The organism is Streptomyces niveus (assembly GCF_001723055.1).
Taxonomy (GTDB): Bacteria; Actinomycetota; Actinomycetes; order Streptomycetales; family Streptomycetaceae; genus Streptomyces; species Streptomyces niveus.
On record NZ_MDCR01000185.1, the window covers coordinates 1 to 55,925 of the forward strand.

68 protein-coding genes and 3 pseudogenes are annotated in these 55,925 nt (G+C 69.9%); 25 read left to right on the top strand and 46 right to left on the bottom strand.

Annotated elements, in window-relative coordinates; genetic code table 11:
• The 22 genes from BHU15_RS21665 to BHU15_RS21765 all read right to left on the bottom strand — a co-directional run.
• The coding region (locus tag BHU15_RS21665) for a hypothetical protein (RefSeq protein ID WP_069628721.1) at positions 1–264 on the bottom strand (264 nt) is incomplete at its 3' end.
• Positions 261–719 (bottom strand): hypothetical protein, encoded by a 459-nt coding sequence (locus BHU15_RS21670; RefSeq protein WP_069628722.1) that lies wholly within the window; start codon positions 717–719, stop codon positions 261–263. The genes BHU15_RS21665 and BHU15_RS21670, both read right to left, overlap by 4 nt.
• A gap of 71 nt (positions 720–790) precedes the next feature.
• The gene (locus BHU15_RS21675; RefSeq protein WP_069628723.1) at positions 791–1,378 is read right to left on the bottom strand and encodes a hypothetical protein; all 588 of its coding nucleotides are present in this window, start codon (positions 1,376–1,378) and stop codon (positions 791–793) included.
• A gap of 111 nt (positions 1,379–1,489) precedes the next feature.
• A complete protein-coding gene (locus BHU15_RS21680; RefSeq protein WP_069628724.1) occupies positions 1,490–2,674 on the bottom strand; it encodes a hypothetical protein in 1,185 nt (394 codons plus the stop codon).
• Positions 2,671–3,453 carry a glycosyltransferase family 2 protein gene (locus BHU15_RS21685; protein WP_079128291.1) on the bottom strand — a complete coding sequence of 261 codons (783 nt, stop codon included), beginning with the start codon at positions 3,451–3,453 and terminating at the stop codon, positions 2,671–2,673. The genes BHU15_RS21680 and BHU15_RS21685 overlap by 4 nt, the downstream gene beginning before the upstream one ends.
• 41 nt (positions 3,454–3,494) lie before the next feature.
• Positions 3,495–3,764 carry a hypothetical protein gene (locus tag BHU15_RS40235; RefSeq protein WP_171908411.1) on the bottom strand — a complete coding sequence of 90 codons (270 nt, stop codon included), beginning with the start codon at positions 3,762–3,764 and terminating at the stop codon, positions 3,495–3,497.
• Between the two features lie 290 nt (positions 3,765–4,054).
• The gene (locus tag BHU15_RS40240; protein WP_079128288.1) at positions 4,055–4,591 is read right to left on the bottom strand and encodes a hypothetical protein; all 537 of its coding nucleotides are present in this window, start codon (positions 4,589–4,591) and stop codon (positions 4,055–4,057) included.
• A complete protein-coding gene (locus tag BHU15_RS21695) occupies positions 4,588–4,980 on the bottom strand; it encodes an OmpA family protein (RefSeq protein WP_171908412.1) in 393 nt (130 codons plus the stop codon). Before BHU15_RS21695 ends, BHU15_RS40240 begins: the two co-directional genes overlap by 4 nt.
• A gap of 152 nt (positions 4,981–5,132) precedes the next feature.
• On the bottom strand, positions 5,133–5,729 hold the full coding sequence (locus BHU15_RS21700) for a hypothetical protein (protein WP_141726852.1): 597 nt from the start codon (positions 5,727–5,729) through the stop codon (positions 5,133–5,135).
• A 23-nt stretch (positions 5,730–5,752) separates the two neighbouring features.
• Positions 5,753–6,322, bottom strand: coding sequence for a hypothetical protein (locus BHU15_RS21705; protein WP_069628727.1), 570 nt, complete (start codon positions 6,320–6,322; stop codon positions 5,753–5,755).
• 19 nt (positions 6,323–6,341) lie between these two features.
• Positions 6,342–6,863, bottom strand: a complete 522-nt coding sequence (locus BHU15_RS21710) for a hypothetical protein (RefSeq protein WP_141726853.1) — start codon at positions 6,861–6,863, stop codon at positions 6,342–6,344.
• 87 nt (positions 6,864–6,950) lie between these two features.
• A complete protein-coding gene (locus tag BHU15_RS21715) occupies positions 6,951–7,319 on the bottom strand; it encodes a hypothetical protein (protein WP_069628729.1) in 369 nt (122 codons plus the stop codon).
• Positions 7,316–7,822 carry a hypothetical protein gene (locus tag BHU15_RS21720; protein WP_069628730.1) on the bottom strand — a complete coding sequence of 169 codons (507 nt, stop codon included), beginning with the start codon at positions 7,820–7,822 and terminating at the stop codon, positions 7,316–7,318. Before BHU15_RS21720 ends, BHU15_RS21715 begins: the two co-directional genes overlap by 4 nt.
• Entirely contained in the window at positions 7,819–8,448 is a 630-nt protein-coding gene (locus tag BHU15_RS21725) for a hypothetical protein (RefSeq protein ID WP_255293169.1), read from the bottom strand. The genes BHU15_RS21720 and BHU15_RS21725 overlap by 4 nt, the downstream gene beginning before the upstream one ends.
• 225 nt (positions 8,449–8,673) lie before the next feature.
• A complete protein-coding gene (locus BHU15_RS21730; RefSeq protein ID WP_107422894.1) occupies positions 8,674–9,240 on the bottom strand; it encodes a hypothetical protein in 567 nt (188 codons plus the stop codon).
• On the bottom strand, positions 9,230–10,771 hold the full coding sequence (locus BHU15_RS21735) for a VirB4 family type IV secretion system protein (RefSeq protein WP_069628774.1): 1,542 nt from the start codon (positions 10,769–10,771) through the stop codon (positions 9,230–9,232). The genes BHU15_RS21730 and BHU15_RS21735 overlap by 11 nt, the downstream gene beginning before the upstream one ends.
• Positions 10,768–11,232, bottom strand: a complete 465-nt coding sequence (locus BHU15_RS21740) for a DUF6238 family protein (protein WP_069628732.1) — start codon at positions 11,230–11,232, stop codon at positions 10,768–10,770. The genes BHU15_RS21735 and BHU15_RS21740 overlap by 4 nt, the downstream gene beginning before the upstream one ends.
• A gap of 59 nt (positions 11,233–11,291) precedes the next feature.
• Complete coding sequence (locus BHU15_RS21745) at positions 11,292–12,764, bottom strand: SCO6880 family protein (protein WP_069628733.1); 1,473 nt, start codon at positions 12,762–12,764, stop codon at positions 11,292–11,294.
• Between the two features lie 78 nt (positions 12,765–12,842).
• Complete coding sequence (locus tag BHU15_RS21750) at positions 12,843–14,210, bottom strand: SCO6881 family protein (protein ID WP_069628734.1); 1,368 nt, start codon at positions 14,208–14,210, stop codon at positions 12,843–12,845.
• 39 nt (positions 14,211–14,249) lie between these two features.
• Positions 14,250–14,939, bottom strand: coding sequence for a hypothetical protein (locus BHU15_RS21755; protein ID WP_438284975.1), 690 nt, complete (start codon positions 14,937–14,939; stop codon positions 14,250–14,252).
• A complete protein-coding gene (locus tag BHU15_RS21760; RefSeq protein WP_069628735.1) occupies positions 14,936–15,250 on the bottom strand; it encodes a DUF6112 family protein in 315 nt (104 codons plus the stop codon). Before BHU15_RS21760 ends, BHU15_RS21755 begins: the two co-directional genes overlap by 4 nt.
• A gap of 114 nt (positions 15,251–15,364) precedes the next feature.
• Positions 15,365–16,471: a C40 family peptidase gene (locus BHU15_RS21765; RefSeq protein ID WP_069628736.1), complete on the bottom strand. Its 1,107-nt coding sequence runs from the start codon at positions 16,469–16,471 to the stop codon at positions 15,365–15,367.
• A 380-nt stretch (positions 16,472–16,851) separates the two neighbouring features.
• Here BHU15_RS21765 and BHU15_RS21770 point away from each other — a divergent pair, with 380 nt between their 5' ends.
• The 21 genes from BHU15_RS21770 to BHU15_RS21870 all read left to right on the top strand — a co-directional run bounded on the left by BHU15_RS21770 (position 16,852) and on the right by BHU15_RS21870 (position 32,858).
• Positions 16,852–17,607 (top strand): DNA-methyltransferase, encoded by a 756-nt coding sequence (locus tag BHU15_RS21770; RefSeq protein ID WP_069628737.1) that lies wholly within the window; start codon positions 16,852–16,854, stop codon positions 17,605–17,607.
• A gap of 269 nt (positions 17,608–17,876) precedes the next feature.
• Positions 17,877–18,455 (top strand): DUF4913 domain-containing protein, encoded by a 579-nt coding sequence (locus BHU15_RS21775; protein WP_069628777.1) that lies wholly within the window; start codon positions 17,877–17,879, stop codon positions 18,453–18,455.
• On the top strand, positions 18,452–18,937 hold the full coding sequence (locus BHU15_RS21780) for a hypothetical protein (RefSeq protein ID WP_069628738.1): 486 nt from the start codon (positions 18,452–18,454) through the stop codon (positions 18,935–18,937). Before BHU15_RS21775 ends, BHU15_RS21780 begins: the two co-directional genes overlap by 4 nt.
• Positions 18,934–19,611, top strand: a complete 678-nt coding sequence (locus tag BHU15_RS21785) for a hypothetical protein (RefSeq protein ID WP_069628739.1) — start codon at positions 18,934–18,936, stop codon at positions 19,609–19,611. The genes BHU15_RS21780 and BHU15_RS21785 overlap by 4 nt, the downstream gene beginning before the upstream one ends.
• A gap of 186 nt (positions 19,612–19,797) precedes the next feature.
• The gene (locus BHU15_RS21790; RefSeq protein ID WP_069628740.1) at positions 19,798–20,487 is read left to right on the top strand and encodes a hypothetical protein; all 690 of its coding nucleotides are present in this window, start codon (positions 19,798–19,800) and stop codon (positions 20,485–20,487) included.
• 36 nt (positions 20,488–20,523) lie between these two features.
• On the top strand, positions 20,524–21,279 hold the full coding sequence (locus BHU15_RS21795; RefSeq protein WP_069628741.1) for a hypothetical protein: 756 nt from the start codon (positions 20,524–20,526) through the stop codon (positions 21,277–21,279).
• 185 nt (positions 21,280–21,464) lie between these two features.
• The gene (locus BHU15_RS21800; RefSeq protein WP_069628778.1) at positions 21,465–21,779 is read left to right on the top strand and encodes an SH3 domain-containing protein; all 315 of its coding nucleotides are present in this window, start codon (positions 21,465–21,467) and stop codon (positions 21,777–21,779) included.
• A 72-nt stretch (positions 21,780–21,851) separates the two neighbouring features.
• On the top strand, positions 21,852–22,301 hold the full coding sequence (locus BHU15_RS21805; protein ID WP_069628742.1) for a hypothetical protein: 450 nt from the start codon (positions 21,852–21,854) through the stop codon (positions 22,299–22,301).
• On the top strand, positions 22,298–22,750 hold the full coding sequence (locus BHU15_RS21810) for a hypothetical protein (RefSeq protein ID WP_069628743.1): 453 nt from the start codon (positions 22,298–22,300) through the stop codon (positions 22,748–22,750). The genes BHU15_RS21805 and BHU15_RS21810 overlap by 4 nt, the downstream gene beginning before the upstream one ends.
• A 10-nt stretch (positions 22,751–22,760) precedes the next feature.
• Positions 22,761–23,183, top strand: a complete 423-nt coding sequence (locus BHU15_RS21815; RefSeq protein ID WP_069628744.1) for a hypothetical protein — start codon at positions 22,761–22,763, stop codon at positions 23,181–23,183.
• 25 nt (positions 23,184–23,208) lie between these two features.
• A complete protein-coding gene (locus BHU15_RS21820) occupies positions 23,209–24,057 on the top strand; it encodes a winged helix-turn-helix transcriptional regulator (RefSeq protein ID WP_069628745.1) in 849 nt (282 codons plus the stop codon).
• The gene (locus BHU15_RS21825) at positions 24,054–24,581 is read left to right on the top strand and encodes a hypothetical protein (protein ID WP_069628746.1); all 528 of its coding nucleotides are present in this window, start codon (positions 24,054–24,056) and stop codon (positions 24,579–24,581) included. Before BHU15_RS21820 ends, BHU15_RS21825 begins: the two co-directional genes overlap by 4 nt.
• A gap of 56 nt (positions 24,582–24,637) precedes the next feature.
• Positions 24,638–25,825, top strand: coding sequence for an MFS transporter (locus BHU15_RS21830; protein WP_255293170.1), 1,188 nt, complete (start codon positions 24,638–24,640; stop codon positions 25,823–25,825).
• A 27-nt stretch (positions 25,826–25,852) separates the two neighbouring features.
• Complete coding sequence (locus BHU15_RS21835; protein ID WP_069628748.1) at positions 25,853–26,179, top strand: hypothetical protein; 327 nt, start codon at positions 25,853–25,855, stop codon at positions 26,177–26,179.
• Positions 26,180–26,252: 73 nt separating this feature from the next.
• Complete coding sequence (locus tag BHU15_RS21840) at positions 26,253–27,542, top strand: ATP-grasp domain-containing protein (RefSeq protein ID WP_255293171.1); 1,290 nt, start codon at positions 26,253–26,255, stop codon at positions 27,540–27,542.
• A complete protein-coding gene (locus BHU15_RS21845) occupies positions 27,526–28,305 on the top strand; it encodes an SPDY domain-containing protein (protein WP_069628750.1) in 780 nt (259 codons plus the stop codon). The genes BHU15_RS21840 and BHU15_RS21845 overlap by 17 nt, the downstream gene beginning before the upstream one ends.
• A gap of 21 nt (positions 28,306–28,326) precedes the next feature.
• Entirely contained in the window at positions 28,327–29,205 is an 879-nt protein-coding gene (locus BHU15_RS21850; protein WP_069628751.1) for an SPDY domain-containing protein, read from the top strand.
• 29 nt (positions 29,206–29,234) lie between these two features.
• On the top strand, positions 29,235–29,723 hold the full coding sequence (locus tag BHU15_RS21855; RefSeq protein WP_069628752.1) for a hypothetical protein: 489 nt from the start codon (positions 29,235–29,237) through the stop codon (positions 29,721–29,723).
• Between the two features lie 59 nt (positions 29,724–29,782).
• A complete protein-coding gene (locus BHU15_RS21860; RefSeq protein ID WP_171908414.1) occupies positions 29,783–30,565 on the top strand; it encodes an SPDY domain-containing protein in 783 nt (260 codons plus the stop codon).
• Positions 30,566–30,604: 39 nt separating this feature from the next.
• A complete protein-coding gene (locus BHU15_RS21865) occupies positions 30,605–31,624 on the top strand; it encodes a SpaA isopeptide-forming pilin-related protein (RefSeq protein WP_069628754.1) in 1,020 nt (339 codons plus the stop codon).
• A 1,015-nt stretch (positions 31,625–32,639) separates the two neighbouring features.
• The gene (locus BHU15_RS21870) at positions 32,640–32,858 is read left to right on the top strand and encodes a hypothetical protein (RefSeq protein WP_141726854.1); all 219 of its coding nucleotides are present in this window, start codon (positions 32,640–32,642) and stop codon (positions 32,856–32,858) included.
• Between the two features lie 477 nt (positions 32,859–33,335).
• Here the strand turns inward: BHU15_RS21870 and BHU15_RS21875 are convergent, their stop codons facing one another.
• The 16 genes and pseudogenes from BHU15_RS21875 to BHU15_RS21945 form a co-directional block, all read right to left on the bottom strand.
• Positions 33,336–33,596: a hypothetical protein gene (locus tag BHU15_RS21875; protein ID WP_069628756.1), complete on the bottom strand. Its 261-nt coding sequence runs from the start codon at positions 33,594–33,596 to the stop codon at positions 33,336–33,338.
• 61 nt (positions 33,597–33,657) lie between these two features.
• Entirely contained in the window at positions 33,658–34,647 is a 990-nt protein-coding gene (locus tag BHU15_RS21880; RefSeq protein ID WP_069628757.1) for a quinone oxidoreductase family protein, read from the bottom strand.
• A gap of 99 nt (positions 34,648–34,746) precedes the next feature.
• A complete protein-coding gene (locus tag BHU15_RS21885; protein WP_069628758.1) occupies positions 34,747–35,604 on the bottom strand; it encodes an aldo/keto reductase in 858 nt (285 codons plus the stop codon).
• Positions 35,601–36,035: a cupin domain-containing protein gene (locus BHU15_RS21890; RefSeq protein WP_069628779.1), complete on the bottom strand. Its 435-nt coding sequence runs from the start codon at positions 36,033–36,035 to the stop codon at positions 35,601–35,603. The genes BHU15_RS21885 and BHU15_RS21890 overlap by 4 nt, the downstream gene beginning before the upstream one ends.
• Before the next feature lie 132 nt (positions 36,036–36,167).
• A complete protein-coding gene (locus BHU15_RS21895; protein ID WP_069628759.1) occupies positions 36,168–36,491 on the bottom strand; it encodes a carboxymuconolactone decarboxylase family protein in 324 nt (107 codons plus the stop codon).
• 50 nt (positions 36,492–36,541) lie between these two features.
• Positions 36,542–37,525 (bottom strand): annotated as a pseudogene (locus BHU15_RS21900) (aldo/keto reductase).
• Between the two features lie 258 nt (positions 37,526–37,783).
• Entirely contained in the window at positions 37,784–38,224 is a 441-nt protein-coding gene (locus tag BHU15_RS41475) for a cyclophilin-like fold protein (RefSeq protein WP_069628760.1), read from the bottom strand.
• 172 nt (positions 38,225–38,396) lie between these two features.
• Entirely contained in the window at positions 38,397–38,792 is a 396-nt protein-coding gene (locus BHU15_RS21910) for a nuclear transport factor 2 family protein (protein WP_069628761.1), read from the bottom strand.
• A gap of 96 nt (positions 38,793–38,888) precedes the next feature.
• The gene (locus BHU15_RS21915; RefSeq protein WP_069628762.1) at positions 38,889–39,680 is read right to left on the bottom strand and encodes an SDR family oxidoreductase; all 792 of its coding nucleotides are present in this window, start codon (positions 39,678–39,680) and stop codon (positions 38,889–38,891) included.
• A 36-nt stretch (positions 39,681–39,716) separates the two neighbouring features.
• The gene (locus tag BHU15_RS40245) at positions 39,717–39,863 is read right to left on the bottom strand and encodes a hypothetical protein (protein ID WP_171908415.1); all 147 of its coding nucleotides are present in this window, start codon (positions 39,861–39,863) and stop codon (positions 39,717–39,719) included.
• On the bottom strand, positions 39,860–40,894 hold the full coding sequence (locus tag BHU15_RS21920; protein ID WP_069628763.1) for a zinc-binding dehydrogenase: 1,035 nt from the start codon (positions 40,892–40,894) through the stop codon (positions 39,860–39,862). The genes BHU15_RS40245 and BHU15_RS21920 overlap by 4 nt, the downstream gene beginning before the upstream one ends.
• Before the next feature lie 48 nt (positions 40,895–40,942).
• Positions 40,943–41,314 carry a DUF2255 family protein gene (locus BHU15_RS21925; RefSeq protein ID WP_069628764.1) on the bottom strand — a complete coding sequence of 124 codons (372 nt, stop codon included), beginning with the start codon at positions 41,312–41,314 and terminating at the stop codon, positions 40,943–40,945.
• 144 nt (positions 41,315–41,458) lie between these two features.
• Positions 41,459–42,526 (bottom strand): NAD(P)-dependent alcohol dehydrogenase, encoded by a 1,068-nt coding sequence (locus BHU15_RS21930; protein WP_069628765.1) that lies wholly within the window; start codon positions 42,524–42,526, stop codon positions 41,459–41,461.
• 42 nt (positions 42,527–42,568) lie between these two features.
• The gene (locus BHU15_RS21935) at positions 42,569–43,453 is read right to left on the bottom strand and encodes an aldo/keto reductase (RefSeq protein ID WP_069628766.1); all 885 of its coding nucleotides are present in this window, start codon (positions 43,451–43,453) and stop codon (positions 42,569–42,571) included.
• Entirely contained in the window at positions 43,453–44,898 is a 1,446-nt protein-coding gene (locus BHU15_RS21940; RefSeq protein ID WP_079128290.1) for an MFS transporter, read from the bottom strand. The genes BHU15_RS21935 and BHU15_RS21940 overlap by 1 nt, the downstream gene beginning before the upstream one ends.
• A gap of 118 nt (positions 44,899–45,016) precedes the next feature.
• On the bottom strand, positions 45,017–46,051 hold the full coding sequence (locus tag BHU15_RS21945) for an alcohol dehydrogenase catalytic domain-containing protein (RefSeq protein WP_107422897.1): 1,035 nt from the start codon (positions 46,049–46,051) through the stop codon (positions 45,017–45,019).
• A gap of 291 nt (positions 46,052–46,342) precedes the next feature.
• Between BHU15_RS21945 and BHU15_RS21950 the strand changes: the two genes are divergently transcribed.
• Together BHU15_RS21950 and BHU15_RS21955 are read left to right on the top strand one after the other, a co-directional pair.
• Positions 46,343–47,239, top strand: a complete 897-nt coding sequence (locus tag BHU15_RS21950; protein ID WP_069628768.1) for a helix-turn-helix transcriptional regulator — start codon at positions 46,343–46,345, stop codon at positions 47,237–47,239.
• Positions 47,240–47,270: 31 nt separating this feature from the next.
• Positions 47,271–48,290: an aldo/keto reductase gene (locus tag BHU15_RS21955; protein WP_069628769.1), complete on the top strand. Its 1,020-nt coding sequence runs from the start codon at positions 47,271–47,273 to the stop codon at positions 48,288–48,290.
• 306 nt (positions 48,291–48,596) lie between these two features.
• Here the strand turns inward: BHU15_RS21955 and BHU15_RS40250 are convergent, their stop codons facing one another.
• From BHU15_RS40250 to BHU15_RS21975, 6 genes and pseudogenes are all read right to left on the bottom strand, one after another.
• On the bottom strand, positions 48,597–48,758 hold the full coding sequence (locus BHU15_RS40250) for a hypothetical protein (RefSeq protein ID WP_171908416.1): 162 nt from the start codon (positions 48,756–48,758) through the stop codon (positions 48,597–48,599).
• A gap of 6 nt (positions 48,759–48,764) precedes the next feature.
• The gene (locus BHU15_RS21960) at positions 48,765–49,382 is read right to left on the bottom strand and encodes a TniQ family protein (protein WP_069628770.1); all 618 of its coding nucleotides are present in this window, start codon (positions 49,380–49,382) and stop codon (positions 48,765–48,767) included.
• Positions 49,379–50,433: pseudogene (locus BHU15_RS21965) on the bottom strand (TniB family NTP-binding protein). The gene BHU15_RS21960 and the pseudogene BHU15_RS21965 overlap by 4 nt, the downstream one beginning before the upstream one ends.
• Complete coding sequence (locus tag BHU15_RS41480) at positions 50,430–50,789, bottom strand: hypothetical protein (protein WP_255293172.1); 360 nt, start codon at positions 50,787–50,789, stop codon at positions 50,430–50,432. Before BHU15_RS41480 ends, BHU15_RS21965 begins: the two are co-directional and overlap by 4 nt.
• 9 nt (positions 50,790–50,798) lie before the next feature.
• Entirely contained in the window at positions 50,799–52,322 is a 1,524-nt protein-coding gene (locus BHU15_RS21970) for a Mu transposase C-terminal domain-containing protein (protein ID WP_255293173.1), read from the bottom strand.
• Positions 52,319–52,927 (bottom strand): TnsA-like heteromeric transposase endonuclease subunit, encoded by a 609-nt coding sequence (locus tag BHU15_RS21975; protein WP_255293174.1) that lies wholly within the window; start codon positions 52,925–52,927, stop codon positions 52,319–52,321. Before BHU15_RS21975 ends, BHU15_RS21970 begins: the two co-directional genes overlap by 4 nt.
• Before the next feature lie 502 nt (positions 52,928–53,429).
• Between BHU15_RS21975 and BHU15_RS21980 the strand changes: the two genes are divergently transcribed.
• Positions 53,430–53,726 (top strand): hypothetical protein, encoded by a 297-nt coding sequence (locus tag BHU15_RS21980; RefSeq protein WP_107422899.1) that lies wholly within the window; start codon positions 53,430–53,432, stop codon positions 53,724–53,726.
• A 15-nt stretch (positions 53,727–53,741) separates the two neighbouring features.
• Positions 53,742–54,563 carry an SPDY domain-containing protein gene (locus BHU15_RS21985; RefSeq protein WP_069628771.1) on the top strand — a complete coding sequence of 274 codons (822 nt, stop codon included), beginning with the start codon at positions 53,742–53,744 and terminating at the stop codon, positions 54,561–54,563.
• Positions 54,564–54,722: 159 nt separating this feature from the next.
• Here BHU15_RS21985 and BHU15_RS21990 read toward each other — a convergent pair.
• Together BHU15_RS21990 and BHU15_RS40880 are read right to left on the bottom strand one after the other, a co-directional pair.
• A pseudogene (locus BHU15_RS21990) lies at positions 54,723–54,992 on the bottom strand (hypothetical protein); the annotation flags it as partial.
• Positions 54,993–55,037: 45 nt separating this feature from the next.
• Positions 55,038–55,841: a redoxin domain-containing protein gene (locus BHU15_RS40880; RefSeq protein WP_218028072.1), complete on the bottom strand. Its 804-nt coding sequence runs from the start codon at positions 55,839–55,841 to the stop codon at positions 55,038–55,040.
• Positions 55,842–55,925: the final 84 nt, after the last annotated feature.

A 55,925-nucleotide genomic window follows, 5' to 3' on the forward strand; every position in this document is an offset into this window, starting at 1 on the left:
CTGCGGGCCTGTGCGCAGGGTGGGGTCGAGCGTGAGCGGGTAGCGGGCGGCGGTGAGCATGTCGGCGGCCCAGGAGGAGCGTTCGTTCTCCCACTCGGCGCCCAAGTCGAACGGCAGACGGATCCAGGGGCCGGACAGGGTGGGGAAGGTCAGGAACCCGGCCCGCCGGAGCAGGTCGGCGGCAAGAGTGTCGAGAGGACCGGTTGCTTCAACCTGACCGCCGTGCCTGCGGATGATGCGGATTCGCTCGGCGCCCGGCGTCACCGCGACCGACCGGTCGTGGGGGAGCGCAGGCGGACCGTGGGCGTGTGGCCCGGCACCGGCGGGACCGTACGCACGGACGGCGCTTGGGTGGTGGGGACCGGACGCTGCTGCGACGAACGGCCCGCGGCCTGCGCGATCCGGCTGCGCCGCTCGGAAAGCCCGTTCGGCAGGGCGGGAGTCGGCGGGCCTGCTGACTGGGCGGGATCGAGGGCGATGTCGGCGTGCACGGTGTATCCCTGGCGGCGCAGATCGTGGACGGCCTGCCGGGTACGGCGACGACCATCCCGGTCGGGGTCGGTGAGCCGGTAGAGGCCCGGGTCGCCGGGGACGGGCTCGAACTGGACACGGGTCAGGAACCAGTCGGCGAGGTGCGCGGGCAGAGCAGTGGTGGTGGCCGCGGCGACGAAGCCGTGGTCGGGGTGGGTACCGAAGACGAAATGGAGGGACGGATCCACAGGCGAAGGGGAACCTTTCTGCCAGGGACGGAGGGGAACAACAAGCAGGTGACGTACGGCAGTCCGCATGGTCAGCGGCGCCGGCCGGGCTCCGGCGGTCGCGGGGGGAGAACACCGGGCGCCCGGGTGCTCGGTGCAGCCGGCGGTGCGCCGGAGACGATGGCGGTGTCGACCGCGATCCAGATGCGGGTGCGGGTCTGGTCGACGGCCCGGCCGATGCGGTGGAGTGCGGGGAGAAGGCTCTGGGCGGGAAGTTGCCCCCAGGTTGGGGAGGGGCCGTCGAGAGTGAATGTGCTGGCCACCGGCTCGTCGAGGATGAACTGCAGTGCGGGGCCGTCCTCCTGGCCGATGAGGGCGTGGCACAGGGAGATGGCGGCGTGCCTGACGTCGCTGGCCCGTACGGGGGCTCCTGGGTGAAGCGGCCGGAGACGGGTGTCGATGCGCCGGGACGGCACCCGCTCTTGTGGTCGAACGGTGGCCTGGTAGGTGTGGTCGGCGGCCGAGAGGACCAGGCGGTGGATCGCGCCCACGCACTCGGCGAAATCGTCGCGGTCCAGGTCGGCCCAGCCGAGCGGCTGCTGTCCGCGGGTACTGGGGATCACCAGGCCGTCCAGGCTCTCCGCCGTGCCGGAGGGATGGTCCAGGGAGCACAAGGCCATGGCGCACACGTGGGCGGCGGCACGGGCGACATCCTCCTCGGTGAACGAGGCGTCCGCAGGGCACCGGGGTGGCAAGTCGAAGTGGAAATCGTCAGGCAGGGGGATCCCCTTCTAGGGCGTCAGAGGTGCGCGTTCGCCGGCCGGGCAGGGGAGCGCTGGTGTGGTGGTGAGCGGACGCGGGTGGGGCGCGGACAGGGCGATGTGCCCGCCGGGGACGGCGGCGCGGGCCTGTCGCTCGAACACCTCGCTGTCGGCGAGCCACGTCCCGATCGCCGGCAGGACCGCAGTGCCGAGCGTGCTGCGCACCCGCGACCACTCCTGGGCCGACAGGTCTGCGGGAACCGAGTACAGCTCCGCGCGCAGGGCGTTGAACTCCTCCCAGGTGTCCTGGCTGTTGGCGAGTGCGCCGCGCAGCCGGGACAGTGCGCCAGCGTCCTGTGGCCAGGGACTGGCTGCAGGCCGGCACCGGGCGAGCAGGAGCGGTGCGTGCTGGAGGACGTCACTGAAACCAAGCCAGGCGTCGTCGGCGAACGCCCGCTCCGCCTCCGCGTGCAGGCGTGAGCCGACGAGCGGTGTGCTGTCGCTGGACTGTTGGGACGCCTTGATCGTCTGAAGTGTGTCGTGCTCCGGACGGATCCGGTTCAGTGCGCTCATGACCGTGTCGAGCCGCCGGTGGTGCAAGGCCCGGCGGTAGGTCGGCAGGAAGGTATGGGCGACGGCGCGTGCGGCACGGTCCGCCTCGGAGGGCAGCACGATGCTGCGCGGCGCGTTCGGCTCCTGCCAGTTGTCGTCGTACTCCTCGGTGGCGAAGGCGCCCACGAGATAGCCGACGGAGTGACCGGGACGCTCGATCAGCAGCAGCTCGGTACCGGCATGGTTGCTCAGCACGACCGCGCAGGGAACGTGCTCGTGGAGCACCGCCTTCAGGAGGTCACCGCTGTCCCACAACGAGCCGACGAGATCCTCCTGCCAGTGCCGGCGGGGGAAGACGTTCACCGTGGCGCTCCAGTTGCCGGGCAGCCGGGCGGCCATGTCCGAGCCGATCTCGCCGAGGTAGGGGCGGCTGCTTATGCTGATGCTCGCCCTGTGCTGGTGGGCGCGGTGCACCAGGGCGCTGGCGGTGGCGCGGGTTGCCTGCTCCGGTGGGGCGGCGAAGGCCCCGCCGGGCAGGGGGCTGAACCCGGCTTCCCGCAGGGCATCTTGGGCCTGGGGGAACCTTGCCCCGGATGCGATGGCGACGAGGCCGTGGGTGCGGCTGGTCGAGAGGGTGATGTTCGCGATGGCCGGATTGGTCATGCCTGCCCTCCCGCGGCAGGCTCCAGCAGCCGGTCACCGAGCAAGGGCTTGGGCTGGTGGTCGCGCAGGGCGGAGCGCAGACTGCGGCCGTACTGCCAGGCGTGCTCCCGGGCCGCCGACTCCAGCTCGTCGTACCCGGGCTGGGCCGTGAGCTGCCCGGGGTGCTTGCGGTAGCGGTAGACGGGGACCGGCAGCAGGATCCCGGGAGCGAGGGTCGTTATGCCGACGGCCGTGCAGTAGTCCTCGCCCTGGACGAGGCCGCCCATCGGGGCCGCGCGCATCAGGTCGGTGCGGGCGAGGATGGTGGTCGGCCCGATGGGGATGGTGTCCGCCGGGGACTTCCAGTACGTCCACACGTCGCCGGCTTCATGCCGTCCGGGTGGCGTGGGGCATTCCCACAATCGGGTCGAACCGTCCGGGTGAAGATCCCGACTCCACCCGGCGCACCAGCCGACCCCGGTTGTCTGGAGGGTGTCGAGGCGCACGGCCATGGCGTTGTCGGTGAACTCGTCATCGTCGTCCGCCCAGTTGCTGTAGAGGGTGCGGCTCTGGGCGAGGGCGAGGTTGCGGGCGCAGGCGGCGCCGACGGGGCGGGGCAGGGCGAGGGTGCGCACGCGCGGGTCGGATGCGAGCGGTACGGGCAGATGCCGAGGGTCGGTGCCGTCGATGGCGATCACCGCCTCCCAGGGGACCGATTGCCGGGTGAGGCTTGTGTGCATGGCGGTCAGATAGTCGAGGCGGTCCTCACGCAGACGGGTGGCGATGACGACCGTGATCAGGGGCGTGGGCAGGAGAGCACTCCGGTGCTGTCGAAGGGGGCTTACCGGCTGGGCGCGGGCCCGGTGGGCGGGGACTTCAGCGGGCCCGGGGGAAGATCGGACGGTGCCGGAGACTGTCCCGGCGGCGGAATGTCCGGAGTCGGGGCGGGGTCGTACTCGGCGCGCAGAGCCTTGAGGTCGGCTGCGTCGGCGAGAGCCAGTACGGACAGGCTGTGGCTGGCCGCGGTCATCAGCATCTTGGGCGGGGAGTCGAGCTTCGCGCCGCGGTTCTGCCCGCGCCACTGGCCGGCGGCCAGGAGGTAGTCGCTCACGGCGCGGAGCGCGGGCTCGGCGGCGTCCAGCAGATGCCGGGTGACGGCACTGGCCTCGGCAGGGGTCTGAGCCGCCGCGAGCGCCGTCAGGTACGGGGTGAGGTCGGGTGTCGGCAGGGCCTCGTCCGGCAGCGGGTGCTTTTTGAGGAACGGCTTCGCGTCCCGGCTCGCCCAGCGCAGCAGGTCGCCACGGGTGGCGATGCCGTAGCGGGCGGCTGCGATCTGCTCGGCGTCGCGGCCGACGTTGTCGTACAGCTCGAAATCGGGGTGGGTCAGGGGAACTTCCTTCTTCAGCGGACGTGTGGTGCGTGCCCGGATGGGATGTGGACGGGACGACCGTCGGCGAGGGGCAGAGCGTTGGGCGTGCCGGCCGCCGGTTGTCCTGTCCGAGCGGTGGCGTTGTTGCGGCGTACGGCGGTCAGGGCGTGCTGGTAGCGGGGGAGCAGGCGGCGGGCCACGGCTGCCGCGGCGCGGGGCGGGTCGCCGGGTACTGCGATGCCATTCGGTTCGTCCACACCGTCGAAGTGGTGGAACTCGATGCGGGGTTGCAGTGGTGCGGCGAGGAACTGGCCGTGTTTGAGGGGGCGTTCGATGACGTACAGCCGTTGCCCGTGGGGTCCGTTCAGTTCGGCGTCGTGGCGGAGGACGAATTCGCTGACGGCCCAGTGGACGTGCCCGAGGTCCCACACCTGGTGGGCGAGCGCGAACTGCTCGGGGTAAGTAGCGTGCTGGTGGTAGTGGCTGGTCCAGGTGCCGGGCAGGCGGGCGGCGAGGGCGGCGGCGAAGCCAGACAGGCCCGTCGGGCGGTGGGTACTTATCCGGCTCACCTCCCGTGGTGGTAAGTGAGAGTCACCCGCCGGTTCTGCTTCCGCCCGGCATCGTCATCGTTGTCCGCGACGGGCCTGGCTTCGCCGTATCCCCGGGCGGTGACCTTCACCGTGTTCGGCAGGTGCCGGCGCAGCACGCGCGTGACGGCGTCGGCGCGCTGCTGGGACAGGACCAGTCCGTGCGAGGCGGAGCCGAGGTTGTCGGTGTGACCGGCCACGGCCACGGCGCGCGATCCGGCTGCCCGGATCGTCCGGGCCGCTTCGGTGATCCGGCGCTCCGCGCCGGCGGAGAGACGCGCGCTGTCCTTGCCGAACAGGATTCCGGCGGAGAGCGCCAACGCCACGCGGTCGCCGGTTTCCTCCCGGCGGACCCCGGAACTCCCGGTCACCTCCGAGATCTTGTGTACCACGGTGATGACCCGGTGGGAGGGAGCGGTCGCGGAAGGGTCCGTATCGACGGAGTGGGCAGGACCGCCCGTCGCCGAGGTGAGGAGTACCAGGCCCAGTACGACCGGAGTTCGCTGTCGGGAGTGGGGGTTTTTCATCGGGCGGTTTCGAGGGGGATGGTGGAGTTGGGGAACGTCGGGAGCTGGAAGTCGACGCTGCGTACGCTGGCGGGCGGGGCGGGGAACTGGGCGAAGACGGGCACGGTTTCGCCGGGCTTGAGGGCGCGCAGGGCGGTGGAGCACAGGCAGCCGCCCGCGGTGTCGCGCAGCACGTTGTACCGCACGTTGTGGGCGGTGTCGGTGAGAGTGGCGCCGGCCAGGCTGTGCATGCGGCCCTTGATCGAGGCGTCCGTGCCGCCGTAGGCACTTATCCCGAAGAAGACTTTGGCACCGGTGTTCTTCAGGGTCGCGGAGACGGTGACGCTCTTGCCGGAGGCGGCGCGCTCGACCCCGGTGATGGTCAGGACGATGCTGTCCCGTCCGGTCACCTGGGCCAGGACACGGCCACTGTTGTCGTCCGGTGCAGCCGTCTGTGCGGGGGCGGACGACTGATCAGGTGCCGGAGCCCCGGGGCGGGACTCGGATGATCGGTCCGCCCGAGGGCCGGAGTTGTCGCTGGTGGTGCAGGCGGTGAGGGCCAGGCTGCCGGCGCCGAGGACGGCGGCAGCGCGAAGGATGGCTCGTACGGTCACAGGGTGTGGTTCTCCGGGGGTGTTCAGCGGGCCGGGTTCGGCCCGCAAGGAGTCGGTACTGCGGGCGGCAGCGTGCCGGCCGTCGCGTGAGCGGCTATCTCCGACGGTGTCGGCGGACGACGGGGAGGATCATCCACGTGGTCGGCGTCGTGGTTCATGTGCTGTGCGGCGGCGGCCAGTTGGGCGCTCGCGTCACGGAGGGTCTGCTCCAGGCCATGGCGGGTCCGGTGGACGGCGGCCTGCTGTTCCTCGGTCGGCTCGTACGCGTCGAGCGTGTGCAGGGCGCCGAGCTGGGCGACGGCCTGTCCGAGTCCGGCGAGCGCGAGGGCGACGGGGATCGCGGCGCGGGCTGCGGCGGCGGTGCCGCGGCGCAGTTCCGGGGTGTGCAGGCGGGGTCGGCGTACGGCTTCGTCGAGCTGCCACGTCACCGCGTAGGTCAGGTCGGCGAGCAGATCCGCGAGGTTGGACGTCTCGTCGCCGAGTCTGCCCTGCAGATACCCGGCGGGCGCGGAGGCCGCGGCGGCCACAGCACGGGCACGGTCCCCGAGACGGACGGCCACCACCCGCAGATGGGCGGGGTTGTCGAGATCCAACGGGCAATCACTCCAAGAGTCAGCGGCTGCGACCGCGGGGAGAGGAAGACACCGCCGCGACGGGGAGCGTCGTGAGAGCCGCAGGTGCGACCGGTGTCTGTGCGGCCAGCAATCGATGGGCATCCGCGCGGAGTTGCCGGGCGGCGGCGAAGAGTTGGGCGCGCGCCTGGGTGATGTGGCCGTCCAGCACGGTGCGCGTGTGCTGGAGGTCCTCCGCGTGCCCGGGGCCCGGTCGGTTGTGGGTGAGGTGGTGCAGGTGCCCGGTGGCGGTGACCGCTTCGCCGAGCGCGGCGAGGGCGCGGCCGGTACGGGTGGCGGCGCGGGCCAGTGCGGCGGTGCCCTCCCGCAGCTGCGGCGTGTACTGGCTGGGGTACCGATGGGCCTGGCGGTCGCGCGTGGCGATGGTGTAGGCGAGGTAGGTGAAGTGGCGGGTCAGGTCCCGGATCGCGTCCTCCAGGTCCTCGCCCGTACCTGATCTGGGTTCCGGAGAGAGTTGTGTGGTGAGGGGGAGGCGGTCGGCGATGCCCGCGAGTTCGTTCATGACCATGTGCAGGTGGCCGGCCTCGTCGAAGTCAACGGCCAGTGGTGGCCTCCAGGGGATCGGCGGAACTCTTCCCGTCCGGCGGGCTTAGCGGCGGCGGCTTGGCGCACCCTGCGGCGTAGGTACGGCGGTGGCCTTCGAGTGCGTGGCCCGTACGGGCGGTTCGGGAGATGGTGTGGTGCGGGCGCGCATGCGGTCGGCGGCGAGGTGCAGGTCCTCGTTCAGCCGCCGGATGTCGACGGCGGCTTCGTCGAAGTCGTGGGCGAGGTCGAATCCGTCGTCCGCGTCGGACTCCTTGGCCTTCTCACCGGCCGCTTCGAAGAAGTCCGCGAGGCGTTCGAGGGCGCCGTCGACCGGATCAAGGATCTGGTTGACCAGGTCGGCGGCCTGGTCGTGGGACTCGGCGGCGTTGAGCCGGTCGGTCAGGGCGAGGAGGTGCTGTCCGTGCTCGCTCACAGGCCGGGGAGGTGGACTTGACCGGCAGCGGCTTCGGTCCAGCCGAAGGCGACGCGTTCCAGTTCGCCGAGGTAGACGATGTCGGGATAGGCGCGGAAGGCGTCCGCCCGCAGGTCGGCGTACTCCTGGATCTCGGAGTCGGCCTGGTCGACGCGTGCCCGGTTGCGCCGGGAGAGCCGGCTCCATTGCAGGACGTCGGAGTCGGTGGCGCGGTCCATCCACACCCAGATCCCGTTGCCGAGCTTCAGGATGTCCTGCGGGTGGAAGAGGGATCCGTTGCGCCGGCGGCGGGGGTTGCGGTGTTCGCCGAAGCCCGTGACCAGGCACTGGGCCAGGGTGTCCAGGGCGGCGGCCCTCAGGCCCGGATCGAGATCATCACGGGCGAGCTGATCACGCACCGCGTCGGTGAGCTGGTTCTTGTGGAACCGCCCGTCGGCGTCGGTGAGATCGACCGCGCTCTGCTCGACGATGCCCCGCAACCGTATGAGAGCGGGGGCGGTCACGGCAGGTCACGCTCCTGCCAGACCTGGTCCATCTCCGTCAGCGCCGTCATGGCGTGCGCGATCGTCTCCCGCGTGATGGGCCCCGACCCGGCGAACGCGGGGTCGTACCGGGAGAACGTACGGGTGCCACGGGCCTGGGCCAGCGGGGGAACCAGCTCGTCCAGCAGCCGGGTGGCGACCCGCCGCTGCCGCTTGTCCTCCTCCACGCGCTCGGTGCGCTCCGCCCACGCCCCGGTCAGCGTCAGGGCGCCCTCGACGACGCGTTCGGCCAGCTCCGGGTCCTCTTCCCGCAGCCGGTTGAGCTGTACCTCGGCGGAGCTGGCCTTGGCCTTGTTCTCCCGGGCGAGGGTGTACGCCTCGTCCAGGCCCATGGCGCCGCTGATGACCGGGTCCACGAGGTCCGCGGCGTGCAGCAGCACAATGTTGGCCTGGCTGATCCGCCCCAGGGACAGGCCCGTCTGTTCAGAAACTGAGCGTGTGGTCTGCTCAGAGTCTGAGCGCGGTGGTTGCTCAGAAACTGAACGGGCCTTCGCGGAGATCATCGCCGCCTGCCCCTTGCTGATGTTGCGGCGGCGAAGGTTCACGGCGAGGGCGTAGCCGCTCGGGTCGTCTCCCTCGTAGGTCACGAACGCCGGTTCGACGGAGGCGGCTTCGCAGGCCCGGAGCCTGCCACGCCCGTCGAGGAGGCGGCCCTGGGGATCCAGAACGATGGGGTGGAGCAGGCCACGTTCCCGGATGTCGTCGGCGAGGGCGCGCAGCTCGTCTTCGTCGAGTGGTGGAAAGAGCGCGGTGATGGGATGAGCTTCGATGATGGGACTCCTGGTGGCGTGGAAAGCGGGGAGGTACGGCGGTCAGCGGTGGCGGGCGCTCCGCCCAGGCGGGGGCGCCGGGCTCTGCTGCCGGGAGGGTTCGGGGAAGAAGCGGTGGAGTTCGAGGTGGTTGTTGAGTTCCGTGGCCGCGTCGCCGAGCGATTCCGAGGTGCGCCGCAGATAGGCGCGGGCTGTGGCGTGGTCGATGACCATGCGCTTGTCCCGGTAGCGCCGGTCGGTCGCCTCGGCCGGCCGGGGCAGCGAGAGCGCGGTCTCGGCTGTCTCGGCGAAGTGCGGCGCTGCGTTGCTCGACATGGTGGCCGCTGTGGCGAGGTGGGTGAGGACGGCTAGGCCGGCGCGGGTCGTGCTGTGAGGACTTTGGGCGAAGTCAGCCGTCAGCCGTACGACGTCGCAGGAAAGATCCTGTCCGGCGGCGGCATGCTGGACCAGGTCGGCGTACGCCGGGGTGCTCGGGACGTGACCGGTGTCGTCCAGCAGCTGCCACCGCTCGGCGGCGTCGAGGAGTGTGGCCTTCATCCCGTCGAGCACGCCGATGAGGCGCAGGACTTCGCCGCGGGGTATCAGCTGGCGCCGGGCATCAGGATTCATGAGCGTGCGGACCTTCTCGGTGCATGCGGGCGTCGGTGTCGAAGAGCGCCAGTTCGTGGGGGTGGAGCTGGTGTTGGACGATGAAGGACCGGCCGGCGACTTTCCACAGGCCCCTGCTGCGGTTGAGGTGGGCGATGGCGTCCATTTCGATGCCGGTGAGGCCGAGGAGGGAGGCGGCGGCGTGGAGCTGGTCGGTTTCCTGGCGGTAGATGATGCGGGTGGAGCAGTCGGCGAGGAGCCCTTCGGCCAGGGCGCGGCCCTGTGATCCGGCGTCGCCGGCGGTGAGGAGGTCGGACAGCCGGTGGATGACCATGAGGTTGGCGATGCCGAGGCCGCGGGAGAGTTTCCACTGGGCCTGCATGCGCTGGAGGAGGCCGGGGTGGCGCATCAGGCGCCACGCTTCGTCGTAGATGATCCAGCGCCTGCCGCCGTTCGGGTCGGTGAGAGCGGATTCCATCCAGGCGCTCGCGCAGGTCATCGCGAGGACGAGGGCGGTGTCGTCGCCTGAGCCGCCGAGGCGGGACAGGTCGATGGTGAGCATCGGCGCGGCGGGGTCGAACATCACGGTGGAGGGGGCGTCGAACATGCCGGCCAGGTCACCGTGGACCAAGCGGCGCAGGGCGTGCGCCAGATCGCGGGCCGCGTCGCCGAGGTGCCCGGACATCATCCCCGCCGCCTCGTCCAGCCCGGACGGGTTGTTGAGCGCGGTGGCGACATCACCGAGCAGCGGGACCCGGTTGCTGCCGGTGGCGTGGGTGACGACGGTGTCCAGCGCGACGTCGAGCGCGGTGTGCTCCATCGGCATCAGATCCCTGCCGAGGACGGTACGGGCCAGTGAACCGAGCAGCAGCAGACGGCGTTTGCGGATCTCGCCCGCCCAGTCCGTCTCCGATACGGAGGCAGGGCGCGGCGCCGCGTCCAGCGGGTTCAGCTTCCCCGGCAGACCGGGTCCGAGGGCGACGGAGGCGCCGCCCAGCGCGCTCGCGACCGGGGTCCATTCGCCCTTCGGGTCGCACGGGACGTAGACGCGGTAGCCGAACGCGACGGAGCGCAGCGCGAAGGACTTGGCCAGGGCGCTCTTGCCCTGGCCGATCACCCCGGCCAACAAGACGTTGGGGTTGGTGAACCCTTCGATCTTCCCGTACAACGAGAATGGGTCGAACACGAACGATGCTTCCGCGTGGACGTCACGGCCGATGTAGATGCCTTCCGCGCCAAGCCCGCCCTCGGCGAGGAACGGATACGCCCCGGCGGCGACGGCGGTCGTCATCCGGTGGGCCGGCAGGCGCAGCCGGTTCCCGCGTGCGGAATTCAGTCCGGGACGTCCGCCCGGCGGATAAAACGGTGCGGGGTTCTCGTTCTCCGCCGGCGCGGTGCCCGCCGTGTTGACGGTGGCTTCCGTACGGGCCTTGGCGGTGGCTTCGGCGAGCCGTCGGCGCGCTGCCTTCCTGCTCGCGCGGTCGGTTCCGTGTGGGGTGAACAGCGGACTGGCGGAGGCGCGCCGGGCCCGGCGAGAGGGGCGGTGGTTCACCGGGCACACGCTGTGGTGTGGCCGTGGAGCGGGGTGTTCAGATCGGTGGGGGTGGCCTTGCGGCGGATCGCGTGGCCGGCGGCGAGGTGCCGCTGGCAGATGGTCAGCACCGGCGGGCCCTCCGGCAGCCGCTCCGGATCGCACTCCGACGACTCCAGGGTTCCGGTGTTGTGGGGGAGAAGGTGGAAGGCGTCGTGGACGGCGGTCGTGGCCTGCCACAACCGGGCGTGGGCGGTGGCCAGTTGACGGCCCGCAGCCGGGTGGGGTGGCTGGGTGGACTCGGTGATCCGGTCGAGGAGCCGGTGCAGCGCCGTGAGATGGGCGTGGAGTACGTCCAGATGCACGCGACCCACCGGTTGCGGCGGCACGGCCCGTTCCAGGGCGCGGGTGTGGTGGCGGATACCGGCGGTCGCGGCCCGCAGATAGGGGTGGGCGTCGTCGGGACGCGGGGGAGAGGTCAAAGGGGTTCCTTCCTGCCGGAGGGCAGGGATATCGGCGCTGGCGGAGCGGTGCCTGGTCGTCAGAGTGCGGTGCGGGCCAGGGGGAGGGCGGCGAGGGTGAAGGCGTCGGGCTGCTGGAAGTTGAGCCGTCTCAGGTCGACGCCGGCGGTGACGGCGGCGGTCTCGATCTGCGCGCACGCCGCGTCCAGGAGCTGGTCGGTGTCGGCGGTGACGGTGACCAGCCCGGTCAGGGCGACATCGGCGTGTCCGGCGATCAGCTGACGTTCGCGCTGTTTGACGTCCGCGTACTCGACGGAGTCCTCTTCGCTGTCGACCTGCCCGCGACGGGTACGTTCGTTGGCGTCGGCGATGATCGCGGACTTCCTCCGCTGGACGTCCCGCAGTGCGGACTCCAGCCCCTGCGGCACGTAGATGAGGGACAGGGTGCGGCGGATCCCGGCGGTGAACATCAGCCCGTGGAGGAATCCGGCACCCATCTCGGTGCGCGGCCAGTTCTCCACCCAGTACGTGGCATGCCGCGCGGTGTCGGTGGCCAGCCGGTCGTACTCCTCGAACTGCACGACGGGCCCGGCGGCTGCCGGGTCTGCCTCCGCCCGCCCGGACTGCGACCACTGCTGAAGTGCCGAGAGCGCTTTCGGGTCGTAGGCGGTACGGATGACGGCCGCGACCTCCCGCGAACTCAGCCACCCGGTCACCATGAGTCCGGCGTTGCGGGCGGCCTGCGCGATCGAGGCGGTGGTCTGCTCCATCACCGTGAACGCCCCAGGCAGTCCGCCGCCGGCCTGCGAGACCAGACGCCTGGCGGCCTTGAGGTCGAGGCTGATGGCGAGGTAGGTCTCGTGCGGGGCGGCTGCCGGTCCGGCGGCATCAACGAGTTCGGCGTAGACCTGCCCGGCAACCGGTGCTCCGGCCTGGCCGTGCTGTGCCCAGTGGCGGGTCAGGGTGTCGCCGGAGTCGGGGACGGTGCGCTCCAGGACCTGCACGGTGGCGACGTGCCCGGTCCGGGCGATACCCGCCAGGGTGCGTCCCCATCCGTTGACCTGGTGGTTCTGAGTGGCCGGGTCGAGCAGGACGAACGCCCGGGAGGAGACACGGGCAATCGCGGTCAGGGTCTGCTGGTGCGGGTCGTGCACAGCGGCGGCGCCGTTGGCGGAGTCGCCCGGGGTGACCACACGCAGCGAGGCGGTCGTGCCCGGAAGGTGCAGGACACCGTCACGCCGGGGCCGGGTGACAGGGCGGGCGAGCCACAGAATCTGGCCGGTGCGGCGGCGGTGCGCGTAGCGGGCGACGACCGGCGCCCAGTCGACCAGGGACCGGCCGTGGCGGCGGATTGTGATCAGTGCGGCGACCGTGGCCCACAGGGGTGTCAGGGCGAGGGCGCCGAGGAGCCCGGTGGAGACGACCGCGACCAGCAGCAGCGCCAACGTGGCGGAGACGAGGACGAGTTGGGGCAGCGAAAGGCCGAGGAGGATGCCCCGGCGGGAGCGGTGCGGGAACTTCACCGTGACCGGAGCGGCGGAGGGAGAAGACAAGAGGCAGGTCCTGGGAGTGCGGGTGGAGCCTGGGGACGGGACGCGCCGAGCACGTCCCGCCCCTGGAAGCGGGGTTGGTCAGAGGCCGGTCGGTGGAGGAGGCGGTCCGGCCGTGCCAGTGGTTCCGGCGGACTGTGAGCCGGGAGACGGAGGTGCGCCCTGCGGGGGCGGAGCCGTGGTCGGCGGGGCGGACCAACCGGGCGCCTGGCCGGAGGCAGCGCCTGCTCCCGAACCGCTGCCCAATCCGCCGCTCATGTCGTCGGCCAGGCTGGTCGGCGCTGGTTGAACGGCTTTCTCCAGGCCGGACTTGAGGGCGTCACCGCCTGGGGAGAGTCCCGTCCCGCCGCTCTGCGAACCGCCCTGGCTATCGCTATTGCTGGTGGGGTTGGCGGCGATGTCGCCGGGGAAACCACCCCCACCACTGCTGGAGGGGTCGGGGCCCTGGGCGGCGCCTGCTTCGGCTCCGGCTGCCGCGCCGCCGGTGGCGGCGGTCGTGGCCAGGGAGGCGGCCTTGCGTGCTGCCTTCTCGGCGTGCTGTTTGGCGAGCTGGGCGCCGGCTCCGCCGGTGCGGTGGATCGACTCGCCGTCGGTGCCTTCGGCTGCCCAGTGCACGAACTTGAACGTCGCGTACGGGCAGAGCAGGACCAGGAGCATGATGACGATGCCGGACATGACGTCCGCGAGGGCGGCCATGCCGTCTTTGGAGTCGGTGTTGCCCATTGCGGCGATACCGAGTACGAAGATCACGGTCATCAGCAGCTTGGAGACGACGAGGGTGGCGGTGGCCTCGATCCAGCCGCGGCGCCAGCGGCGTGCGGCTTCCCAGCCGCCGCCGGCTCCGGCGAACACGGCGAGGGTGACCATGACGAGGATGCCGACCTTGCGGACCATCATCACGCACCAGTACATCAGTGCGCCGATCGCGGCACCGAGTGCGGTGATGCTGGGGATCATCCAGCCCAGCCCGGACAGGGCCCCGAGCTGGGAGACTTTGACGATGCGCCGTACGGCGGTCTCGATCGACAGGTTCGCGGCCTTGAACAGGCCGTCAGAGAGGGCGTCGACCACTTCGATGGCGACGGTGGTCAGGGCGATGGCGCAGAACGCGAACAGCACCCCGCCGGCCGTGCCGGTGAACGCCTGCGCCAGGGCCTGCCCGTCGCGTTTGACGGCAGCCCGTACGAGCTGCGCGCAGAAGGTGGCGACGAGGACGATGAGGCCGATCGGCAGCAGCATCGCGTAGTTGTCGCGGAACCATCCCGCGTTGAGATCGGGGGTGGTGGTGGCGTTGACGGCGGTGGCGGCGAGGTCGGACGCGGCGGCGGCGAGTTCACCGGAACTCTTTGCGATCCAGTCGCCGATCGCCTTGCCCGGGTCGGAGGCGAAGGTGGCCGCGTCGCCGACGGCACAGAGTGTGTCCGTCAGCGGAAGATCACAGAAGGCCACGAGAGTTGGTCCTCCTTCCTGCGTGTCGGCTGGGCGGGGTCACTGGGTGACGGAGGGGGCGAGGGCGGCCAGGGTGCAGTCGTGGTCGGGGCGGCACTGCACGGCGAGGGTCACCGCTCGCTCCTCCGCCCCTGCTCCGTCCTTCGCCCAGCCGATCCGCTGGGTGCCGTTGACGGTGACGATGTAGATGTACGCCTCGGTGATCGCCGACGGATCGTCCGCGAGGGCTTGCTTGAACGCGGAGGGGAAGTGGCCCTCGGTGACCGTGGCGGTCGCGTGCTGGTCCTGATCCGCCATACGCGACCACAGCAGCGGATCGGGCACCTGGCCGGAGACGGACTCCCAGTCGGCGTACTGTGTCTCCTCGGTCATCCACGCCCGCATGCCGGCGAGTTGCTGATCACGGCTGGTGGTGCGGGTGTCGTAGGACCAGAGTATGACGGCCGCCGCCTTCGCGAAGGCGACCGGCTCGGCGATCTGCGCAGGTGCGGACACCGAACCGCCTCCCGTTGTGGTGGAGGGCTTCGGGGTGGGTATCTCTGCTGAGGAATCGCTCGTGGTGCCGGGGGTGCTGGAGCTGTTGTGCTGGTCGGTGCGGCCGGTGAACCAGGCGACCGTCGCGGCGACGGCGAGCAAGGCGGTGATGACGAGCGCGACGATGAGGATGCGGCGGTTGGCCGACCAGCCGATCCCGTAGCCGCCGAGCGCGGGGAAGCGGTTCAGTTTCACTGGACCTGCTCCCCCAGCGCGGAGAAGAACTGGACGATGCCGTTGGCGGCACCCAGCCCGAGCGCGGCGCCGGCCGCGACGACGGCGCCCTTCTTGCCGTTGGCCTCGGCCTGGTGGCCTCCGGAGTGATGGCCCCAGGCCCACACACCCAAGGAGACGGCGAGCGCGCCGACGACGGCGACGATCCCGAACAGGTTGATCGAGTTGACGACGTTCTTCAGTACGGCCAGGCCCGGCAGACCGCCGTCCGATGGCGTGATGCCCGGGTCGTACGCGAGATGCCGCAGACGGTCAGCGAGAAACAGGGGAATGACGAACTCCTTGCGTACGCGGGTCAGATGAAACCGGCGGCGAGTGAAACGAAAGGCGGGGGCGAGGGCGCCCGGCGGGACGAGCCCCGAGCCGTGTCTGGGTGGCGTGTGGCGTCAGAGGACGCGGCGGACCGTGAGGACCGTCCAGTCCTTCAGCGGTGTGATCCGTACGGGCTTACCGGTCCTGGGCGCCTCGATCACGAGGCCCTCGCCCATGTACAGGCCGACGTGCTCGGGCCGAGTAGCGGTGCCGCGGCTGAAGATCAGGTCACCGGGCATAAGGGCCTTCGCCGAGACGGCTCTGCCTTCGTTGACCTGGGTGTATGTGGTGCGGGTGAGGGTGACGCCGGCGTGTTTGTACGCCTGCTGCGTCAGCGAGCTGCAGTCGCAGCGGCCCATCGGATCGGGGCCGTGCGCGTTCGTGCAGGTGCCGCCCCACTGGTAGAGCGTGCCGAGCCGGCCCATCGCCCACCGGATCGCCCGCCGGGCCTCGGCCGGGGCGTCCTCCGGGATGGCGTATCCCTTCGGCACGCTGCCCTCGGGGATCCGCCCGTACCCGGAGCCATCCTCGCCCGGCTCACACCCCGAGACGTCCGCAGGGTCGGTCCCGTTGTTGCCGGTGTTCGGGAAGGTGCGGGCGATGGCTTCCTGGAGGGCGGTCGCGAGGTCTTCCCACTGCGCGTACGCGTCCGGGTAACCGGACTGCTGCACGGCCTGGGCCGCCTGGGTGACGGTCAGCTGCTGCCACCCGTCCACCTTCAACAGGCGTTGGTAGAACTTCTCGCTCGCGTGGATCGGGTCGCGGATCTGCTGCGCGGTGCCCCAGCCCTTGGACGGGCGCTGCTGGAACAGCCCGAGCGAATCGCGGTCGCCGGAGGCGAGGTTGCGGAGCCGGGATTCCTGTATCGCGGCGGCGAGCGCGACGATCTGCCCGCGGTCGGGCACCTTGAGGCCGATGCCGGTGGCGACGATCTTCTGCGCGTTGGGGACCTGCTCGGCGGGCAGGTCCAGGCCCGGGATTCGGACCGTGTCACTGTCCGCTCCGTCGAGGAGTTTGGTGACCTGCTCGGTGATTCTGTCGGTGTCGACGGTGCTGGTGCATCCGGTGAACTGGCCGCCCTCTTGGGCGGCTTCGCCCGCAGAGGCCGCCATCAGAGCGGCACCGGTCAGGAGGAGAGGGGAGAGGCAGAGGACGCCGATACCGGCGGCTATGCCCTTCAACCCGGCCCGTTCAGCAGGGGAATCCGGGCCGTGGGCATCGGCGGGCAACGAGACGTCACAGGACCGTCCTTCGGGAGGCGTTGACGGGGGATGGGTGCCGGACCGAGAAGCCCATCAGCAGGCGGCGCTTGCCGGGCGGTTCAAAAACTGTAGGCCCGGAGCGCCGGTCAACCAAAAAGTCGGCGTGAGGTACCGGAATCCGACCCATCAGCGGTGCGCTTTTTGGTCGACCGGCGTTTCGCCCCTACAGTTTTTGGATTCCCCTCGCCCCTCTGTCCGCTGCCGCGAGCTTTCGTGTTCGCCGTTGCGACCGGCCGGGATTCCTCTGTGCGACGGGAAATCCTCACCCTCACCCTCCCCACCCGAATCGGGGTTCCTCTTTGCCTTTTTCCCTGCACCAGGGGGACGCGCTGAGCGTCCTCACCACCTTGCCGGAGGACTGCGTCGACTCCGTGATCACCGACCCGCCGTACAACAGTGGTGGCCGGACGGCGAAGGAGCGCACCTCCCGCTCCGCGAAGCAGAAGTACACCTCCGCCGACGCCCAGCACACGCTGCCGGACTTCACCGGCGAGAACATGGACCAGCGCTCCTACGGGTTCTGGCTGACGCAGATCATGACCGAGGCCCACCGGCTGACGAAGACCGGCGGCACCGCGCTGCTGTTCACCGACTGGCGCCAGCTCCCCACGACGACGGATGCGATCCAGGCGGCCGGCTGGCTGTGGCGCGGGGTACTGGCCTGGCACAAGCCGCAGGCCAGACCGCAGAAGGGCCGCTTCACGCAGAACTGCGAGTTCATCGTCTGGGCCTCGAAGGGTCCGGTCGACGCCGCCCGCAACCCGGTCTACCTGCCCGGCCTCTACAGCGCCTCGCAGCCATCCGGCGCGAAACGGCAGCACATCACGCAGAAGCCCGTCGAGGTGATGCGCGAGCTGGTGAAGATCTGCCCCGAGAAGGGCACGGTGCTCGACTTCTGCGCCGGCTCGGGCTCCACCGGTGTCGCCGCCCTCCTCGAAGGCCGGGACTTCATCGGCGTGGAGAAGACCGAGACGTACGCGACCATCGCGGCCGACCGGCTCACCGACACCGTCCGCCAGACCCTCGGCCAGGACGACGTCATCCTGACCGCCTGATATCTCAAGTCCCTTGCCGTGAGGGCGGACTATGCCCCGTTGCTTGGTCGGCGGGCTCTGGCTCCATGGTGTTGTAGCACGGGTTCGCCGGTTGGCCAAGCCGGTGTTTATCCGGACCGTTGAAGGCGTGTTCGTCCGATGGCCGTGTCTTCAAGGAGGCCCTTATTTCCATGCCCGAATCCGTATCCGGCCCCGATGACGGGGAATTGGACCCGGTCCGTATCCCTGACGGTGATCTCGACGGTGTCGAGGCCGGTGTCAGGAAGCTGATGGAGCGCTCCGCGCTCCAGGCCCGGCAGCTCGAACACCTCGCCTCCGCGCCCTCTCCCGCTCCTGGTGGTGCGTCGCCGTTCGCGGCGTTCGGTCTGCCGGGATTCAACGGGCCGGGCCCGGCTCCTTCGCCGGAGCCGCGTCCGATTCTGGAGCTGGAGGGCGAGGAGTACGAGGACGAACTCGACGGCCTCGGCGACTGGGTGGACGATTTCCTGCTGCCCGTCTACGGGGCGGAGGTCACGACGGCGGCCCCGTGGTGCCCGCGGTGGCAGGAGCACGACGGTGTCGTGGCGTGGCTGCACGCCCTGTGGCTCGCCTACCAGCAGCACAAGGACCCGGAAGCGGGTCTGGCCGGGATGTTCGTGTGGCACCGCGACTTCCTCACCCACGCCATGGCCGCCGTGCGGGCGCCGGGTGGTCCGCTGTCGGCGTGCATGACCTCCCCGGACCGGCCCACACACCGTCTGCTGCCCGGCCCGCCGCCCTCGGCCCGCACGCAGGAGAACTCCTCCGCACCGGCAGCGGAGCGGGAGCCGGAGCGGGAGCCGGATGAACCGTCCGGGCCGGTGTCGTGAGGGCGGGGCAGCAGCCTGCGTACGGGCTGAGTTTCGACCCGCGCGCCCTGACCGACCTGTTGCAGGCGCCGGGCGACATCCGTGATCTGGCGCTCGCCCAGCTCCAGGACGTCGTCCACGCCGAGCTGTTCGGCCGCAAGCTGACCGGGGACCTGTCCGGGTACCGCAAGCTGGCCCTCGACTACCGCAACCAGTGGCGCCTCGTCTACGCCCTGCGCCCCGCACCACCAGCAGGGGCGCACCGTATGGAGATTCGTGTGGTGGCTGTCCGGCCGCGCGCCGGGAACGACATCTACGACACCGTTGGGCGTCGTCTGGGGATGGCTCGCCGGCCGCTGAGTGCCCGTACGCACGCGGCCCGCTCCCGTCCGCCGCAGTTGTTGGCCCGCCGGCCGGTTCCGAAGCCGGGTCCGCCGCCCCACGCAGCCCCCGGCCCTGCTCATCCCGTCCCATTCCCCACTGTGAAGGGCTCTGCCCGTTGACGACCTATCCCTCCCTGCTCGACTCCCTCGCTAGCGCCCTGAACCAGGACCCGGTGGTGCGGGAAGTCCCGCACCATCGGGCCCTGCTGGATGCCCACGCGGAGGTCCAGCGGCTTGACCAGCGGCTCCTCGCACGGGCGAACCGTCCCCGCAACGGTGATGGTGGGTTGCTGGAATCGCTGATCGACCTGCTGGTGGAGCGTCTGGCCGCCGGTATCGAGCTCAGCCGGCTGCTCTCCACCACGGCATGCTGCCAGCCGGACACCGGCGCCGAAGGCGCCGGTACGCGGGGCGACTTCTGCGCTTGGGGCCAAAGCTCCGACGAGCATGACGGTGATGGCGGAGCCGACGACTCCGGGGCGGAGGACGGCTTCTCGTCCTGCCCCGAGGATCCTCCCGGTCTTCGGTGCGTGGTCCGTGCCGCGCTGCATGTCTTTGACGTCGTCGGGGCCCCGGAGACGATGGCGTCGTGGGACCTTGTGGACTGCCTGAAGGATCTTCCCGGGCTGGCTGAGGAGCGTTGGCCGTACGCCGAGTTGACGCAGTCCCGGCTCGCCCAGCTCATGGCCCCCTTCGGTGTCTTCACCCGCAAGGTCTCCGACTTCGACGGGCGCCGCCCGAGGTCCTACCGGCGGCAGGACCTGCTGGCCGCGGTGCCGCACAACGTGCGCTGACCTGCCCTCGTGCACGGTCACCCGCCGGGTCAGGGAATCACCTTGTGGCTTCGAAGGACTCTGCCGGCGGGCGCCGCCTGATGCGGCTGGGCCGCACGCAGGCCCTCCGCCGGGTCTTCTTGCTTCTCTCCTGGACCGGCGGACGTCATCCCCCTCCATCCCTTTCCGCCTCTACGGAGTCTTCTCTTGTCCTCTCGCCCGCCGGAGGCGCCGTTGAAGGCGCTCACTGATCTGGACCACCGCATCGAGGCGGCGGTGGGCCGTAGCGTCGACACCTTGTGGGAGCAGTGCGACCGCGGTCTTCTCGACGAGTCGCACACCCGCCTGGTCGAAGCGCACCGTGCCCTGGTGCAAGCGGTGACCGGTGTGACGTTCTACCGCACGCTGCTGGGCCGTCTGGCCGGCGGGGAGTTCCCCGTCGACCAGGCCCTGTTCGACCGCATAGACCGTACGGTCGGCCAGTTGGAGGAAGCGGCCGGTACCCGCGACGAACGCCAGAAGGCGACAGTGGCGGTGCTGGAGCGCGTAGAGGCCGACGCCCCCCGCGCGAACCCGGCAGGCGTGGAGTTGTCCGCGCCGGACTTCGCCGCCCTGCTGGCCATCGCCCGCGGCGCCCACCTCCGCCGACACCTGCTCACCAACCAGCTGTCGGTCGTCACCGCGTCCGGGACCCGTATCCCGCCGTCCGTCCTCGGCAGGCTGGAGAAGAACGGGCTCGTCGAGCGCGACACCGCACATCCCGCCATTGCAGGCCAGCGGGTCACGCTCACCGACGCCGGACGCACCACTCTGACCGGCCGCCGGCCCGAGGGCGCCGCGGCGACGCGGCCCCCACCGAGGGCCGGAGCGTGGCCCGCTCCGCGCGCCCGCAACTGAACACCCGGCCCGAGTACGGGCCGGGCGAAAGGCTGCATGACCATCTCCGCTGATTTTCCTGAAGAGGGCCGGCGGGGTCGCCGTCCTGAACTCGACCTCCGTCTTGACGGATTCGTCGCCGCCCGTGGGAGGGCCGAAGCGTTCTCTCGCCAGGTCGGACCCCTTGAGCTGGATCTGATTCCGCTCGCCGAGCATCACACCTCCGACGGCGTACACAGCTTCTATGTGCTGCACGACGCCGCAGCCACCTGGGGTATTCCAGGTGAGCCCCAGTGTGTCGGTCTTCACCTGCACCGGGACACGCACAGGCGGACGTTCGACTTCGAGAAGGCGACTCTCCCGCTGGCCGCGATGGTGCAGTCCTGGCTCATCCACCGTGGCTGTCCGCCGGACGCCATCGGACTGAACCCAGAGCTGGGGCCACCGCCGGCCGATGAGGCGACGCGTGCTCTGGAGGCGCGGCTCATGGGCGACGGGGACCACTTCGCCTGCGGGTACTCCTATACGCGCGACGACCCTGGCGACCCGGTCACCGTGGTCGCCCTGCGCGCCCTTGACGAGCGCGCACCGTCGCCGTTCCGTGTCGTGGTCGAAGAGGTCGACTTCGAGGCGTGGACCCACACCCTGCGTGAGGGCGGTTTCGACACGGTCGAAGACGCCCTCGCATGGTGCGAGGACCGGCTCGGCGGCAGCGCCGGCCCTCTGCCGCCCGTCGCTCCGGCTGCGTTTTCCGCCCGCCGCCCCCGGATGCCGAAGGCGCCTTTCCCGCGCCCGCCCGGCCGCTCCCGCTGAACACCTGAATCCGGTCGGCGCGGCGAAACATAGCCGACGATCGCCGGTTGGGCAAACCGGCCATTCTCCGGACTCTTGAACAGCCGCCGGGACACCAGTCACGGCCACTTACCACTCCCTTTCCCTTTTCCTGCACGGAGGCTCTTTTCCGCATGCGCTCAACCCGAATTGTCATACCCGTGACGCTGCTTGGCGTACTCGCTCTGCCGGCGACCGCGGCATCCGCGGCGACAGCCGCCCCGGTGTCCGCGCCGGTCACCGCCGTGGCGGAGCGGCCGTGTGAGCGGCCCGGTCCGTGGGTCATCGGCACCAAGGCGGTCACGATCCGCTCGAAGGCGACGACCAAGTCCACCGCCGTCGGCGTGCTCTACAAGGGCCACAAGTTCACCGTTCACAAGACGAGTGGGAACTGGCACTACATCACCGACCGGACGACCGGCGTCAAGGGCTGGGTGTCCGGCACCTACGTCTACCGCGACGTCCGCATTTGCCTCGACTGACCCACCTTCCTTAAGTCCGGCGCCCGGTCTGCGCGCCGGCGTGGATTTCCATCTGGGTGAAAGGAATTCGCAGTGAACGACGGCAGCGACGACGTTCTCGGTGTCATCACCGAGCAGATCGAAACCCGCTTCGGTGTGAGCTTCACGGCTCTGCGCGGGGCAGTTGAGAAGTCCCCGGACGCCAACCCGCAGGCGGCGCAACTCGTGTACTGGCACGGCATGCTCAGCCAGGCCCAGACCGCTCTTGAGCGGGCGGAGGATGACCTCCTCGCCGTCCTCGACACCGAACCGGGCCCGCTCGGCGACCCGGTGCTGGATCTCGCCCAGCGTGTGAACTCGGCCGTCGCCGTGCGCGACGGACGGGCCCTGATCGTCACCCACCTCCTCGAACCCCACACCACCGTCGTACGGGGCACCGGTACTTCTGCCGCTCGGCGGCGCGGGCCGGCGCTGCGCACCTCACAGCCCGCGTCCGTGTCCGTCCCGGCAGCACCGGTGCCGGCGAAGGGGGTCGGGCTGTGAGTACGAGGGCGAAGCCCAGCAGTCAGGACGGCCGTCTCGCCGAGATATTCGGCGCGCCGGTCGCCGAGTTGTACGAGAGGGCCGCTGTCACCCCGGGGGCCGCGGCGCTGGCGCGGGCGCTGGAGCTGAGGTCGTTCCTCGCGCTGGCCGAAGAACAGGTCGCCCGGGTGCGCGACCGTGTGCACGAGGCCATGGCCCCGGGCCGTGCCATGGGCGGACTGTCCGCGGGCGACCTGCGGTTCGACGCGCAGTGGCTGGCCGCCGCGCTCGATGCACGCGACGGCTACTTCACCGCGCTCGGTGAGCTGCTGCGCACCATGCCCGCGCAGTCCGATGAGCGCTCGTCCCGTCCGGTGGAGTTCGCTCAGCCGCAGATCACCACCACCTTGCCCCCTACGGCCGTCCCGGCATCACCGCGTGCTGGGGCAGCCCCAGGGCCCCGACCGTGAAAGCCCTCGATTGCCCGACCACACGTCCACCGAGATAGCGGGGCGGATCGAGGACCTGTACGGCGCCCCGCTCACCGACCTCCAAGCTCACGCCCAGGTTCAGCCTCCTGGGATGCTCGCCGCTCTGCTCGGCATGCACCGCGAACTCGCCCTCGCCGAGCGGACCATCGCCTTCCACCGTGACCGTCTAGCCCGGCTCGTCCACCCGGAACGGCAGTTGGGCGGGCACGAGGTGTCGCACGTTCTCGACTGCGCCCGCCGGCTTGCCGAAGCGGTCGCCGTCCGCGACGCCCACGGCAGGGCGACGGCCGACGTACTGCAGAGCCTGCATCGCGTGCCCGCCCCGCAGGGTCAGGCCCCCGCCCACGAACAGGCCGTGACTCCTCCACCTGCTGTTCCCGTTCCGGCTGCTCCCTCCGCCCCATCGCGCTGAAGCGCCCCATTCCCAGGAGTTCCCTTTGGCCACCACCGCCCTGCCACCGACCGTTGACGCGGATGTCGCCCGGGTCACCGAAACCCTCGGCATGATCACCCCCCGGTGGAACGTGCGCGTCCTGCTCGCGCTGCGCGCCGAGCCCCTGCGCTATACCGAGTTGACGGACAAGATGACGTGGCTGCGCGGCGGCCAGCTCCACCCCCGGCTCCGGGCGCTTGGCGACGCGGGTCTCGTCGGGCGCACCGAGCACTCCGTCCACCACGTCACCTACCACCTCACCGGGCGCGGCACCGCGCTGCTGCCCGTGCTGCCGGTGATCGCGACCTGGGCTGAGGAGTTCCTGGAGAAACCGGCGGGGCCCGTTTCGACGGTGCGGAACGTCGAGGACGCCCTCACCCTGCTCACCCGGCGGCACGCCGCGCCGATCTTGTGGGTGCTGAAGACCCGCCGCGAGGCGAGTGCCCGGTATCTGGCGGACACCGTCATGCCCGACGGCTACTGGACCAACGTCTACCCGCCGCTGCGGCAGCTCGTCGACGACGGCCTGGTGGACACCGCCGGCAGCGGGCGCCCGTACCGGCTGACGGCGTCCGGGCACGGTCTGGGAATGGTGTTCGGCGTGCTGTCCGCGTGGGCCGCCGGACGGCCCCTCACCCACGCCTCCCGGCATCCCGTCTGGGGAACACCGGACACCAACACCCCCACGGAGCCAGGGACGTGGGTCAGCCGCCAGTCCAGGCTGCCGGCCCCGCCGCTGCGCCCGGCTCTGGAGACCGGGACACCACGGTCCGACTTGTCCTCCGGCCTGTTCTCCCACGCTGCCCCGGCCGACCCGAAGCCGGCTCTGGCGGCGGGAGGCCCGCGTCGATGAAGACACCGCCGCTCACTGACATACGCCGAGCCGTCACGGCGTTGTCCGAACCCGCGTTGATCCGTCTGATCACCGAGATCGACGACAACGGTCCCGTACCGCCTCGGAGTTCGGGCCGTATCTTCCCGGACTTTGCCCCGCACCGGATCCGGCACGCCACCGAACGGGCGCACGCCCTCGGTCTGGTTCACGCCAGGGTGGGCGGCGGGCTCGGGCTCACCGAGTCCGGCGTCCTCCTGGCCGAGGTGTACGACGTGACCGCCCGCTGGGCCAGACGGCACGCCTACCCGGCCCCCACAGGGGACTTCACCGGCCGTATCCGCCACACCTTCGCTCTGCTGGCCGAACCACGGGTCCACGCCGCTCTCACCAACGGTGAACCGTCCTCGCTGCGTACGAACGCCGGCACACCGGAGTCGGAGGTGGTCGAGCCCGGACTGGCCGGGCCGTGGCGGCTGCTGATGCAGTGGATTCCGGCCAACCCACGGGCGGCGGGGTTCGCGGCGGGCGAGCTTGCCGCGTGAGACCGCCCACCGGAGCACGGCACAAGCGCCGCCCGGGGCCTGGTCTCGTGCGGGGTGTGTATCTTCCCCGGGCGGCGGACGCGGGTGCGTTCAGCCTGGCCACGTACGGGATTCCGATGCTGGTGCTGGCCACCACCGGCTCGGCCGCGCTCACCGGGCTCGCGTTCGCGCTGGAGTGGATCCCGCGCCTGACGGTCGTCACGTTCGCCGGGACTCTTGTCGACCGGCACGGCCCCGCCCGCGTGTTCCGACTCGCCTCCACGCTCCGGGCCTTGGTCGTGCTCGCCGCCGCGGTCGTACTTCCCGCTCAAAGGGGCGGGACGGAGGTGACGGTCATGGTGCTCGCCGCCGCCAGTGGGGCGTTGTCTCAGTTTTCCTACGTTGCTGCCGAGACGACCGGTGCCGACGCCAGTCGCCAGGCCGGGGATCGGGCGCACCGGGTGCAGTCGGTCCTCCTGGGGGTGGATCAGACCGCGCTGTTGGCCGGGCCCGCGCTCGCCGGACTCCTGGTCCAGTGGACCGGTTCTACCGGACTGCTCACCACGTGCGCCGCGTTTTCGCTGATGGCGGCCGTACTGATGCCACCGCCTAGCGCGGCATCCGACACTGCTGCTTCCGCCTCGGCGGAGCCGGTACACGCGCGGGGGTTTCGGGCCGGCTGGTCGGTGCTGCGGGAGCGCCCGGCGTTGGCGTGGCTGGTGGGCGGGTTCGTCGTGTCGAACCTTTCGCTCGGGCTGCTCCAGGCGGCGACTCCGGTGATCGTCGTGCAGCAGCTGGGGTATTCCACCGGCTCGGTCGGGCTGATCTGGTCCGCCGCCGCTGTCGCGTCTCTGTTGGCCGTCGCCGTCTGCCGCGGTGCGATCAGCCGGTGGGGACTGTGGCCGGTGGGGGCCGTGTCCGCGACGGTCGCCGCCGGTGCGTGTCTCGCCGTCGCGCAGGCCACCACCTACAGCGCGTATCTCGTCCTGGTGGCCGTGCTCATGGCCGGTGAGGGCGGCCTCACGGTGGTCTTGCGCACCCTGCGCTCCCACCTGATCCCCGCCCGCGTGTTCGGCGCGACGCTCGCGCTGACGATCCTCCTGCTCCTGGCCCCGTTCCCGCTCGCCGGCCTCCTGGTCGCCGCAGTCCCGCCCGCACAACTGGTCCACGCGCTGACCGTCTGCGCCGTCGTCCAGGCCCTGGCGCTCGCGGTCACCTTCGCCCGCCTGCGGACCCTGCCCGGCCTGCGCCTCGAACACCCCTGATCCCCCTCACCACCGGAGAGCCTCCTCATGCCCATACCGGCACAGCAGAATCTGCCCGGCCTCAGCCTGCTCCCGTACGCGCGGAAACCGTCCACGCTCGCCGAGCAGTTCGCCGACTTCGACCGCGAACACCCCTGGGTCTACCGCGCGTTGGAGCAGCTTGTGTCCCAGCGCCTCGCCTCCGGCGCCCGCCGGGTCGGCATGAAAGCTCTGTTCGAGACCCTGCGCTGGCGTCATCCGCACGGGATGAAGGGCCTCAACAACAACTACACCGCCTTCTACGCGCGTCAGTTGCTCGCCGCCCACCCCGACTGGGCCCCGGTGATCGAGATCCGACGCCGACGCACCCCGTAGACCCGCACTTCCATACACCCCGGCCACGCACGACGGCCTCTCGCACTCACCCTTGATCTTCTGGAGCTGTTCCTTGCCTTCTCGTCCCACTGTTCTCGTCGTCGCGCCCGCGGACGAGGCGCTGCGCGGTTACTGCCTGGATCAGGTGGCAGCCGCGTACGACATCGTGCTGATCACCGGCAGTGCCCCGGCGTGGGAGCGCCGCTGTATCCGCGACGTGGAGATCGCTGACCCCGCCGACGAGCAGGCGCTGCTTGCCGCCGGGCGGGCTCTGGCCGCGCGTCACACGCTGGACGGGGTGGTGACGTGGTCGGAGTGGGACCTGGTGAACGTGGCCCGGCTCGCCGAGTACCTGGGGCTGCGTACGAACACCCCGCAGGTGATGCGTGACTGCCGGAACAAGGCCGTGCAGCGCACGTTGTTCGCGCGTCACCGGGTGCCGTCGGCGAAGGCGATGACCGCACGCACTCTGCTGGAGGCGGCGCTGGCGGCGGAGACGATCGGATACCCGGTGGTGCTGAAACCGGCGGCGTACGCGGCGAGTATCGGCGTCAGCCGCGTCAGCAGGTCCGAACAGCTCCCCGGCGGCTTCGACTTCGCCCAGGCCGGCGCCGCACACAGCCGTGAATCTACCGCCGTGTTGGTCGAGGAGTATCTCGACGGCCCGGAGATATCGGTCGAGTGCGTGACCTACCGCGGTACGACGAGCGCGGTCGCCGTCACGCGTAAGACCCTCGGGGCCGCGCCGCTCTTCGAGGAGATCGGCCACTCGGTCGACGCCAACGACACGCTGCTCCCGCAGGTTGGACCGGTCGCCGCCAGCGCGGTGCGGGCCCTGGGTTTGACCGACGGTATCCAGCACGTCGAGATGCGCCTCACCGATGCGGGTCCGCGCCTGGTCGAGGTCAACGCGAGGATCGCCGGCGACCTCATCGGTCACCTCGTCCAGCTCGCCACCGGCATCGACCTGCCGCGTGCCGCCGCCGACATCGCGTGCGGCACCGCGCCTGACCTCACCCGAACCCGCCGTACGGCGGCCGGTATCCGACTGCTCTACCCGAACGTGTCCGGCACGCTCACCGCCCGGCACCTCACGGACGGGTTCTTCGCCCATACGCCGTGGCTGCGGCAGGTTCACTGGCTGCGGGAAGTCGGCGACGCCGTCGCTCTGCCGCCCGCCGGGTCCATGTACTCCGCCCGCGTCGGGTTCTTCACCGTCACCGGCACCAGCACCCGCCAGGTCGAACAGCGCACCCGCCTCGTCCTCGACCAGCTCACCCTCACCACCACCCCGACCCCTCAGCGCCCGATGCCCGGGCGCTCGCACCTTTCGGAAGCAGGGCCTCGTGCCGACCGATCTTGACTCCTCCGGGCCGGACGACCCGGTCCTCGTCTCACCCCGCTACCTCGCCGGCCCCGGGCTCGAACAGCCATCGCACGCAGCGGCGTTCGCCTGGTCGAGCCTGACGAACGCCGACTGGAGCACGTACACACCGGACAGCGGGCCGCTGCTCTGCGCCAGCCCGTGCCAGCTGGTCCGCACCGCCCGCCTGCCCAACCAGGCTGACAGCTGGAGGACGGCTGTCTACGAGGACGCGCTCGTCGCTGCCTGGTGGACCGCAACCTGGAGCGCGGAGACGCCGGTCGAACTGATCGCGGACTTCCACCACGCCCTCGCCGAGGCCCATGCCACCGGAACACTCCACTCACATACCGGTGCCACGGATGTTTCCCTGCCCCTGTTGACCGCCAACTGGAGACACACCGTGGACGGGCGCGGCGAGAGGTTCACCGATCCCACCGGCCTCGCGAAGGTGACCAACCACCGGCTGCGCCACGGCGGAGAGGCATGGCGCTTGACTGTGCTTCCCGAAACGAGGGGCAGTTGCCGGTGGAGCGCCAGCTTCAGCAGACAGGTGCCCAATGTCCTCGTCGCCGCGGTCACGGCCTCCCTCGTCGCCGCGACGCCTGTGCACCGCACGGCTGGCCAACTGCCCAAGGAACTGCACCGCCACTTGGTGACCGAACCCGCCCCGCCCTCCGCGCCGGACCGGTCCGAAGCCGTGGTATCGGCTCCCGTACGCCCGCCCGACGGCCCCGGTCACAGCCCCGCCCGCCGGCGCTGACCACGACAACCCTGGACATCTATGCGTCAACCTGAAACGGCCGAACCCTCCGAGGCCGAACTCGACGGGGATGTGTTCGTCTCTCCGCGTCATCTCGCCGGTACAACAGGGGTCGGGGATCCCGGTCTCGCACCTCTGCTGGCGCTCGGCTGGGAGCTGCGGCGCGACGACCTCGCCAACGTGTTCGTCACCGCGCCCGACCGGAAAGTCCGCCTCGGCTACCTGCCCGAGGGCGAGGACGACGGCCTGTGGCGCATCAACGCCTACAACGACCTCTTCGCGCCGCCGGTATGGGGCGTCTGTTTCAACGACTCCTGCCCGACGGAGTTCGTCACGGCCTTCACCACCGCCCTCGCCCACGCGTACGAGCAGGGCCCGGACGCCTACCTCGCCGCGCCCGACCCCGGCCACGCGGACCGTGACCCGTTTCTCGCGGTCGTACCGCTCATCGACCGCGGCTGGCAGTTCGACCGGCCCCACCACAACGTCTTCGCCATCCGCTCGCCCGACAAGCTGGCCACCCTGGAATTCACCACCGGCCATCTCAATTCCGAAGCGGAGCTGACCACGCGGGATGCCCGCTGGCACCTGTGGGCCGGCGCCTCCGCCCACCGTCCCTTCTGGTACGCCACCGCCAGCACGGATACCCCCGTGCCCCTGCTCACCGCGGTCACCGAATGCGTCTCGGATCCGGCGCCGCTGCCCCGATGGCGCGCGGAGACCTTCAGCTACGTCAAGGGCATGACCCGTCTCACGCCGATCGTCCAGCCGGGCCCGGCGGTGCCGACGCCGCTCGATGTCCGGCGGGCCGTCTCCCGCCGCCCGGCCGCCTTGCCGGCGGCGAGCGTTCCGCGCTGGAGCACCACCAGCCGCCCGGCACTGCCCGGACCACGCCGATAACACGGCCCGATCCCGACCGGAGCCCCTTCTTGTCCCTGCAGGCCCCCGAGTTCTTCGCCGAGCTGTGCCTCCCCTTCCACGACAGCACCGTCGTCGGCAACACCTACTACGCCACCCCCACCCCGGGCACACCGCTGCGGCTGCGGATCGACTTCAGCACCACCATTTACGCCGACACCTACGGCGGCCTGCGCCTGACGGTCGTGCATCCCGACCGGGGTGTGCTCGACACGGTCGCCCTCAGCTTCCTGGACCACGGCACCTTCCACCGCCGCGACGAGGCGGCCAACACCCGGCCGAACACCAAGGAGTACGGCACCTTCGACAAATACCACCGCCCCGGCCGGCCACCGTGGGAAGGCGCCATCACCACCGGACTGCGCGACGCCATCGAGCAGTACACCGCCGTCGGGTTCCCCGGCGCCTGGACCCCATCCGCACCGAACCGGGCCGCAGGACCCACCGCCAGCACGGCCCCCGCCCCGTCGGCCGCGCGCAGTGACGCCCGCGCCCGCTGACCCTCCGTCCGAACCCTCCGCACGGCGCTGCGCGCGCACTTCCCGGCAGGAGACCCCTGGTGCCATCCGACCCTCCGAAGAAGAATCCCGGCCCCGAACAGACGGTGAAGGTCCTTCCCCGCCACCTCGCCGGCCCAGGTACTGCCGATCCCTATATAGCCTGGCCCTTCCCGTTCGACGAAGACTGGACACTGCATCAGCTTGAGAACGGGACGGCCTTCGCCGTCAGCCCCTGCCTACGGCTCTGGACTTATCTCCACCTCGAACCCGGTACATCCCGCCGGGGGACGTGGACGATCGCCGCGAACCGCGTCCGTTTCGGCCCGAGGGCCTGGCAGATCACCTTCGACGCCACGACCCCCATCGAGTTGCTGCACGACGTTCACGCCGAGCTGCTCGACCTCTACCTAGAAGACCTGCACAGCGACCAGGACCACCTGTACGGGGACACGACACCCGCCTACGAGGCGTACGCGCCGCTGTTCGCCCAGGGCTGGGGCCACAGCGTCAGGACCGACGGCACCCAGACTTTCCCTTCCTGGGACGGACTCGCCGGAGTACGGCACCACTACGCGGCCACCGGTTCCGACGTGCCCGAGTGGATGGCCTGGGGCGGGCATCTGAGGGAGCCGCTGTGGCAAGCACGCTTCTCCACCGGCACACCCACCGCCCTCATCGCCGCCTTCACCGCCTCCCTCATCTCCACGGTGCCCCTCCACCGCACCCTGCCGGACACTCCGTCGCAGTTCCGCCGCCACCTCTACCTCGCCACACCTACGCCAAACCCGACCCCCGGCGCACCGCCCGCCGCCTTGCCACCGGGTCCGAAGCGAACCCGCTGACCGCCGTCACCCGCCCAAAGCCCCTTCAGGAGTCCGTACTTGCTCACCCGCACCTTCGCCCCAGCCTTCGCGACAGCCGCCGTCACCGCCGTGACCGGCAGTCTTCTCTGGGCCCCGGCCGTATCCGCCCAGACCCCCGAACCTTCCCCGTCCACGTCCGTGCCCACCCAGGACAGCTCGGCAGAGGCCGAGACCGGTGGTGTCCGGATCCTCAAGAAGGACCCCGGCGGCGACGTCATGACCGGGGCCGCGTTCACCCTGCTCGACACGACGGGCGCGGTGGCGGGGAAGGGCACGACGGACGCGCGCGGCCGGCTCGCCTTCGACGACCTCGCCCCCGGGGTCTACCGGTTGAAGGAAACCTCCTCCGGCAGCCCGCTGCACACCACCGTGCCCGACCGGGACGTCGTCATCCCCCCCGGCACCACCATTCCGCTGACGGTCGTCGACCCGTTCAAGCCCGCCACCGTCCTGTTGAAGACCACGGACGACAAGACCGGCAAGCTCCTGGCCGGTTCCACGGTCAACATCGGCACCGGCACCACGACCCTCCTCACCCTCACCACACGCTCGGACGGCACCGCCACCGCGCCCCTTCCGGTCAACGCCCGTAACGGCGAGACCTTCTGGGTCCGGCAGATCAAGGCGCCGGCCGGCTATGACCTGTACAAGCCCGCCAGGACGTTCACCGCTGGACCCGGCGCGCCGGTCACGGTGACCGTCACCAACGCCAAGACCCACACCACCCCGGACCCGGACCCCTCGGACAAGCCGACACCCCAGCCCACCGGCACACCGTCCACCCCTGCGGACAATCCGAGCAGCGGCACCGGCGGGGCGAAGCCCACCGGAACGCCCGGCACCGACTCCTCGCCCACCGTGGCCCCGGCTGGCGAAACGACGCCGACGGCGCCCGCCGGATCCCTCGCCCATACCGGCTCCGATGCTGCCCCCTGGCTCCTCGGCGCTGGGCTGCTCGTTGCCGTTGGCGGCGGCGCTCTGATCGCCGGCCGCCGTCGTACTGACGACTCCGAGGAGACCGTCTCGCCCGAGAGCTGACCCGACCCGGCCGTTTAACCGAGCCCCCGGAATCCCCGTGATTCCGGGGGCTTTGGCGTTGCTGGTCAGTGGTGTTCGGGTGGCGCTTGGACGGCTGTGAGATCCGGTAAGTCCTCGTCATACGACCGACGCTGAGCCATCGATCTGAGTTGAGCGTGAAACGGGAGGCGGCTCGGCCACGTCCGCGGTCACGCCGCTCGGCGTCTCTCCCGCTCCAGTCACTCTGCCTCTGCGGGCGGTTAGGATGTTTCTGTGGATCTGTCTGTGCTTTGGCTTCGTGGCCCTCGGCCAGTGGACGGGACAGGAGCCTGGGCGCTCAAGGTGACGGCTCCCCCGGCACTGGCTGCTCTGGCGCAGAGGATCTTTTACTCTCCCTGGATGGCTGGCGAATCGCAGCATCTACTGTCAGGACTGCATCTACATCCTCTGATGGCGCTCTGGCGCACAGTGGAAATCCGCCCTGGCGCTGGCCGCGGCGAGTCGAGCACGCTTCGTGCAGCCCTGAGCGCTGAACGCCGATGGGAACGGACACGAAGTTCCTTCCTCATGCGGTCCACGCTCACGTCGTTGCATGCGGTTGCAAGCGACTGGACGACCGGCCCTGCGACCTTCGAGCGACGGCCGCGACTGTCGTCCGTCCCTCCCTTCGACGGCCCTGCCGCAGGTTGGGCGGTCCGGGTGACGGCGGGAGTTGTCGAGTGGTGTCGCTCACTCTGGTCTGCTGAAGCTGCTGACTGGGCAGCCTTGGTTGCCGACTTGGCGTACTGGCGGCGTACAGCTGACGAGCTGTGGGAGCTGCTGTCCACTCGGGTGGGCCTGCCGCCCGAGCCTGCGGAGGCGGTAATCCTCGAATCGTCGCCGTGCGGAATCCGACGGCTGACGGCTGTCCGCGTACCTCGTGCTCCGGGATCTTGGCGTGCTCCGTCGATCCCGAATTTGAGCGTGCTCGCCGCAGCCTAGACCTTACGTCCGGGCGCGCGAGCGTCATGGACAGAGAGGTCTGAAGGTGTTCAACGTGTTCGAGGTGCCCGTCTCATCGACGGCACTGTTCATCCTCATCCTCATGCTCGCCTTCGCCGTGGTGGTCGTGCCTCCGGCCGTGAGCGTGGTGAGAGGCTGGTGGGCGATCCGGCTTCGCCGATGGGGTGTTGAGCTGCGCGATGCTCGGGCGCGGTTCGCTGCACGGGTGCGCGAGGCACTGCGCCGTTTCCTGGACGGAGGCAACACCAGGTAGCGACATGGCCGGGGGCCGCTCCTCGCACGAGACGGCCCCCGCGCTGGTGCTCTGCTCCCGCCGACGCCCTAGCTTGATCCACAGCCTCGTGAGTCGAACATGTCCTCGCGTTTCGCGAATCTGACCGAAACTGCCAGCGCCAGGCCGATCCGAGTACGTCGAGCCACCGCCGAGCCGTTCTTCGTCTACAGGGCGGCTTTCTCCTGAGGCCGGTCACGGTAGCGGACCGGTTTACTTCGTCCGCCGTTTGTCCTTTGACATCCAATCGAGGCGTTTGACAACGAACCCAGTCGCGCAGAGCACAGTTCTGCTGGAGGGCGCAACGTACGTGAGTTGCCGCTCGACGACTGCCCTTCATGGAGATCTGCGTGCGTCGCCCCACCTTCCAGGCTCGCAGAGCGCGGGGTGGTAGATGGGCGCGGTCTGGACTCAGGTAATGGCGAGAATGACTTCGCCGTGGGCCTGGTGGGAACGGAGTCATTCGGGGGTCTGGGGGGCGGTGTCGTAGGCCAAGACGGTGTCGATCAGGCCCCGTGCGCCTTTGTCGGCGACAGCGTCGAGCAGTTGTTGTCCGGCGGTGGTGATGAGGGTGCCGAGTCCGGCGGGCCGGGTGAAGCGGAAGGACACCCCGGCCGTGCGCAGCTGGCGGCAGGGGAGGTCGCCTAGGCTGACGGTGGACTCGGTGGACTCGGGGTGCGATTTCGGGGCGAAGGTCTGTCCGTTGACGTGCAGCGCCACACTCAGAGGCGTCTCCGTCGGTGCCCTGGCCAGCGCGATGTTGGTCGGGCCGGTACGGGTCTTACACGAACGTGAAGACGATCTTGCCTACGGTATTTCCGGAGCGCAGCCGGTCGGCGGCTTCCTGGTACTGCTCGACATCGAGGGTGGTGTCGATGACGGGCGTGATGTCGCCGCGGCCGACGGCCGGCAGGACCTCGGCACGGAGCCCGTTCAGGATCGGGACGGTCTCCCAGTCCCGGGAGAATCCGAAGGAGACGCCGTGGACGGTGAGGTGCCGGTAGGACAGGGCGTCCAGGTCGATCGTTGTGGCGGGTCCGGCGAGGCGGCCGATGTTCACGACGTGCCCGTCGACAGCGGTCGCTGGCAGGCAGGCGGCGAAGGTGTCGCCGGCGACGTGGTCAAGGACCACGTTCACTCCTTCGTCGTCGGTGGCGGCGAGCACCGCGTGGGTCAGGTCGGCGTCCTTGCCGGTGACGATTACGGTGTCCGCGCCGAGGCGTGTGAGCAGGTCCTTCTTTTCGGTGCTGCGGGTGGTGGCAATGATCTTCGATGCGCCGAGGGTCTTGGCGATCTGGATGCCGATCATGCCGATGCCCGTCGACGCTCCGGTGCTCAGCACACTCTGCCCCGGCTGGAAGCCGGCGATGGTGAGTGCGCCGAACTCGGTCAACAGTGCCGTCGGCATTGCGCACGCCACTTCCGGCGCCAGGGCCTGGGGGCACGGCAGCACGAACCGGTGATCGGCCACCAGGTATCCGGCGAACGCGGAGGGGAAGGTGCCCATGACCGGGTCCCCGACTTTCCAGTCGCCGGCGTCCTGGCCGACGGCGGCGATCTCGCCGGCGTACTCGAACCCGGCGACGGACTCCTTACCGGTGCCGCCGTGGGTGGGGTCGGCTTCGGCGAGCATGGGCAGGTCGGCGTTGTTCGTCGCCGAGGCGCGGTTGCGGATGAGTACCTCGCCGCGTCCGGGCTCGGGGACCGGCACGTCGTCCAGGACCCACTCGGGTCCGCGGCCGAGCAGCAGTGCCTTCATCGTGTCCGTCATATCGGTGCTCCCTTCGTTCTGCCGCCGTCCTGGTGGCGGTGATGCGGCGTGCTGGCGGGCCAGCCACGGCGTGGTGCGCGGCGGCCGCCCGGTGCGGTCTTACTTGCCGCTGTAGACGGGGAAGGCGGCGTGCTCGCCGTAGTCACGCTCGTCGAGGGTGCGCAGCGCGGTCATGTCCGCTTCGGAGATCTCGAAGTCGACGGCGGCGTTGGAGCGCATGTGGTTGGGGTTCGCGGTCTTCGGTAGCGGCTGGGTGCCCAGTTGCAGGGTGTAGCGGATGCACAGCTGCGGGACGCTGACCTCGTACTTCTCGGCGATCGTCTTGATCTGGGGGCTGTCGAGGAGCGTGCCGTGGGCGATCGGCGAGTACGCCTGCACGAGGATGTTCCGCTCCCCGCAGAACGCCAGCAGTTCCTCCGGGGTGTTCCCGGCGTGGAGGAGCACCTGGTTGACGTGGGGGGCGACAGTGCTGTGGGCAAGGATGTTTTCCAGGTCGGACTGGAGGAAGTTCGACACTCCGATGGCGCGGATCTTCCCGGCCCGGTGGGCGTCCTCCAGCGCGCGCCACGCCTGGCGGTTGCCCTCGGCGTAGTCGTCGCCACGGAAATCATCCCAGGGCTGGGGTGCGTGGATCAGCATCAGGTCGATGTAGCCGACGTCCAGCTTCGCCAGCGACTCGTCGATCGCCGCGGTCGCCGCGTCGTAGTCCTTGATCTCCGCGGCCAGCTTCGTCGACACGAACAGGTCCTCGCGGGCCAGGCCGGAGGTCCGGACACCTTCTCCGACGCCGCGCTCGTTGCCGTACGCCTGGGCGGTGTCGATGTTGCGGTAGCCGATCTCGATCGCCGCGCGTACGGCGTCGGATGCCTTGTCGTCGTCGATGAACCAGGTGCCCAGGCCGAGCTTGGGGATCTCGACTCCGTTGGACAGGGCGTAGGTCTCGTTCAGGATGCTCATGCGTTCGCTCCGCTCTTGGGCAGTCGGCCGTACACCTCGTCGGTGACGGGCTCCAGCCATTCGTTGCTGACGTTCTCGCCCGGTGTGATGAAGGCGACGTGGGAGAACCACGCGTCGGCCTTCGCGCCGTGCCAGTGCTTGGTGCCCGTCGGGACGCGGATCGCGGTGCCCGGGGTCATGCTGACCGGCTCCTGGCCCTCGGCCTGGTACCAGCCGCTGCCGGCCGTGCACAGCAGGATCTGATCCCCGCCGCCACCGGTGCCGTGGTGGATGTGCCAGTTGTTGCGGCAGCCCGGCTCGAAGGACACGTTGCTGACCGGGACGCTCCCGCCGGTCAGGGGAGCCAGGTAGCTCTGTCCGATGAAGTTCTCGGCGTAGGCGTCGTTGGTGTCACCGAGCGGGAAGATCTGCTCGAATCCCTGGGCGGTCATGTCGAATGTCTCCTTGATCATTTGCGGCTGCTGGCGGTGATGCGCAGCTTCGGTGCCCACTTGTGCGCGCCGCGACTCGCGGCGGCGGTGACGGGATGCCCCGGCTCAGGAACGGTGTTCTCCGTACCGCGGCTATTCGGCGTCGGCGAGGAGGGCCTTGAGCTGGCCGGCGGCGCCCATAGCGTTGGGCCATCCGGCGTAGAAGGCCAGGTGGGTGATGGCCTCGCTCAGTTCTTCCCGGGTCAGCCCGTTGTCGAGGGCGAGCTTGAGGTGGAAGCCGAGCTGGTCGCTGCGGTAGAGGGCGATCAGGGCGGTGACGGTGACCAGGCTGCGGTCCCGGGGCGAGAGGCCCGGCCGCTCCCAGACGTCGCCGAAGAGGACCTGGTCGGTCAGGTCGGCGAGCTTGGGGGTGATGTCACCGATGGCCTGCTGTGCCGCGGACGGTTCCTGCGACATGGCGTGTCTCCTTGTTCTCTGCCGGGGCCGGCAGGAGGTGAGCGGGGCGGTCACTTCTCGATGAGCTGCCCGTACTCCTCCTGGAAGCAGTCCCCGAGGACCTTCGGGAGGTTGTCGAGCCGGGCGAGCTGGTCGGCGGTCAGCACAAGGGTGTCGGCGGCGGTGTTCTCCTCGACGCGGGAAACGTGCTTGGTGCCGGGATCGGAGCGATGTCTTCACCCTTGGACAGCAGCCACGCCAGCGCCACCTGGGCGGGCGTCGCCTCCGCCTGGTCGGCGACGGCCTGAACCTCGTCGGCGATGGCCAGGTTCCGCCGGAAGTTCTCACCCTCGAAACGGGGGTTGCCCACCAGGGAGTCGCTCGCGTCGAGGTGCTCGATGGAGCGGACGGCGCCGGTCAGGAAGCCGTGCCCGAGTGGCGAGTACGGGACGAAGCCGATGTTCAGCTCGCGAACGAGCGGCAGGATCTCCGCCTCGACCTCCCGCTCCCACAGGGAGTACTCCGTCTGGAGCGCGGTGATCGGGCGGACGGCGTGGGCGCGGCGGATGGTGGCGGGCTTGGCCTCCGACAGGCCGATGTGCCCGATCTTGCCCTCGCCGATCAGCTCGGCCAGCGCGCCCACGGTCTCCTCGATCGGTGTGTCCGGGTCGACACGGTTGCTGGTAGTAGAGGTCGATGTGGTCGGTGCCCAGGCGCCGCAGGGACCCTTCGACGGCGGCGCGGACGCTCGCGGGGGAGGAGTCGACCATGTTCGGCGTCGCTGTTCCGTCGGTGTGGGAGACCAGGCCAAACTTCGTGGCCAGCACCACCTGGTCGCGCCGTCCCTTCAGGGCGCGGCCGACCAGTTCCTCGTTGACGAAAGGGCCGTAGACCTCGGCGGTGTCCAGGAAGGTCACACCGAGATCGAGCGCACGGTGGAGGGTGCGGATCGACTCCGCCTCGTCCGTACCGGCCCCGGTGTAGAAGTCGGACATCCCCATCGCTCCGAGGCCGATGCGGGAGACGTCCAGATTCCTGAGCTTGATGTGCTGCACGGCGGCTACTTCTCCGTTCTCCGGAACATTCCGGAAAGCGTCTCCGGCGCCGCACGCCGGATGATGTGCAAAAGTCCTGGGGCGGAGGAGCGGCCCGTACTTCCGGAATTGCCTACCGGGTTTTTCCAGGGCTCCCCATCACCACGTCATCCACCCTGGCACCGCCTCGCGCGCCCGAAAAGAGGAGGGATTGTTCCGGGGAAGGATCCCTCCCCCCTTACGGGTCGGATCGGCGGATGCGGGCTGGGCGAGGCGGGGTCAGTCGGCGCGGGCGATCGTGACCTGGGCGGCCCTGTCGAGTCCAGTGAAGGCGTCCAGGTCCTCGTCGATCGTGCCCAGCGCCACCATGCCGGGCCCCGGGACCGGTGGGCCAGCGTGCTCGTAGTAGACCGCCAGCCCGGGGCCCGGCGGCCAGTACACAAGCTGACCAGCCTGGTAGTCGGTCAGCATGATGCCGCGCAGGTCCCGCCGGATCGCGCGCAGCGAGGTCGTCACGCTCTCCCAGTACAGGAGCAGCGGCAGGAAGACGAGCAGAAGCACGTCCGGTGGCAGTTCCGTCCCGCGCAGGGCGGGCACGAAGCCGAGCAGGACGCCGGCGGCGAGTTGCAGCACGGGCGCGGCCACCCGCAGCCGGTGGGCGAGGGCCCCGGCCACGAGCAAAGCGCACCCGAGAATCACGACGAACTCGAGCGCGGCCATGGGTCTTCCAACGGTAGGTCTGTCGGGCGGGCAAGCCGGATCGAGCAGATGCCGGCCCGGCCCACTGCCCTTCGCAGCGTTTCGCTGCGCCAGGCTCACACGAGGAGTCCGCTTCCGCGCAGTGCGACGGCCTGGGCGCGCCGGGACGAGAACGACAAGAGGGTGTCGGCGGTCACGCAGCCGGTTCACCACGTGGTGGCAACGGTCCTCTGCGGCACCAGACGCCGTCATGACGGGTGTGGTCGGTGGAAAGGAGCAGTCGCCAGTCGGAGCGGGTTCCGTAGACGGTGGCGTCGGTGACGGTACGGACCGTCAGGCGGGCCGTCCGGTCACCTTCGATCTCCCAGGTGATGTCCTGCTCCGTGATGGAGTGGTAGACGAATCGGTCCTGCCGCATCTGCGCCAGCCACTCGGCCTTGGGCTGTACGTACCCCGTCATGTGGGTGAGGGTGTAGTCCTCCCCGAGCAGGTCGTCGAGCGCCTGGGTGTCACCTTCGCGCATGGCGTCCAGGTAGGCACGGTGAACGTCACGGAGGTCTTCCGGGAGGGGTGTGGCGGGGGCCGGCACGTTGACTCCTTGTGGCTGCGAACTGATGCCGGAAGACGGCATGGAGGTGGCGTCGCAGCAGGTTCGTCATGGCGCGCCGCCGGGCCGGGACGGCTCTCAGGATGCGGTTAGGGCGCGGACGGTGGTGAGGTCGTCACGTACGCCCTGCGGCTCGTCGGCCAGTGGCATGTTGGCCTCGTCGTGGACGGCGTCCACCGTGCCGGGCTCATCTAGGTCCAGTGCCGCGAACAGCGGTCCCAGATCGTCGGGCGCGCTTCCCCGCTCAGCGACCAGCTCGAAGGTCCGCCCTGCCGCCTCCGGAGCTGTGAGTGTCTCGACCAGCACCCGGGCGATCTGGTTGCGCGCGACCGCTCCGTCGGCCGGGCCCCCGGATCGGTGGCGATCGCCCTGGAGGAACACCGGGCGATGATCGTCGGGGCCGTTCATGTCGAACCAGCCGGGCCGCACGATGGTGTGGGTGAGCCCGCTCGCCCGCACCAGGCGCTCGGAGCGGCGTTTCCACTCCAGGAGGTGGCCGTAGGCGCTGCCGCGTCCGGTGACACCGATGGAGGTCATCAGGGTCACGCGTGGCCGCTGCCCGCGCAACGCCGTGAGGATGTTGCGGACGCCCGCGTAGTCGACGGCCTCTGGCGAGGAGTCGCCCGTGCCGAAGGACCCGAGGGTCAGCACGATCGCGTCCGCCCCGTCTACCGCCCCGATCAGGGTTTCGGGCCGGGTCACGTCACCGACGACGAGTTCGGCCTCTTTGGCAAGTACCCGAGCGCCTTTCGCGGTGTCGCGCACCAGAGCCCGCACCGTGTGCCCGCGGGCGAGCGCCTCTGTCACGACAAGTCGTCCGATACTGCCGGTGGCGCCGACGACCAGCACCGTCAGGGGTTCTGTTGTCACGATGGTCTCCTTGAGGTAGCAGCTGATGCTGCACGTTCAGCGCCCGAGGGCCAGGCGCGGCGGGGCGGTTTCGGTGCCGGCGGACTCATTGTCCTCGGTGAGTTCCGGGTAGGTGGCGACGCGGCCGGGAACGAGGCGTCCGTGCGCCGCGGTGGCGGCCCCGTCCGGTCCGCGGGCTGTCACGGGCGCACCAGTACTTTCAGCGCTTCGCGGTCGTTCATGGCCCGGTAGCCGTCGGCGATGTCGTCCAGGGTGACGGTGCGGTCGAAGACGCGGCCGGGACGGAGAGAGCCGTCGAGGATGTGCGGCATCAGCTCTTCGATGTAGGCGCGGGCGGGGGCGACGCCGCCGGTGAGGGTGAAGTTGCGCAGGAAGTCGGCGAACCCGAACGGCACGTCGGCGAACTGCGGGGCTCCGACCCGGCTGATCGTTCCGCCGTCGCGGACGACGCCGAAGCTCTGCACGATCGCGTCCTTGAGGCCGACGCATTCCAGGACCTTGCGGGTGCCTTCGCCACCGGTCAGTTCGCGGACCTTGGCGACTCCTTCCTCGCCGCGTTCGGCGACCACCTCGGTGGCGCCGAACTCGCAGCCCAGGTCGGTGCGGGCGGTGTGCCGGCCCATGAGGATGATCTGCTCGGCGCCCAGCAGCTTGGCGGAGATGACGGCGGACAGCCCGACCGCCCCGTCGCCGATGACGGTGACGCTGTCGCCGCGCCGCACGCCGGCGGTGTGAGCGGCGTGGTAGCCGGTGCTCAGGACGTCGGAGAGGGGCAGCAGGTCGGGCAGCAGTTCCGAGTCCTCGCCGACCGGGAGCTTGACGAGAGTGCCGTCGGCGAGGGGGACGCGGGCGGCCTGGCCCTGGCCGCCGTCGACGCCGTTCACACCCCACTGTCCGCCGTGCGGGCAGGAGGTCTGCAGGCCCTCACGGCAGTACGCGCAGGTGTTGTCGGCCCAGACGAAGGGGGCCACGACCACGTCGCCGCGCTTGAGGGTACGCACCTCGGAGCCGGTCTCCTCGACGACGCCGAGGAACTCGTGGCCCATGTGGCGGGGGTCGTGGGTGGCATCAAGGGACTTGTAGGGCCACAGGTCGCTGCCGCACACGCAGGCCAGCACGATCCGCACGACCGCGTCGGTCGGCTGCTGGATTTTGGGGTCGGGAACGTCCTCGACACGGACGTCCTCGGCGGCGTACATCAGGGTGGCGCGCATCGGCGAATCTCCTTGCTGGGATGGGAACGGAGACGGGAGCGGGAAAGCTCAGCGGGGGGTGAGGCGGAGGGGGGAGGCGCGGGCCCGGTCGGTCAGGACGTGTTCGACGATGCTCGTGTACCGGCTGTATTTCCCCCGGTAGGCGGCGTCCACTGCCACGTGTTCGGCGGGATCGGCTTCGTGGAAGGTGACGTCCTGTTGTATCCCGCCGGTGTGGATGCGGCCTCGGTGACGGGACTGGGTGCCCCGGTACCAGGGGCCGCTGGTGCCCTTGACGGAGCGGACGTAGAGACGGTCGTCGGCACGGACGACCCACATGGTCACCGGGTCGCGCAGGGTGCCGTCGCGGCGTTCGGACTCCAGGTCCAGTTCCTCGGCCGCGCCGATCGCGGACAGCTCCGCGTCGTTGAACTGCGTCATAGGTCGTCCTCCAGGCATGTGCCGTTTCAGCGGGCGAGTTGTTGCAGGCGGCTTTGGGCGGTGTCGGCCGGACCTTCCCTGTCTGTCCGGCCGACGGCCTGTGGCGGGGCAGGCCGCCGGCCGGACGGAGCAAGTGCGGGGGTCTTACGCCTTCAGGTCGGCGAAGGTGGTGCCGTCGATCACGAACCGGTAGCGGACATCGGAGGCGAGGATGCGCTCGTAGGCGGTGTTGATGTCCTGGGCGCCGATCAGTTCGATGTCGGCGCTCACGCCGTGCTCGGCGGCGAAGTCGAGCATCTCCTGCGTCTCGGCGATGCCGCCGAACAGCGACCCGGCGTAGGACCGGCCGTTCTGCAGCAGGGGGAAGACGTTCAGCGGCATGGGCTGCGTGGTCACGCCGACGCTGACCATGGTGCCGCGCAGGCGCAGCAGGCCCAGATAGTCCGCGAGGGAGATCGGCGCGCTGACGGTGTTGAGGATGATGTCGAAGGTGTTGGCCAGCTCGGTGAAGGCCGATCCGTCGCCGGTCACGGCGTAGTGGTCGGCACCGAGCGCGGTGGCGGCATCACGCTTGCGCTCCGACTGGGAGAGAACAGTCACGTTGGCGCCCATGGCCTTGGCCATCCTCACGCCGAGGTGGCCCAGGCCGCCGAGACCGACCACGGCGACCTTGGTGCCCGGTCCCGCACCGAACCGCTTGAGGGGCGCGTAAACGGTGATGCCGGCGCACAGCAGCGGGGCGGCGCCGGCCGGGTCGAGACCCTCGGGGATGCGGACGACGAAGTCCCCGGGCACGACGATCGCCTCGGAGTAGCCGCCCTGGGTGAAGGCACCGGGCTCCGCAGGGTCGGGGTTGCCGAAGACCAGGGTGTGGCCGTTGAGGCAGTACTGCTCCTGGCCGGCCAGGCAGTTCTCGCACTCGCGGCAGGAGTTGGCCATGCAGCCGATGCCGACCAGGTCTCCGACCTGGTGGCGGGTGACGGCGGAGCCGGTCTCGGTGATGCGGCCGACGATCTCGTGGCCGGGGACGAGGGGACTGACCGGCAGCGGGCCGAACTCGCCGCCGACGAAGTTCATGTCGGAGTGGCAGATGCCGCAGTACAGGATGTCGAGCCTGACGTCGTTCGGGCCGACGTCCCGGCGCTCGATGGTGACGGGAGCGAGCGGCTGGCTCACGTCGTGGGCGCCGAACGCCTTGACGGTGGTGGACACGGTGAATCTCTCTCTGGAACGACGGTGACGGGGACGGGTGGGTCAGGCTTCGGGGATGGCGCGTCCGAAGTCGGCGAGGGTGACGGCCTCGGGCTCGGGGCCGCCGCGCCGGCCGGTCTCCAGCGCGTCCAGGGCCGCCAGCTCGCCAGCGGTCAGCTCGAAGTCGAAGACGTCGATGTTCTCGGCGATGCGGTGCCGCTTGGTTGACTTGGGGATGACCGAGCGGCCCTGCTGCAGGCCCCAGCGCAGCAGTACCTGCGCCGGGCTCTTGCCGTGGGCCTCGGCGATCCGGGTGACGGCCGGGTCCTCCAGGACGCTTCGGCGGTGCTCGCCGTAGCCCGGGTAGAAGGTGATGCCGCCGATCGGGGACCACGCCTGGTTGAGGATGCCGTGGGCGTCGTCGAAGTCGAGGACGGCGCGCTGCTGGAAGTAGGGGTGGATCTCCAGCTGGTTGACGGCCGGGACGACGGTTGTGGCGTCGAGCAGCTTGGTGAGGTGGTCGACCATGAAGTTGCTGACGCCGATGGCGCGGACCTTGCCGTCGGCCAAGAGCTTCTCCAGGGCCCGGTAGGCGGCGATGGTTCTGTCGAATTCTGACGGCAGGGCCTGGTGCAGGATCAGCAGGTCGATGTGTTCGAGGCGGAGCTTGGCGGCGCTCTTGTCGAAGCCGTGCAGGGTCTCGTCGTAGCCGTAGTCGCTGATCCAGATCTTCGTCTCGACGAAGATCTCCTCGCGGGGTACGGCTGATTCACGAATGGCTCGGCCGACCTCGTGTTCGTTGCCGTACGCGGCGGCGGTGTCGATGTGCCGGTAGCCGAGGTCGAGCGCTGCCGTGACGGCGGCTCGGGTCTCGTCCGGCGGGGTTTGGAAGACGCCGAGTCCGAGGGCGGGCATCTCGACGCCGTTGTTGAGGGTGAGGGTCTGCATCACAGGGACCTTTCGTTGCGGGTTGTCCGTGCGGGGACAATGAGGGTGAGGACGGTGACGACCGCCAGGGTGAGCAGGACGGCGGAGCCGGTCAGGGCAGCGCCCGAGCGGGCCGCGATGTCGGCGGCGGTGTGGCCGGTGGAGACGGTGGCGGCGACGGCGGTCAGGATGCTCAGGGCCAGGGCGCTGCCGATCTGGTGAACGGTGTTGACCAATCCGGAGGCGGCTCCCGCGTCTGAGTGGGCGACGCCGTCGATGCCGCTGGAGGTCAGCGGGGCGAGCGCCAGTCCCTGCCCGGCGCCGATGAGGACCATCGGCAGGCCCACGCCGCTCAGGTAAGGGGTGTGCAGGCCCAGACGGCTCAGCCACGCCATGCCGGCCGCGGTCAGGGCGACCCCGGCCACGAGGACCAGCGGCCGTGCCACCCGCTCCAGGAACCGGGGCAGCTGGACGGCGAAGACGAAGTTGAACAGCGTCATCGGCAGGAACGCCAGGCCCGCCTGCAGTGGCGTCCAGTGGTAGACGCTCTGCACGAACTGGGCGGTGAAGAAGAAGAATCCGATCATCGCGCCCATGTAGAGCATCCGGGTGACGTAGGCGCCGGAGCGCTCCCGGCTGGCGAACAGCCGCAGCGGCACGATCGGCTGCGCGGCCCGCCGTTCCACCGCCATGAACGAGCCCAGCAGCACCACACCCGCGACCAGCGGAACGACGACGGCCGGGGCACTCCAGCCGGCGTCGGCGGCGTCCACGATGCCCAGGACCAGAGCGGTAGATCCCAGCGTCGCCAGAAGTGCCCCGGCCACGTCGAAGCGGCCGCCCCGGCGCTCGGTCTCGGGCAGGTACCGCAGCGCCATGACCATCATCAGGACACCGACGGGGACGTTGAGGAAGAACCCGGCGCGCCATGAGATGAGGTCCGCGGCCAGCCCGCCGACGACCAGGCCGACCGCCGCGCCTAGACCGGCGACCGCGCTGTAGGCGGCCATCGCCCGATTGCGGGCCCGGCCCTCGGCGAAGCTGCGTGTGAGCAGCGACAGCGCCGAGGGAGCCAGTACCGCGGCGCCGACACCCTGCAACGCGCGGGCGCCGATCAGCCACCACTGGGTCTGCGCGGCGCTCACCAGGAGCGAGGCCAGCGAGAAGACGACCAGGGAGAACAGGAACATCCGGCGGTGTCCGAACAGGTCACCGGCGCGGGCGCCCAGCAGGAGCAGTCCACCGAAGACCAGGACGTAGGCGTTGGTGATCCACGACAGGCCGGTCTCCGAGAACCCCATGGCGGAGCGGATCTGCGGCAGCGCGGTGAAGACGATGGAGTTGTCGAGGATCACCATGAAGTAGCAGACGCAGATGATCACGAGGACCAGTGCTGCGTGGGCCGGGCTCCTGCCCGGCCGCTTGACGGCGGGCATCTGCGCCCGCTGCGCGGTCGCAGTGGTCATGGTGTCACCGCCCCCATCGGCAGCTTCCCGGCGTCGGCCGCGGCGTGCGTCCGCGCAGTGGGTAGGACGTCAGCCGTGCATGCGCAGGCGTCCGGCGCGCTGATCACAGGTTGCCTGTTCACGGCCGCACCAGCACCTTGAGCGCCTCACGCGCGTCCATGGCCCGGTAGCCCTCGGCGACCTCGTCCAGAGCGACGGTGCGGTCGAAGACCAGGCCCGGCTCGATCCGGCCCTCCAGGACATCGGGAAGCAGTTCGTCGATGTAGGCGCGGGCCGGGGCGGGGCCGCCGGTCAGAGTGATGTTCGGGCCGAAGAGACTGCCGAAACCGACCGGGGCCTCCTCGTACTGCGGTACGCCGACGCGGCTGATGATTCCCCCGGCGCGGACCACTCCGTACGCCTGCTCGTAGGCGGGCCGGTGCCCGACGGCTTCCAGGACGATCGGGCTGCCGCCGCCGGTGAGCTCGCGGACCTTCTCGATGCCTTCGCCGCCGCGCTCGGCGACCACGTCGGTCGCCCCGAAGGCGCGGCCCAGATCGGTGCGGGCGGGGTGCCGGCCCATGAGGACGATTCTCTCGGCCCCCAACCGCCTGGCGGCGAGCACGGCGAGCAGGCCGACCGCACCGTCGCCGATCACGGCGACGGTGCTGCCGCGGCGCACCCCGCCGCGTACGGCGGCGTGGTGTCCGGTGCCCAGGACGTCGGAGAGGGTGAGCAGGGACGGGATGAGCGCGTCGTCGGCGCCCACCGGCAGCCTGACCAGCGTGCCGTCGGCCAGCGGTACGCGGGCTGCTTCGCCCTGGCCACCGTCGACGCCGTTCACCGCCCAGAAGCCGCCGTGTACGCAGGAGGTCTGCAGCCCGGCCCGGCAGTGCTCGCAGGTGCCGTCCGAGTAGGCGAACGGTGCGACGACCAGGTCGCCCTTCTTCACGGTGCGGACCTCGCGGCCTGTGGCTTCGACCACGCCGATGAACTCGTGGCCCATCCGGACCGGGCCGTCGGCCCCGGGCATGGAGCGGTAGGGGTGCAGATCGCTGCCGCACACGCAGGCCGTGGTGATGCGCACGAGGGCGTCGGTGGGTTCCTTCAGGGTCGGGTCGGCCACGTCCTCGACGCGAACGTCACCGGCTTCGTACATGAGTGCTGCGCGCACAGTGCTCCTCCAGATCAGTCACTGCCCGAGGTCAGACGCCTGTGTTTCGCAGTGCCGGGCTTCGGTCTGTTCCAGCTAACCGCGCGCGGCCCCGCAGGTGGGAGTCACTGCTCTTCCAGGTACTGGCAGTACCTCGCAGGCGTCCGTCGGCCGACCTACCGTGGAAGAGTCGGCACAAGATGCACGCCGAATCCAAGGAGTCCCCCGTGCCACTGCCTCCCTCCGAAGCCGCACTCCGCCCCGGGCCATGCGGTCCGCGGTCGCTGCGGAACACCTGCGCGGAGTTCGACCATGGCCGGGACTGACAAGAAGGACCTGGCCGGCGAGGTGCGCGAGTTCCTGAGCACCCGACGGGCCCGGATCACTCCGGAGCAGGCCGGACTGCCGGTCTACGGCGGCAACCGCCGCGTCGCGGGTCTGCGCCGCGAGGAGGTCGCCCTGCTCTCCGGCATGAGCGTGGACTACTACGTCCGCCTGGAGCGCGGGAACCTCAGCGGCGCCTCCGACTCCGTCCTCGAAGCCCTGGCGCACGCGCTGCAGCTCAACGAGGCCGAGCGCACCCACCTCTACGACCTGGCCCGCGCCTCGACTCCGTCCGGTCGGCGCCCCACCGTGACCTCCTCACGGGTACGGCCCACCATCGTGCGACTGCTCGACTCGATGACCGGCGTGCCGGCGTTCGTCCGCAACGCCCGCTTCGACATCGTGGCCGCCAACGCCCTGGGCCGGGCGCTGTACGCGCCGCTCTTCGACTCCCCGCTGTTCGCCCAGCGCGGTCCGGTCAACAGTGCCCGCTTCCTGTTCCTGGATCCCGCGAGCCAGGACTTCTGGGTCGACTGGGACAAGGGCGCCGACGACGCGGTCGCGTTCCTGCGCACCGAGACGGGCCGCGCGCCGCACGACAAGGCGCTGACCGACCTGATCGGAGAGCTGACCACCCGGAGCAGCGAATTCGCGCACCGGTGGGCACGGCACGACGTGAAGTTCCACCGCTCCGGCGTGAAGAACTTCCACCACCCGCTGGTGGGTGATCTCGCCCTGCCTTACGAGGCGATGGACCTGCCGTCCGACCCAGGTCTGCGCCTCAACTTCTACACCCCCGAGCCAGACTCGGCGGAGCAAGAGGCCCTGAACCTGCTCGCGAGCTGGACGAGCACCGGCACGGTCGTCCCCGCGACGAACGACTGACCCCCCCCCACGAACGAGGAGAACCTTCCCTATGCAGTACCGACCGCTCGGCCGTACCGGTGTCCAGGTCAGCCCGCTCTGCCTGGGCGCGATGATGTTCGGCCCCTGGGGCAACGAGGACGAAGCCGACTCGATCCGGATCATCCACCATGCCCTCGACGCAGGGATCAACTTCGTCGACACCGCGGACGTGTACTCCGCCGGCGTCTCCGAGGAGATCGTCGGCAAAGCCCTCAAGGACCGCCGCGAGGACGTGTTCCTGGCAACCAAGTTCTTCATGCCCATGGACCCCGACGACCCCAACCAGCGAGGCGGCTCCCGGCGCTGGATCATCCGCGAGGTCGAGAACTCCTTGCGCCGCCTGGGCACCGATCACATCGATCTGTACCAGGTCCACCGCCCCAGCCCCGACACTGACGTTGCCGAAACCCTCGGCGCCCTGTCCGACCTTGTCCATCAGGGCAAGATCCGCTACATCGGCTCCTCGTCCTACTCGGGTTCCCAGATCGTCGAGGCGCAGTGGACCTCGCGGGAACGAAACCTGGAGCGGTTCGTCACCGAGCAGCCGCCGTACTCGATCCTGGTCCGCGGTATCGAGGAGGACGTCCTGCCCACCGCACGCCGCCACGGCATGGGCACCCTCACCTACAGCCCCCTCTCGGGCGGCTGGCTGTCCGGCCGCTACCGCAAGAACGCCACCGAAGGCCCTGCCTCCGCAGCACGCCCGCAAGCCCGCTTCGATATGAACACCCCCGCCAACCAGCGCAAACTCGACGCCGTCGAACAGCTGGCGCTCCTCGCGGGGAAGGCTGGCCTGACTCTCATCGAACTCGCCGTCGCCTTCGTCATCAACCACCCCGGCGTCACTTCGGCCATCATGGGCCCGCGCACGATGGAACAACTGGAAGCGTTCCTGCCCGCCGCAGACATCACCCTGTCCACCGACGTACTCGACGCCATCGACGACATCGTCGCCCCCGGCATCACCGTCAACCCCGTCGACAACAGCTACGGCGACCACGAGCTGGGGACCGAGCAACGGCGTCGCTGACCGGGAACACTGCACGGGCCGACCTTAATTCTGCGCTCCTGCGGACCGCAGTGCGGACGGAGCCCTGGTCGGGTTGCTTCAAAGACGACGATCGTCCGATGGGGCTGCCGAGGTCATTGTCACGGTGCGGTACGCGTGCTCGTAGCGGGCAGCGGCCCAACCGCCTCCAGGACGACGCGGGAGCCTTCACCGCCGGTCAGGTCCACCACCTTCGCGACCCCTTCCCGTAGCGCTCGGCGGCCAGTCGACGGCACCCCATTCGCGGCCGGGGTCGGCGCGAGAGGTGCGGCGACTCATGAGGATGGTCTAGGTCCTCATAATTCGGCAGGCCAGCACGTCGGACAGGCCGACCGTACCCTTGGCGATGACGGTCACGGTCTTGTCAGGCTCGGCCCGGCCGGTGTGGGCGACGTAATGCTTGGTGAGGTAGAAGTGTCTCAGGTCGAGCAGGGCGCCCTGGCCCGCCACCGGAACTCACGCTGACGGCGTTCGAGAGCGCGTGTATCTGATGTAGTGGCGGATGCTGTCGTAGGTGATCAAGTAGTCGTGGTGGTCGAGGAGTTCGGTCCAGATCTGCCTTCCGTTGAGCCTTCTGCTGATCATGCTCTCGATCAGGTCGGCGAGTTCGCCCGTGATGGGCTGGGTCAGCGGACCCGTCTCTGCGGTAGTCAGGCGGGAGATTTCCAAGGCGACGCGGACGTCCCAGGAGCGGAGGTTGTAGCGCTTTGCGAGCACGCGGATGTGTGTGCCGCCAAGGGCGTCCTGGGCGATGAGGCGGGCCAATTCCTGGCGCCGGGTGAAGGGGTTCTTCCTTGGGAGGCGTCGGCGTGGTCTGTTCCTGCCCATCAGGGCGCAAGCGTCAGCGAGGGCACGTTCGAGCGCTTCGGGCGAGTGGTCTGTGGCCGTGGCGAGGTTTTCGAGGAGCGGCCTGCCGAACCACTGCGGTGGGCCGCAGAGATAGCAGTGCAGGAAGCTGGGCTGGAGATGGTTGGCGCGGGCCAGGCGCCGGATGTAGGAGTTGGTGGATTCGCCGAGGCAGGGGCGGAGCCGGACCGGTAGCGGCGCGAACCGGCGCGGCAGTTCGCTCTTCATCGGGTGCCTGTAGCGGACTTCGTGGCCATCGACGCCGTGGTGTGGGCTGTGTGGTCGAGCGGAATTGCCTGGAGGCTCTTCCTGGTGATCTTCTCGGTGCCGGTAAGGATGGCGTCGAGGGCGGCTCCGCGGATGGCGTGGGAGAGAGATCCGATCATGCCGCCGATGTGATCGTGCAGGAATCGGTCCAGGCCGGCGAGTGTGCCGGAGCGGTGTTCGTGCAGCCGCAGGGTGGCCTCCATGGTGGCGACCAGGCCCTGCCATTCACTGTTGTAAGGGAAGGGGCGGGAGGGGATCAGGGTAAAGCGGCCCGCGATCTGGGCGCCGCGTGTCCCGGACAGCAGCCCGGATTCGTCGATGTCGATGCCGGCATAGACGAAGGTGGCGGGCAGGCGCTCGGAGAAGTACTTGAGGGTGTCGGCGACTTTGGCACCGTGGCGGCTGGTGAGCGAGATGTTGTGGAGTTCGTCGACCAGTACCAGAGCGGTGCGGGTATCGGTACAGACACCGACGACAGCCTCGATGATGTCCGTCATGTTCGAACGTGCCCGCACCGGCAGGCCCAGGAAACGGGCGAACTCGCTCGCGATCATGCGGGCGGTCGCAGCAGGCGGGACGGTGACATAGACGACCGGAATCCGGTCTGCGGCATGAGGGTGCCGGGCACGGTCCAGGAGTTCACGGGAGCGCCCCAACTGCGTGATGGCGATGGTCTTTCCGGTTCCCGCCGGGCCGGAAACGATCAGCCCGCGGCGGGCGCTGATCGCGTGCCGGTTCAGCAGCACCAGACGACGGCCGCAGATCGCCGTCCGCTCGACGAACGAGGTGGCGACGGTGAGCATCCGAGCGTGATGGTCAAGGCGGGACTCGTCATAGAGATCCCGCTCGGCTGGGTTCATCTGCCGCCAACACTGCCCGACGCCAAGACCAGAGGAGCGGGCGGGCCGTCGATGAACCTGCGCCATCCAGTCAACGTGTTCAGCTGCAGGTCGGCCTCGGCGTCCTTCTCACGAAGCACGGTGCGTCGGGCCGACGGTTTGGAGATGGTCACGTGCGCCTCCAAGGATCGGCCAGCGGGTCAAACAGGCCCAGCGGCACGACCTCGGCCAGCGCAGAGTCCGCCGTGTCCTCGTCCGGGGGATCGGTCTCGGCCGGAGGATCAGGGATCTCCCGGCTCGGGGCAGTCGCTCGGGTACGGGCTGCGACCCGGCGATCCTTCCTTGATCGTTTGGCCGGAGGGTGGTACTCGTCGGCAGGGCCGTCGTGGGCGCGCTTGAGCAGGGCGGCTGCCGCTTCCGCGATCTGAGCTTCGCTGCCGTTCGGATGCTGCTGGCGGGCGTGGTCCCAGGCCATCTCGCCGAACGGGACACCGACGCGGTGCAGTGCCGCCAGAACACGGTGATCCACCGGTCACTCTCACCCGCGGCGGTCGCGTACCCAGATCCGGGAGATGTCGTAGGGGTCGTAGTGGACCTCCCACAAGCCCTTCCTCTCCGCGACCCCGGAGTGCCGGCGGCGCAGTGGGTTCAACTCCGGGCTGTCGTAGGTACGACGCTTGAGCCGGATGCCGTAGGCGTTGATCGCGTGCCACCGCTCCGGCAGCAACTCGACATAGTCCTCACCGCTCAACGGGGCCGGAACGTAGCCGCACGACTCCAGCAGCATCGCGTACTTCTCGTTCGGCGAGAACGCCCGCTTCGGCGCGCTGGGATCGCGCAGCGCGTCGTGCGGCCGGTTCTGCCAGACCGTGACAATCCACTCGTCCAGCAGATCCTGCAGCTCGGGCAAGGACCACAACGGACCGTCTTCCACATGTCGGCCACGGCGCTCCACCGAACGGCCGGTGTACCCCGCGACGAACTGCGCGAACAGCGTCGCCACCGACCCCAGCGTCTTCTCGATCACGCCCTTCTCGAAGGGCGACGCCTTGTGCGTCGGCTGCAGCGAGACGCCCAAGAAGCGGCAGGAGGCACCGAAGTTGTGTGAGATGAACACTTTGCCGTGATCGCAGACGATCGTCTCTGGAACGATCACTGGCCGCGCCGCCGCCTGCTCCAGCCGCTCGTCCAAGGCCAGCAGCCGCCGGTGCGGCAGGACCGACCGGGACATCCGCAGCGCCTGTGGCCAGCCCGGCCGCATCGTCTCCGGTGTGATGCTGCGGGCCAGGAGGGCGGAGGCGTCGGCCGCCTTCGTCGTCGGACGCAGCACTGCCGCCGTGATCGACCTGGACGCGATGTCGACCAGCGCGGTCAACTCGACCTTCTCCGCGATGCCGTCATCCAGCCGTACCAAAACGTCCAACGGAGTTGAGTCGATCTGCATCAGCTCGCCCGGCGCGATAGCCGGGACCTCCCCGAACGGACCGGCCGGACGCGCCTGCAGCGAGCGGCGTGTCCTCGCCGAACCGGTCGCGTGTGTGCCGACCGCCAACTTGTCGAACAGCCGATAAAGCGTGCGCTCCGTAGGCAATTCGATGCCACCGACCTCCTCGCGGGATGCCAGGATCTCCTTCGTCCGCCAGATGATGAACCGGACCGTCCTCGAGGGCGCATCGGCCGTCTCGGCAATCGCCTGCCTCATTGCCTCGACCACCAACGGGGAAATCTGGCCGAAGTCGGGCAGCTTCTTGGCTGACCGGCCGTCCGCCAGCCCGACCAGCCCGTCGCGCTGATAACGCTGGCGCCGCTGCTTGATCCCGCTGCCCGTCGTCCGGTGGCCCGTCGCGGTCAGCTCGGCGGCCTTGGCCCGCTCCCGCTCGGCCAGGCCACGTTGCCGAGGGTCGAACTCCGGTCGCGGCACTGCCCCGTCGGGAGCATCCGGCGGCAATCCGTGCAGCACCTCAAGGATGTGTCCTTCCCACCAACGGGCCTGTTCAGCAGCCCCCCCAGGGAACTCCGCGATCCGCGCTGTCGGCGGGACCCGACGCTCCTCGCTCGTCATCCGGCACTCCCGCCGGCCCGGCACACGACCGTGCGCGGACCGAGCAGTCCGATGTCCATCTGCTCGGCCGACAACTCGTGCGTCCACAAGAGATGGAACAACACAGGCAGCGTCTCGAGCCGGTCACCAGCCGCATCAGCCCCAGCCATCAGCGGCCCCGGCTGCGAGAAGACCTCCAACAGCCGAGCTGCGACCAGCTCCCGTCGGCAGCGGGGGTGCCGGTAGCGCGACAGCCACCGGACATTCGCCAGTAGCACTGCCTCCGGCGTCCCCACCCGCTCGAACCCCCACCCAACCTCCGCGCAGGCCCTGCGCGTCAATTCGAACGCTTCCGCATCTCGCGGAGCGATCCAATCGTCTGCACACACATCGACGACCACCGCCGAGCCATCGACCCGACGCACGAAGAAATCCGGGGCATGCCGACGCTCACGCTCCCCGTTATGCCAGTGCAGCCAAAACGGCTGGGACGCCATCCCCACCACAGCAGGATCAAAGTCCATGAGCACCAGCCGGTCCCGCTCCAACCACGACTCGAAACCGACGTGCTGCCCTGTAGTCGCCGCCCAGTACCAACCGGGGAAATGCAGCCCACCCCATGACACCGAAATGGCCGGACCGGCACCGCGTCTTCGAACCTGACCGTCGCGCAGTCCAGCAACGGACGACGCCGCTTACTCCCGCGCTTGCCGTCCACACGACACGACACCTCGACGTACGGGGCAGCGCTCTCCACCCCTGTCGATACCGGCATTCGACACCCCCAGCGTGATCGCCCCTCCGACTAGATTCACTGTCAGAAAAGCCGAAACAACTGAGTTCGCTGTCAAACACCTTGATTGGATGACAAAGGACAAGTTCGCCGGGGGCAGACAGGAAAGGTTCCGGAAGGACTGGCCAACGGTCGTGATGGCATGTCAACGTAGACGACCTTCCCCGGAAATCCCAGGTCAGAGAGGTATAGGTCCAGCCTTGCGGCTGTCTGAGAGCCGGCCTGGCGAGTGATGGTCTCGTTCTCTACGGACGAATTCTCTCTAGTCGGGAACGGGGCGAGGTGTCCCGGCGGCTCTGGTCTGCCCATCCGTTTTCCCGTGCAAGGAGGTTTCCGTGGAGCACACGGAGATGACCGTCGGTGATCTCGTCGATCTGCTGTCCGCCTGCGACCGGAGTGCCGCGGTGCGTCTGGCGATGAGCCCGTTCTTCCCCATGGAGCAACGGCTCACGCAGGTTGTCCAGGCCGACGACAGAGGGCGGCCGGTCGTCTATCTGGCCGAGGGCCCGGATCCGAGCAGTCAGCTCGGGCCGCTGCCGCCCGAGGTCGCTGTTCTCCTCACCTGGCAGGGGCCCGTCCAGGCGCCCCCGCGACGGGCTCGCCGCTCGGCGCGCCGTGCCGATGGGCACTAGTGCCCGTTCGATCTCTTGGAGGTGTTTCTGAACCCCGATTTCCTGCTCGGCCCGGTCCCGCCGGGCGGTGCGCCGTCCGCGTACTGGGTGGGTCCCCGGTATCTGGCCGGTGACGACGGCCGGCTCTACGACTCGGTGGCCGACGCGCTCACCGGCCTCGGCTGGACGAGCCTGACGATTGTCCGTGGCAGGCAGGAGCCGGACGAGGCGCCGGAGGACCGACAGGTCCTGCGCAGCACCGTCCTGCACATCAGCCCCGACACGTTGCGCTGGGCCCAGTGGGTTCTGGCGGACGAGCCGTTCCTGCTGGGGGAGTTGCCGGTCGCCTGGCAGGTCTCCGCCCGTACGGACGCGAGCAGTCCCCTTGCCGCGTGGTCGGCCTACTTCACCCCGGAGATCCCCGGCGAGGTCCTCGGCGACTTCCTCCACGCACTCGACGCCAACGCCCGTCCCGCCGTGTCGCTCGGAGGCCCCGAGCTGGTCCTCGATGCGGTCACGGCGCACGGCTGGCTACGCGACATCGACCAACCGGATGCCAGGGCGACGGACCCGACGTTCACCACCCGTCTCGGCCTCGGCGAGGTGCCACCGCTCATCCAGGACGGCGACCCCCGGTCGCTGACCGCCGCTCCCGACGAGGCGGGACCGGCCGGATGGCAGGCGTGGGCCGAACCCGCCCTCGGCGCACCGTACTTGTGGGCGGCGTCGTTCTCCGCCAGTGCGCCGGACGAACTCGTCGCGGCATTCGCCGCCTCCCTCAGCTCCACCGCACCGGTCCTGCGCCGGGTGCTGCCCGAGAGCACCAAGGACCGGCTCCTGCGCGCCCCGGCCGGATGAACAGCCCCCGGAGCCCTTCCCGTTCGACGCACGAAGCTCGGCACCCCGGTCACGGGGCGCCGGGTTTCTTGGCGCTCATTGATGAAGCGTTCCGGCGCGGAACGGACTGCTGCCCCCGACCCAAGCCAGGGTCGGGGGCAGCAGTGTGTGCGGTGGGTGTGAGCCGGCGGTGGCCTTGGTGAGCGCCGCGCGGAGGTGGCGGTCGACGAGAGCGGGGGAGCCGGAGACGATCAGCAGCACGCAGCCGTCACGGATCGCGGTCTGCTTCACCACGGTCTCCCGGCCGCCGGTGGAGAAGGCCAGGAGGTGGCTCCACTGCTTGTCCCCGAGCTCGGTGCCGTCGGACAGCTTGCCGGCGTCGTCGCTATACAACTCCTCGGTCACCTCCGCGCCGCCGGTGTAGGTGAACGCGGTCCTCGCCCTGCTCGGTCCGGCAATTCAGACTAGGGCGCTTGGCTTCGCCCGGGAGGCGGTTTATCCGAAGGTGAAGGCGTATGCCTGGGTGCCGGGGTCGATCTGGAGTTCCAGGCGGGCCTGCCGTGAGGTGGTTTCGTCGACCAGCCGGTGGAGGGTGGGGGTGCCGTCGACCTGGACGGTCCTGGTGGGCTTGCCGTCGACGACGACCTTGACCGTGCCCTTCCTTGCGGGGACGAGGTTGACGTTCTTCGCGCGGTAGTTGAGGGTGAGCCGGGCGTCCGTCCCGGCCGTGAAGTATTCGTATCCGGCCGTCCACGTGCCGTCCAGCGCGAGCCGGTCGGTGGGCACGGTGGCGGGGAAGCGGTACGTCTTGGCCTTGTCGTTGGCCAGGGGGTCGCCGACGTAGCCCTCGATACGGAGGTTGCTGAGGTTCCGCTCGGGGGTGCGGTTCTTGGTGAGGTCGGCGTCCTTCTGGCCGGTCTTCGGGGGGAGTTGGACGTTCGGGTCGGCCTGCTTGAGGAGCGTGCGGATCAGGTTCTCGGTCTGGTCGTACTGGCCCTCGCCGAACTTGAAGTAGCGGACGGTGCCGTCGGCATCGATCAGGTACTTGGCCGGCCAGTACTGGTTGCGGTAGTTGTTCCAGGTGGCGAGGTCGTTGTCGAGGGCGACCGGGTAGGTCACGCCGAGCGTCTTCGCCTGGTCGGCGACGTTGCCTGCGTCCCGCTCGAAGGCGAACTCCGGTGAGTGCACGCCGATCACCTCAAGTCCCGCCTCCTTGTAGGTGGTTGCCCACTGCTTGATGTTGGGCAGGCTGCGCTGGCAGTTGATGCAGGAGTAGGTCCAGAAGTCGATCAGGACCACTTAGCCCCGCTGGTCCTTGAGGTCGACGGGTCGGCCGCCGGGGGTGTTGAGCTACTTGGAGATGTCGTCGATGGCCGGGGCCTG

What these genes read in the sequence shown, in the direction of transcription:
- BHU15_RS21710 (WP_141726853.1), bottom strand. Translation starts at nt 6,863, where the DNA reads ATGAACGAACTCGCGGGCATCGCCGACCGCCTCCCCCTCACCACACAA.
- BHU15_RS21935 (WP_069628766.1), bottom strand. Translation starts at nt 43,453, where the DNA reads ATGCAGACCCTCACCCTCAACAACGGCGTCGAGATGCCCGCCCTCGGA.
- BHU15_RS21890 (WP_069628779.1), bottom strand. Translation starts at nt 36,035, where the DNA reads ATGACCGCCCAGGGATTCGAGCAGATCTTCCCGCTCGGTGACACCAAC.
- BHU15_RS41475 (WP_069628760.1), bottom strand. Translation starts at nt 38,224, where the DNA reads ATGGCCGCGCTCGAGTTCGTCGTGATTCTCGGGTGCGCTTTGCTCGTG.
- BHU15_RS21970 (WP_255293173.1), bottom strand. Translation starts at nt 52,322, where the DNA reads ATGACGAGCGAGGAGCGTCGGGTCCCGCCGACAGCGCGGATCGCGGAG.
- BHU15_RS21950 (WP_069628768.1), top strand. Translation starts at nt 46,343, where the DNA reads ATGGCCGGGACTGACAAGAAGGACCTGGCCGGCGAGGTGCGCGAGTTC.
- BHU15_RS21850 (WP_069628751.1), top strand. Translation starts at nt 28,327, where the DNA reads ATGCGTCAACCTGAAACGGCCGAACCCTCCGAGGCCGAACTCGACGGG.
- BHU15_RS21825 (WP_069628746.1), top strand. Translation starts at nt 24,054, where the DNA reads ATGAAGACACCGCCGCTCACTGACATACGCCGAGCCGTCACGGCGTTG.
- BHU15_RS21895 (WP_069628759.1), bottom strand. Translation starts at nt 36,491, where the DNA reads ATGTCGCAGGAACCGTCCGCGGCACAGCAGGCCATCGGTGACATCACC.
- BHU15_RS21680 (WP_069628724.1), bottom strand. Translation starts at nt 2,674, where the DNA reads ATGACCAATCCGGCCATCGCGAACATCACCCTCTCGACCAGCCGCACC.
- BHU15_RS21775 (WP_069628777.1), top strand. Translation starts at nt 17,877, where the DNA reads ATGGAGCGCTCCGCGCTCCAGGCCCGGCAGCTCGAACACCTCGCCTCC.
- BHU15_RS21835 (WP_069628748.1), top strand. Translation starts at nt 25,853, where the DNA reads ATGCCCATACCGGCACAGCAGAATCTGCCCGGCCTCAGCCTGCTCCCG.
- BHU15_RS21730 (WP_107422894.1), bottom strand. Translation starts at nt 9,240, where the DNA reads ATGAATCCTGATGCCCGGCGCCAGCTGATACCCCGCGGCGAAGTCCTG.
- BHU15_RS21675 (WP_069628723.1), bottom strand. Translation starts at nt 1,378, where the DNA reads ATGGCCTTGTGCTCCCTGGACCATCCCTCCGGCACGGCGGAGAGCCTG.
- BHU15_RS21955 (WP_069628769.1), top strand. Translation starts at nt 47,271, where the DNA reads ATGCAGTACCGACCGCTCGGCCGTACCGGTGTCCAGGTCAGCCCGCTC.
- BHU15_RS21920 (WP_069628763.1), bottom strand. Translation starts at nt 40,894, where the DNA reads ATGCGCGCCACCCTGATGTACGCCGCCGAGGACGTCCGTGTCGAGGAC.
- BHU15_RS21880 (WP_069628757.1), bottom strand. Translation starts at nt 34,647, where the DNA reads ATGACGGACACGATGAAGGCACTGCTGCTCGGCCGCGGACCCGAGTGG.
- BHU15_RS21940 (WP_079128290.1), bottom strand. Translation starts at nt 44,898, where the DNA reads ATGACCACTGCGACCGCGCAGCGGGCGCAGATGCCCGCCGTCAAGCGG.
- BHU15_RS21795 (WP_069628741.1), top strand. Translation starts at nt 20,524, where the DNA reads ATGACCATCTCCGCTGATTTTCCTGAAGAGGGCCGGCGGGGTCGCCGT.
- BHU15_RS21885 (WP_069628758.1), bottom strand. Translation starts at nt 35,604, where the DNA reads ATGAGCATCCTGAACGAGACCTACGCCCTGTCCAACGGAGTCGAGATC.
- BHU15_RS21960 (WP_069628770.1), bottom strand. Translation starts at nt 49,382, where the DNA reads ATGAAGAGCGAACTGCCGCGCCGGTTCGCGCCGCTACCGGTCCGGCTC.
- BHU15_RS21925 (WP_069628764.1), bottom strand. Translation starts at nt 41,314, where the DNA reads ATGACGCAGTTCAACGACGCGGAGCTGTCCGCGATCGGCGCGGCCGAG.